Origin of the sequence: Alteromonas confluentis (assembly GCF_001757105.1) — a bacterium.
Classification (GTDB): Bacteria; Pseudomonadota; Gammaproteobacteria; order Enterobacterales; family Alteromonadaceae; genus Alteromonas; species Alteromonas confluentis.
This window is the reverse complement of sequence record NZ_MDHN01000040.1, coordinates 1-57,671: the sequence shown is the minus strand read 5'-3', so window position 1 is coordinate 57,671 and position 57,671 is coordinate 1. Positions and strand designations below refer to the sequence as shown.

50 protein-coding genes and 1 pseudogene (1 of these 51 running past the window's edge) are annotated in these 57,671 nt (G+C 48.7%); 20 read left to right on the top strand and 31 right to left on the bottom strand.

Features of this window, described 5'->3' with window-relative positions:
* On the top strand, positions 1-463 hold the end of the coding sequence (locus tag BFC18_RS17145) for an efflux RND transporter permease subunit (RefSeq protein ID WP_070126784.1). The gene continues 2,666 nt to the left of window position 1, outside the view; the window shows 463 of its 3,129 coding nt (coding positions 2,667-3,129); its start codon lies beyond the left edge, outside the window; its stop codon occupies positions 461-463.
* Between the two features lie 14 nt (positions 464-477).
* Here BFC18_RS17145 and BFC18_RS17140 read toward each other — a convergent pair whose 3' ends face one another.
* From BFC18_RS17140 to folX, 4 genes are all read right to left on the bottom strand, one after another.
* Positions 478-1,224, bottom strand: coding sequence for an RIO1 family regulatory kinase/ATPase domain-containing protein (locus BFC18_RS17140; RefSeq protein ID WP_070126783.1), 747 nt, complete (start codon positions 1,222-1,224; stop codon positions 478-480).
* A 96-nt stretch (positions 1,225-1,320) separates the two neighbouring features.
* Complete coding sequence (locus BFC18_RS17135) at positions 1,321-1,737, bottom strand: MarR family winged helix-turn-helix transcriptional regulator (protein WP_083273156.1); 417 nt, start codon at positions 1,735-1,737, stop codon at positions 1,321-1,323.
* 274 nt (positions 1,738-2,011) lie between these two features.
* Positions 2,012-2,908: a TIGR01777 family oxidoreductase gene (locus BFC18_RS17130; RefSeq protein WP_070126781.1), complete on the bottom strand. Its 897-nt coding sequence runs from the start codon at positions 2,906-2,908 to the stop codon at positions 2,012-2,014.
* A gap of 10 nt (positions 2,909-2,918) precedes the next feature.
* A complete protein-coding gene (folX, locus tag BFC18_RS17125) occupies positions 2,919-3,284 on the bottom strand; it encodes a dihydroneopterin triphosphate 2'-epimerase (protein ID WP_070126780.1) in 366 nt (121 codons plus the stop codon).
* A gap of 82 nt (positions 3,285-3,366) precedes the next feature.
* Between folX and BFC18_RS17120 the strand changes: the two genes are divergently transcribed.
* Positions 3,367-4,410, top strand: coding sequence for an AI-2E family transporter (locus BFC18_RS17120; protein ID WP_070126779.1), 1,044 nt, complete (start codon positions 3,367-3,369; stop codon positions 4,408-4,410).
* A gap of 90 nt (positions 4,411-4,500) precedes the next feature.
* Here BFC18_RS17120 and BFC18_RS17115 read toward each other — a convergent pair whose 3' ends face one another.
* The 3 genes from BFC18_RS17115 to fdhD all read right to left on the bottom strand — a co-directional run bounded on the left by BFC18_RS17115 (position 4,501) and on the right by fdhD (position 8,564).
* Positions 4,501-5,400 (bottom strand): pepsin/retropepsin-like aspartic protease family protein, encoded by a 900-nt coding sequence (locus BFC18_RS17115; RefSeq protein ID WP_070126778.1) that lies wholly within the window; start codon positions 5,398-5,400, stop codon positions 4,501-4,503.
* A gap of 121 nt (positions 5,401-5,521) precedes the next feature.
* Positions 5,522-7,792, bottom strand: coding sequence for an FdhF/YdeP family oxidoreductase (locus BFC18_RS17110; protein WP_070126777.1), 2,271 nt, complete (start codon positions 7,790-7,792; stop codon positions 5,522-5,524).
* The gene (gene fdhD, locus BFC18_RS17105; protein WP_170826618.1) at positions 7,782-8,564 is read right to left on the bottom strand and encodes a formate dehydrogenase accessory sulfurtransferase FdhD; all 783 of its coding nucleotides are present in this window, start codon (positions 8,562-8,564) and stop codon (positions 7,782-7,784) included. The genes BFC18_RS17110 and fdhD overlap by 11 nt, the downstream gene beginning before the upstream one ends.
* Before the next feature lie 170 nt (positions 8,565-8,734).
* Here fdhD and BFC18_RS17100 point away from each other — a divergent pair, with 170 nt between their 5' ends.
* Entirely contained in the window at positions 8,735-9,064 is a 330-nt protein-coding gene (locus BFC18_RS17100) for an MliC family protein (protein ID WP_070126775.1), read from the top strand.
* 122 nt (positions 9,065-9,186) lie between these two features.
* Here the strand turns inward: BFC18_RS17100 and BFC18_RS17095 are convergent, their stop codons facing one another.
* The 11 genes from BFC18_RS17095 to BFC18_RS17045 form a co-directional block, all read right to left on the bottom strand.
* The gene (locus BFC18_RS17095) at positions 9,187-11,997 is read right to left on the bottom strand and encodes a bifunctional aconitate hydratase 2/2-methylisocitrate dehydratase (protein ID WP_070126774.1); all 2,811 of its coding nucleotides are present in this window, start codon (positions 11,995-11,997) and stop codon (positions 9,187-9,189) included.
* 401 nt (positions 11,998-12,398) lie between these two features.
* Positions 12,399-13,724, bottom strand: a complete 1,326-nt coding sequence (locus BFC18_RS17090) for an ATP-binding protein (RefSeq protein ID WP_070126773.1) — start codon at positions 13,722-13,724, stop codon at positions 12,399-12,401.
* On the bottom strand, positions 13,721-14,395 hold the full coding sequence (locus BFC18_RS17085) for a response regulator transcription factor (protein WP_070126772.1): 675 nt from the start codon (positions 14,393-14,395) through the stop codon (positions 13,721-13,723). Before BFC18_RS17085 ends, BFC18_RS17090 begins: the two co-directional genes overlap by 4 nt.
* Positions 14,396-14,403: 8 nt before the next feature.
* Positions 14,404-14,679, bottom strand: coding sequence for a PepSY domain-containing protein (locus BFC18_RS17080; RefSeq protein WP_070126771.1), 276 nt, complete (start codon positions 14,677-14,679; stop codon positions 14,404-14,406).
* 176 nt (positions 14,680-14,855) lie between these two features.
* Positions 14,856-15,155 (bottom strand): YciI family protein, encoded by a 300-nt coding sequence (locus tag BFC18_RS17075; RefSeq protein ID WP_070126770.1) that lies wholly within the window; start codon positions 15,153-15,155, stop codon positions 14,856-14,858.
* A gap of 25 nt (positions 15,156-15,180) precedes the next feature.
* Positions 15,181-15,987: a tryptophan synthase subunit alpha gene (gene trpA, locus BFC18_RS17070; protein WP_070126769.1), complete on the bottom strand. Its 807-nt coding sequence runs from the start codon at positions 15,985-15,987 to the stop codon at positions 15,181-15,183.
* Positions 15,974-17,167 (bottom strand): tryptophan synthase subunit beta, encoded by a 1,194-nt coding sequence (trpB, locus tag BFC18_RS17065; protein WP_070126768.1) that lies wholly within the window; start codon positions 17,165-17,167, stop codon positions 15,974-15,976. Before trpB ends, trpA begins: the two co-directional genes overlap by 14 nt.
* A 23-nt stretch (positions 17,168-17,190) precedes the next feature.
* Complete coding sequence (gene trpCF / locus BFC18_RS17060) at positions 17,191-18,591, bottom strand: bifunctional indole-3-glycerol-phosphate synthase TrpC/phosphoribosylanthranilate isomerase TrpF (protein WP_070126767.1); 1,401 nt, start codon at positions 18,589-18,591, stop codon at positions 17,191-17,193.
* Entirely contained in the window at positions 18,584-19,618 is a 1,035-nt protein-coding gene (trpD, locus tag BFC18_RS17055) for an anthranilate phosphoribosyltransferase (protein WP_070126766.1), read from the bottom strand. The genes trpCF and trpD overlap by 8 nt, the downstream gene beginning before the upstream one ends.
* Positions 19,611-20,225, bottom strand: a complete 615-nt coding sequence (locus BFC18_RS17050) for an aminodeoxychorismate/anthranilate synthase component II (protein ID WP_070126765.1) — start codon at positions 20,223-20,225, stop codon at positions 19,611-19,613. Before BFC18_RS17050 ends, trpD begins: the two co-directional genes overlap by 8 nt.
* On the bottom strand, positions 20,225-21,817 hold the full coding sequence (locus BFC18_RS17045; protein WP_070126921.1) for an anthranilate synthase component 1: 1,593 nt from the start codon (positions 21,815-21,817) through the stop codon (positions 20,225-20,227). The genes BFC18_RS17050 and BFC18_RS17045 overlap by 1 nt, the downstream gene beginning before the upstream one ends.
* A gap of 267 nt (positions 21,818-22,084) precedes the next feature.
* Here BFC18_RS17045 and BFC18_RS17040 point away from each other — a divergent pair, with 267 nt between their 5' ends.
* From BFC18_RS17040 to rluB, 5 genes are read left to right on the top strand one after another with little or no spacing between them, the layout of a single operon-like run.
* A complete protein-coding gene (locus tag BFC18_RS17040) occupies positions 22,085-22,930 on the top strand; it encodes a PHP domain-containing protein (protein WP_070126764.1) in 846 nt (281 codons plus the stop codon).
* 12 nt (positions 22,931-22,942) lie between these two features.
* Complete coding sequence (locus BFC18_RS17035) at positions 22,943-23,563, top strand: L-threonylcarbamoyladenylate synthase (RefSeq protein ID WP_070126763.1); 621 nt, start codon at positions 22,943-22,945, stop codon at positions 23,561-23,563.
* 42 nt (positions 23,564-23,605) lie between these two features.
* The gene (locus BFC18_RS17030; RefSeq protein ID WP_070126762.1) at positions 23,606-24,439 is read left to right on the top strand and encodes a segregation and condensation protein A; all 834 of its coding nucleotides are present in this window, start codon (positions 23,606-23,608) and stop codon (positions 24,437-24,439) included.
* Complete coding sequence (scpB, locus tag BFC18_RS17025) at positions 24,426-25,061, top strand: SMC-Scp complex subunit ScpB (RefSeq protein ID WP_070126761.1); 636 nt, start codon at positions 24,426-24,428, stop codon at positions 25,059-25,061. The genes BFC18_RS17030 and scpB overlap by 14 nt, the downstream gene beginning before the upstream one ends.
* Positions 25,054-25,935 (top strand): 23S rRNA pseudouridine(2605) synthase RluB, encoded by an 882-nt coding sequence (rluB, locus tag BFC18_RS17020; RefSeq protein ID WP_070126760.1) that lies wholly within the window; start codon positions 25,054-25,056, stop codon positions 25,933-25,935. The genes scpB and rluB overlap by 8 nt, the downstream gene beginning before the upstream one ends.
* Here the strand turns inward: rluB and BFC18_RS17015 are convergent.
* Positions 25,914-26,702, bottom strand: coding sequence for a type 2 periplasmic-binding domain-containing protein (locus tag BFC18_RS17015; protein ID WP_070126759.1), 789 nt, complete (start codon positions 26,700-26,702; stop codon positions 25,914-25,916). The two genes, rluB and BFC18_RS17015, sit on opposite strands and share 22 nt — an antisense overlap.
* 205 nt (positions 26,703-26,907) lie before the next feature.
* On the opposite strand from BFC18_RS17015, the gene dkgB reads away from it, so the two are divergent.
* From dkgB to BFC18_RS21950, 4 genes and pseudogenes are all read left to right on the top strand, one after another.
* Complete coding sequence (gene dkgB, locus BFC18_RS17010) at positions 26,908-27,711, top strand: 2,5-didehydrogluconate reductase DkgB (protein WP_070126758.1); 804 nt, start codon at positions 26,908-26,910, stop codon at positions 27,709-27,711.
* A gap of 179 nt (positions 27,712-27,890) precedes the next feature.
* Positions 27,891-29,186 (top strand): DUF445 domain-containing protein, encoded by a 1,296-nt coding sequence (locus BFC18_RS17005; RefSeq protein ID WP_245680422.1) that lies wholly within the window; start codon positions 27,891-27,893, stop codon positions 29,184-29,186.
* 84 nt (positions 29,187-29,270) lie between these two features.
* Positions 29,271-30,323 (top strand): annotated as a pseudogene (locus tag BFC18_RS21955) (P1 family peptidase); the annotation flags it as partial.
* Positions 30,324-30,335: 12 nt separating this feature from the next.
* Positions 30,336-31,526: an endonuclease/exonuclease/phosphatase family protein gene (locus BFC18_RS21950; protein ID WP_070126920.1), complete on the top strand. Its 1,191-nt coding sequence runs from the start codon at positions 30,336-30,338 to the stop codon at positions 31,524-31,526.
* Here the strand turns inward: BFC18_RS21950 and BFC18_RS16995 are convergent.
* From BFC18_RS16995 to BFC18_RS16945, 11 genes are all read right to left on the bottom strand, one after another.
* Positions 31,523-32,194 carry a DUF4097 family beta strand repeat-containing protein gene (locus BFC18_RS16995; protein ID WP_070126756.1) on the bottom strand — a complete coding sequence of 224 codons (672 nt, stop codon included), beginning with the start codon at positions 32,192-32,194 and terminating at the stop codon, positions 31,523-31,525. The two genes, BFC18_RS21950 and BFC18_RS16995, sit on opposite strands and share 4 nt — an antisense overlap.
* Before the next feature lie 206 nt (positions 32,195-32,400).
* A complete protein-coding gene (locus BFC18_RS16990) occupies positions 32,401-32,757 on the bottom strand; it encodes an outer membrane protein assembly factor BamE (protein WP_070126755.1) in 357 nt (118 codons plus the stop codon).
* A 136-nt stretch (positions 32,758-32,893) separates the two neighbouring features.
* Positions 32,894-34,576, bottom strand: coding sequence for a DNA repair protein RecN (gene recN, locus BFC18_RS16985; protein ID WP_070126754.1), 1,683 nt, complete (start codon positions 34,574-34,576; stop codon positions 32,894-32,896).
* A 181-nt stretch (positions 34,577-34,757) separates the two neighbouring features.
* Positions 34,758-35,450, bottom strand: a complete 693-nt coding sequence (locus BFC18_RS16980; protein ID WP_070126753.1) for an SOS response-associated peptidase family protein — start codon at positions 35,448-35,450, stop codon at positions 34,758-34,760.
* A gap of 82 nt (positions 35,451-35,532) precedes the next feature.
* Positions 35,533-36,447 carry a hypothetical protein gene (locus BFC18_RS16975; RefSeq protein ID WP_070126752.1) on the bottom strand — a complete coding sequence of 305 codons (915 nt, stop codon included), beginning with the start codon at positions 36,445-36,447 and terminating at the stop codon, positions 35,533-35,535.
* A gap of 152 nt (positions 36,448-36,599) precedes the next feature.
* Positions 36,600-37,043 (bottom strand): DUF3859 domain-containing protein, encoded by a 444-nt coding sequence (locus BFC18_RS16970; RefSeq protein ID WP_070126751.1) that lies wholly within the window; start codon positions 37,041-37,043, stop codon positions 36,600-36,602.
* Positions 37,044-37,060: 17 nt separating this feature from the next.
* Positions 37,061-37,936 carry an NAD(+) kinase gene (nadK, locus tag BFC18_RS16965; protein ID WP_070126750.1) on the bottom strand — a complete coding sequence of 292 codons (876 nt, stop codon included), beginning with the start codon at positions 37,934-37,936 and terminating at the stop codon, positions 37,061-37,063.
* A gap of 71 nt (positions 37,937-38,007) precedes the next feature.
* Entirely contained in the window at positions 38,008-38,772 is a 765-nt protein-coding gene (locus BFC18_RS16960) for a 3-hydroxybutyrate dehydrogenase (RefSeq protein ID WP_070126749.1), read from the bottom strand.
* A gap of 9 nt (positions 38,773-38,781) precedes the next feature.
* Entirely contained in the window at positions 38,782-39,780 is a 999-nt protein-coding gene (locus BFC18_RS16955; protein ID WP_070126748.1) for an extracellular catalytic domain type 2 short-chain-length polyhydroxyalkanoate depolymerase, read from the bottom strand.
* Positions 39,781-39,829: 49 nt separating this feature from the next.
* Positions 39,830-41,065: an E22 family MetX-like putative esterase gene (locus tag BFC18_RS16950; RefSeq protein WP_070126747.1), complete on the bottom strand. Its 1,236-nt coding sequence runs from the start codon at positions 41,063-41,065 to the stop codon at positions 39,830-39,832.
* Between the two features lie 7 nt (positions 41,066-41,072).
* Entirely contained in the window at positions 41,073-42,368 is a 1,296-nt protein-coding gene (locus tag BFC18_RS16945) for a GntP family permease (RefSeq protein WP_070126746.1), read from the bottom strand.
* Positions 42,369-42,559: 191 nt separating this feature from the next.
* Here BFC18_RS16945 and BFC18_RS16940 point away from each other — a divergent pair, with 191 nt between their 5' ends.
* The 4 genes from BFC18_RS16940 to BFC18_RS16925 all read left to right on the top strand — a co-directional run bounded on the left by BFC18_RS16940 (position 42,560) and on the right by BFC18_RS16925 (position 48,957).
* Positions 42,560-44,878, top strand: a complete 2,319-nt coding sequence (locus tag BFC18_RS16940) for a TonB-dependent receptor (RefSeq protein WP_070126745.1) — start codon at positions 42,560-42,562, stop codon at positions 44,876-44,878.
* 119 nt (positions 44,879-44,997) lie between these two features.
* A complete protein-coding gene (locus BFC18_RS16935) occupies positions 44,998-45,639 on the top strand; it encodes a response regulator (protein ID WP_070126919.1) in 642 nt (213 codons plus the stop codon).
* Positions 45,640-45,780: 141 nt separating this feature from the next.
* Complete coding sequence (locus BFC18_RS16930) at positions 45,781-46,152, top strand: hypothetical protein (protein ID WP_070126744.1); 372 nt, start codon at positions 45,781-45,783, stop codon at positions 46,150-46,152.
* A gap of 111 nt (positions 46,153-46,263) precedes the next feature.
* Positions 46,264-48,957 carry a DUF2339 domain-containing protein gene (locus BFC18_RS16925; RefSeq protein WP_070126743.1) on the top strand — a complete coding sequence of 898 codons (2,694 nt, stop codon included), beginning with the start codon at positions 46,264-46,266 and terminating at the stop codon, positions 48,955-48,957.
* A 9-nt stretch (positions 48,958-48,966) separates the two neighbouring features.
* Here the strand turns inward: BFC18_RS16925 and BFC18_RS16920 are convergent, their stop codons facing one another.
* Positions 48,967-52,329 carry a PAS domain-containing hybrid sensor histidine kinase/response regulator gene (locus BFC18_RS16920; RefSeq protein WP_070126742.1) on the bottom strand — a complete coding sequence of 1,121 codons (3,363 nt, stop codon included), beginning with the start codon at positions 52,327-52,329 and terminating at the stop codon, positions 48,967-48,969.
* 221 nt (positions 52,330-52,550) lie between these two features.
* Between BFC18_RS16920 and grpE the strand changes: the two genes are divergently transcribed.
* The 4 genes from grpE (at position 52,551) to BFC18_RS16900 (ending at position 57,200) form a co-directional block, all read left to right on the top strand.
* Positions 52,551-53,165, top strand: coding sequence for a nucleotide exchange factor GrpE (gene grpE / locus BFC18_RS16915; protein WP_070126741.1), 615 nt, complete (start codon positions 52,551-52,553; stop codon positions 53,163-53,165).
* A gap of 107 nt (positions 53,166-53,272) precedes the next feature.
* Positions 53,273-55,198, top strand: coding sequence for a molecular chaperone DnaK (dnaK, locus tag BFC18_RS16910; RefSeq protein ID WP_070126740.1), 1,926 nt, complete (start codon positions 53,273-53,275; stop codon positions 55,196-55,198).
* A gap of 186 nt (positions 55,199-55,384) precedes the next feature.
* The gene (dnaJ, locus tag BFC18_RS16905; protein WP_070126739.1) at positions 55,385-56,515 is read left to right on the top strand and encodes a molecular chaperone DnaJ; all 1,131 of its coding nucleotides are present in this window, start codon (positions 55,385-55,387) and stop codon (positions 56,513-56,515) included.
* A 202-nt stretch (positions 56,516-56,717) separates the two neighbouring features.
* Positions 56,718-57,200, top strand: coding sequence for a c-type cytochrome (locus BFC18_RS16900; protein WP_070126738.1), 483 nt, complete (start codon positions 56,718-56,720; stop codon positions 57,198-57,200).
* The last annotated feature ends 471 nt before the right edge of the window (positions 57,201-57,671 follow it).

The following is a 57,671-nucleotide window of genomic DNA, read 5'->3' as shown; positions in this document are numbered from 1 at the left end:
TGTGGTATTAAGCGCAATTATCTTTTCAACAGCAGGCGTGTTAATTGGCCTAATGGTCACGTCGCAACCCTTCGTGGTGGTGATGAGTGGTATCGGCACCATTGCCCTTGCAGGCATAGTGGTAAACAATAATATTGTTTTAATCGATACCTATAACGCCCTTAAAAGTGAGGGGATGGACGCCAAGGAAGCCATTTTGCGCACGGCAGCGCAGCGTGCCAGACCGGTACTGCTCACGTCTGTCACCACCATTCTGGGTTTATTACCCATGGTGTTTGCGTTGACTATCGATATCGTCGGCCGGAATATTTCTGTGGGAGCGCCGTCAGCGCAGTGGTGGACAGTATTGTCGAGTACCATCGCCGGCGGTCTGACATTTGCCACCTTGCTCACACTGCTTCTGACACCGGCACTGTTGATGTTGGGAGAGAAAATAAAATCCCTGACCTCAGCCAGGGATTAAAGCAGACCACGCCTTTACCAGAATTTTTCGAGGATGTTCTGAACAATGTTAAGGCTCATAACGTGTGCAGCAAAGGCCTGCACACGTACTTGCATTCTATGAATTGGATAACCGCGAAATACCCACCATTTACGCGTTGCGTTATAGCGAGTCAAAAACTGCTTTTTGTGAGCAGGTAGCGGCGTAGCGCCATAGCGTTCCCACGCTTTATACACACCAGTAATATCTGCATAGCGCATAAACTTTTGCAGCCATTTAGGGAAACGGGCCCAGCCAATACTGGATTGGAAATCGATAATGGCGGGATCACCGTTAGCATCAATGAGAATATTACCCATGTTGCGCAGGTCAAGGTGAACGCGACCGGTGTCGTGCATGGCGCGAATGCTTTGCTCGAGCTGGTAAAAAAACGCGGGTTCTAATTGGTGACCACTCGCACCGTATGCGCTCAGTGTTTCACCTTCAATATGACGGTAGGCAACCATACATTCAGAAAGACGATAACATTCTGGTGTTACAGCAGGAATGTGGCGCAGAGCACTTATGGCCTTAAATTCTTGGTGTACCGACAATCTGCCAATGGTTTTGCGAACTACATAGTGACGACTTGAAAAGTCTTTTATAACCAGGTTGTATTTTTCGTCCTTATAGCGATACACCACAGCGTTAGCGAATCTCCCTTCATGAAGGATCTGCAGATAGCCCTGTTCGAAAACGTGTCCTGGAATGGCTGCAGCAAGGGAATTTAAGATGAGTTGCACTTGCTTCCTCGATTTAGCTTGACTAGGCAAGTATTTTCTTGCGATTAGCTTGATTAGGCAACTAAATTGAGGTGGTCGAACTGTATCGGGCGTTAATTAGCTCAAATTGGAACGGCAGCGTTCTAGCATAGAGAAGAACGCTTCTTTTTCTTTAGCGGAAAACTCGGCGAGAGCCTGTTCAAATAACGCGTTAACTTTAGGCGTAGTTTGCGGAAATAATTCTTTCCCACGGGGAGTTAATTTCAGCCTGAATGCCCGTCCATCGTCGGGACAAGGTTTACGAATGATCAGTGACTTATCTTCCATCCGGCTGAGGATACGGCTCATCGCGCCTTTATCGTATTGCAGTAGCTCACAGAGTTTGGCCAGTGTATCTGCTCTGCCTTCGGCGATGTGCTTGATTACTGCATATTGTGAGCCTGTTAAATCAAATTCTTTCAGCAGTTCGTCCAGTCTGGACATCATAAGGTTACGAACCATGGCTATGTGTTTACCAAAATCACCGACCGACAAAATGAAAACTCCTGAAATGTGAAAGAGGATAGAGGCAGCGACATCTCTTTCGTTATTATTGTATTAGGATATTTTTATCATGCTTTAGTTCAATTTTGAATTAACTAGCGGTTATTCATGTGAAGAATTCATTGAAGAAAATTGATTGTATTCAGGCGAGTGAGTAGCAGCCCGATGCAAATTAGCAGCCCGATGCAAATTAGCAGCCCGATGCAAATTAGCAGCCCGATGCAAATTAGCGGCCCGATACAAAAATACCGGGCCTTTGGTTTATTTATTGGTAAATGTTTTCCAGTGCTGGTTTTAGTGTCGGGAATGTGAATTTAAACCCGCTGTCCAGGAGTTTTTCAGGAATGACGTGCTGGCCGGTCGTCACCATTTCTGCCGCTTCACCCATCATGATTTTCAGCGCAAACTTAGGAACAGTGAAAATATTGGGGCGGTGCAGGGTGCTCGCCAGTTTTTGCGTAAACGCGGCGTTGGTTTCGGGCTCTGGTGCCGTAAGATTATAAGCGCCTTCGCAGCGATTATTTGAAAGCAAGTATTCGATGGCATTGACCATATCGTCAATGTGGATCCATGACAGGATCTGTTCACCGCTACCGATTTTGCCGCCCACGCCAAATTTAACCGGCATTGCCATTTTCGGTAACGCGCCTTTGACTTTGTCCAGCACGACCCCCGTGCGCAGTAAACATACACGGGTAGCATCACTACTTGCTTGCATGGCAATCTGTTCCCAACGGTGGCATACCTGATGGGTGAACTCGTCATGCACGTTATAGTTGCTTTCCGTTATTGGCCTATTGCCCTGACGGCCGTAAAAGCCAATAGCTGAGCCAGAGATAAATACAGAGGGTGGATGTGTGCAGCCTTTCAGTCTTGTTACCAGGTGCTGCGTAATATCCCATCGGCTCTGACAAATTCGCTGTTTTTGCAGTGCTGTCCAGCGTTTGTCGGCAATGGGTTCTCCTGCTAGATTGATAACGGCATCGAACAGGCAGAGATCGGCGACATCGTGAAGCCCTGCAATAACGTCTACGCCTTTTGGCAACTGCTCACGGGCTTTTTCTGGGTGACGGCTAATAACTGTGAATTCGTATTTATGCGCAAACTTGCTGATAAACGCCGCGCCAATTAGCCCGGTACCGCCAGTGAACAGTATTTTCAAAACAGCCTCGTTAGTCTTTGGTGCAGGAAAGTGTGAGTGATACAGAGTCAGCGAAACGAAGCGCATGGGGTTTGTCGACTTCTACTTCAGCAAAGGTCACCCAGGGATGTTCTGCCGCTACGGCAAGGACATCTGCGGTAAGTTTTTCGAGAAGAGAAAAGCGGTTGTCTTCTACTAATTTGATTATGGCTTTCGTTACCGTCTTGTAGTTTAACGCGTCGTGCATATTGTCAGTATTGGTGGCTTTCATTGCGTCATAATGAATCTTTGCGTTAACCACAACGTCTTGTTTATTAGCAATTTCGTCGTCGTTGATCCCAATGTAGGTACGAAGGCGTAAGTTTTTAATTCGAATTGTAGCCTGGTTCAGCGTCATTATTTTTCTCTTTGGTCTCGTTGTATCTATGGGCGCGATAATTTGTTAATTTTAGCGCAGGAAATCATTTTACAAGTACACTATGGAACTTAAATCTCCCACAGCCAAGGCAATGATAGTGCTAGCCTGTCTGGTTGTCATTTTGGCCGGCATAAAAGCGGCCAGCGCTATCATGGTGCCGTTTTTCCTTTCGGTATTTATCGCAATCGCTTGCAGCCCTGTGATCAATTGGGCCTCCCGGCACAATATTCCGCGATGGGCGTCGGTTACTTTAGTAATACTGCTTATTCTCGTATTTGGTTTCCTGCTAGCAGGCCTTGTTGGGCAATCATTAACAGATTTTAAGGCAAACTTGCCCGAGTACAGAAAACAACTCGACAGCGAGTTTTCCTGGATTATAGACAGGCTTGCCACATTCAATATTCATATTAATCGCGAACTGTTTACTGAGCATTTTGATCCGGGCACAGCCATGTCAGTGGCAACCAACTTTCTTACCGGCATGGGCGGGGCGCTGTCGAATCTATTCCTGATTTTATTAACGGTTATCTTTATGTTGTTTGAAGCTGACAGCATGCCGTCGCGCCTGCATACGGCCCTGGCTGATCCGGAAATGAAAATGAAGCACGTCGACCGCTTTATTAAGTCAGTAAACAGCTATCTGGCCATTAAAACCGTGGTGAGCCTGGCAACCGGTTTCATTATCGGCGTGTGGCTTTGGGTGCTCGATGTCGACCATTTCTTGTTATGGGGCGTGTTGGCATTCCTGCTTAACTATATTCCTAATATCGGCTCTATCATCGCCGCAATTCCAGCAGTACTCATTGCACTAGTGCAATACGGATTACCTACCTCAGGCTTAGTGGCTCTGGCCTTCGTTGCGGTAAATACCGTCATGGGCAATATTGTAGAACCGCGCCTGATGGGACGGGGTATGGGACTTTCCACGCTGGTGGTATTCCTGTCATTAGTGTTCTGGGGTTGGTTGCTGGGCAGTGTGGGTATGTTGCTCTCGGTACCGCTAACCATGGTGGTTAAGATCGCGCTGGAATCCCGAGAGGAAAGTCAGTGGCTGGCGCTTCTGTTGTCGAGTAATGCTGAACGGGATGCGAAAAGGCTGGAGTAGTAAAACCGTGCGTTCTTGCGCCGCTCATCAAGGCGTGACAGATTACCTTTTAGTTATCTGTCACGTTGTAGCGTAAATGCGTTCAGGAAATCAGGACTCATCGGGTGGCAAAGCCACATGAATTTTACCCGTTTGGTAATCAATGGTTAACAGGAAGTCTTTGAACAAGCCGTAGCCCAAAATGCCTGCTATTCGTTTGCCTTTAATGCGCGTGCTGGTAGTAGAATACTGACTTTCCAAATTAGTCGTTTCTCCTGGGGCAGGAAATCTGACCTTCACATCGGAAATCTCAAAAGGGCCAAATTGTACTGTTTTCGCCGTAGCGACTTCCTGAATACCTGAACTGTTTACCCCAGATGAATAGCCTTCACCTTCAACGCTTTCGAATAAGCCCGCCATCGAGGCATAACGTCGTTCCATAAAAATGCCGCCGCTGTTGCCAGTATCAACCAGAAACCAGAGCGGTTGGCCGTTAATTTCAATTTGAGCGATGGGCATGCCGTGTTCTTTATCCGCGGCGGAATTTACATTTGCTGCTTTGTTCATGTCGACACTATCGCGGGTCAATAGCCGAATTTTATTGGCCGGATAGTCTATCTGCATCACAAAGGGGTGAAAGAAAGTCGCGCCGAGCAGCAATCCACGAGAGTGATGGCCCATACTAAATTCGACAACATCGTTTAACGTGAAATCAGCACCAAATAGATTCACCTTCACGTTATTGTAGGTGCTACGTCTCGCGGTGCTGTGCACACCCTTTATGAGCATCTTGCCTCCCGAGGCAAGATCGAGCTCATTTTTATTTACGAATGCTTTATTGATGGCATGAACACTTGAACCTGAGTCGAGCATTGCTTTCGTTTCAACACCTTCGACAGACACCGGTAAATAAACGTGGCCCCGTTCCAATGTGAGATCGACCCATTCTGTTACTGCCGCATTCGCACTGAGAGAAACGACAAAAGTAACGAAGACTAAAAAGTACTTCATAAAATCATCCTTGATATGACTGAAAATCCTACCTCAAATCAAAGGTTATCCGTGCAGCAAAGGTTTTGCAACTGCCGTGACATGAGCTGCATTTTTGATTGAATAGTAAAGTCCACGCAGGCTAGTGAATCACCGCCACAGGCGTAATTTTCACCGGTACCGCTTTTGAGGTGGGGGTGGCGCTCAATTTACCCACACTGTGAAACGGTACCAGTGGATTCGCTTCTGGGTAGTAACTTGCCACATTGCCCTGAGGGATGTCGTAGCTCAGTGCTTTAAAGCGAGTGACCTTGCGTACAACATCGTCGCTCCACACCGTTTCAATATCGACCAGTGCGCCTTCCTGAATATTCAGTCTCGCGAGATCTTCAGCGTTCATGAATACAATGTTACGCTCGCCAAATACGCCGCGATAACGGTCGTTCATCCCGTAAATCGTGGTGTTGTATTGATCGTGAGAGCGCAGGGTTTGCATCGTGAATACCGGCTGCGACTGCTGTTTAATGCGTGCTAGCACGTTGTCGCTGAACAAATGCTCGGGCAGGGCGTTTGTATTAAACAGCGCTTTTCCAGCCTGATTTTTCCATTCCCGATTGGCCGCCGCATTGTATAAATGAAAGCCGCCGGGCTCAGCGATTTTCTCGTTCATATCGTCAAATCCGGGGATCACTTTTGCAATTAAATCGCGAATGTTGTCGTAATTATCAATCAGCGCCTGCCAGTTTACCGGTGTGTTTTCACCCAGAGTATGGGCTGCAATGCGGGCAATGATCTCGGTTTCTGATTTAATGTTATCGCTTTGCGGTTCCGTAGTACCGGTGGAGCCATGTACCATGCTGAAGGTATCTTCTACGGTAATTGCCTGATTACCGCTTGCCTGCATATCGACCTCTGTGCGACCCAGGCAAGGCAGCAGAAGCGCGTCGTGCTTCGCAGTTACGTGTGTACGATTGAGTTTGGTGGCAATGCTGACGAGCAACTCGGCGTTGCCTACGCTGGCTGTAGTGAACGGTGTATCGGCATTTGCGGCAACAATATTTCCGCCCAGGCAAATTAACACGCGACTCTGTTTCGCATGCAGCGCTGCCAACATGTCGTAAACCCGGTGCCCGGGTTTTTCAGGTGGGTTAAACCCAAAGGTATCTTTCATGCGCTGATTAAAATCAGGCTTTGGCGATTCCAGAATGCCCATGGTGCGGTTGCCCTGAACATTGCTGTGGCCGCGTACGGGACTTAAGCCTGCTCCTGGCAAACCAAGGGCGCCGGTTAGCAGATGCAAAGAGACGATTTCTTTGATGGTCTCTACCGAATATAAATGCTGGGTAATGCCCATGGCCCACGTGGAAATAGTTTTTGATGAGGCAACAAACAGCATTGCCAACTCTTCCAGTGTTGCTTTGTCGAGGCCGCTTTGTTGTTCGATGGCTTCCCAACTCGTGCTTTCTACCACGGTTTGGTATTCCGCGAAGCCAGCGGTATGGTCGTCTACGAAGCTGCTATCGATTTTATCTGCGTGATTGGCGAATATCGCTTTGGCCATACCGCGGGCAACGGCATAGTCACCGCCCAATTTGGGAGACACATAACGACTGCTGATTTGCACAGTTTCCAGACCAAGTAACTCGGCAGGCTTTTGTGGGCTGGCAAATTTCTGTAAGCCCACTTCCTTTAAGTTATTCACCGACACAATGGTGGCGCCACGTTTCGCTGCCGCGCGCAGGGCGTTAAGCATACGCGGGTGGTTGGTGCCTGGATTCTGCCCATACACGAAAATGGTGTCGGCCAGCGTAAAATCTTTGAGCACTACGGTGCCTTTACCCACACCGATAGATTGGTTCAGCGCGATGCCACTGGCCTCATGGCACATGTTTGAGCAGTCGGGAAAGTTATTGCTGCCGAACGCACGACCAAACATCTGGTATATAAACGACGCTTCATTACTGGCACGTCCAGAGGTATACAACTCAAGTTCGTCAGGGGAGTGCAGACTTTTTAACTTATCAGCGACTAATGCAAAGGCATCGTCCCAACTGATAGGCTCGTAGCGATCAGATTGTGCATTGTAGCGAAGAGGGTGAGTGAGGCGACCTTGCCCTTCCAGCCAATGATCAGACTGCTTATTCAACTCACTCACCGTATGTTGAGCAAAGAATTCAGGGCCCACAGTGAGTTCTGTAGACTCCCAGGCCACGGCTTTAGCGCCATTCTCGCAGAAGCGGAAAGTACCGTCTTTTTCATCGCCCCAGGCGCAACCCGGACAATCAAACCCGTTGTGCTTATTTACCCGGTACAGATTAACCATATTTTGGCGCACCTGCTTACTCTTGATAAGCTGATTTACGGTGGACTTGATGGAAGGCAGTCCGCCTGCCTTAGTCGATTTAACTGCCATGTTGCTGAACCTTCTGGGAGAAAATTACCGGCTGGTTGTTTCTTGGTAGAAACACCAGATTCAATTTATGCTGCCTGGCAAACGATACTGCCAGTGACGTGGGCGAGGAAAAGCTGACCAATGTGGTAAACCCGGCTATCACCGCTTTTTGCACCAGCTCAACGCCGCAGCGACTGGTTACCACCAGATAGCCTTCCTCAGGGTTATCTATGCGTTTGCGCACAGCACCGATCACTTTATCTAACGCGTTATGACGGCCTATATCTTCCCGACCAAGTATGATGTCATTGTGTACACCAAAAAGCGCAGCATGCAGCGCCCCCGTTTTGCGGGCCTTTTCCTGATGTGTATCCATCGCGTCTCTGAGCGTGCTGAAGTCACAGACTGGCAAGTGATGCCAGGTTGCATGGGTGTTAATTGACGGAAACGCCTGTTCAAGGGCAGTGTGATTGCAAATACCGCATCCTGCATTGACCCGTGCAAAACGCCGTGACTTTAGCAGGTGCTCACGACGGCCGGTAAGGCTGACGTTGGCTTCAATCCCGGTTTCATTTCGCTCAATGCGGATATCTTTAATTTCGATGGGGGCGGCAATGATTTGCTCGGTAAGAAAGTAACCGGTAATGAAGTCTTCGATATCATCCGGAGATATCATCATGACAACCAGACTGATATCGTTAACGGAGATCGCCAACGGCACTTCTTCAACCAGTAGTGAGTCGTCAAAAGGCAACCGGTTGTTGTCGTAAGAAGATGAATCGGATTTAGTCATGGTTGTATGCAAAATGTTCAAACGGCTAAGATGAGCCATACTAGATGAAAATACGGAACGGGCACAGACGTATAAGTAATTCGTTGTTGCTTATGCATAAATAACAAGTGTCCGAATGCGTCTCAAGTCTGTTGCGGTCAAAACAGGGAAACTAACGTTAGGAGAAATTCGTGAAGCAAAAAGTGCTAATTCATGGCATTGCATTGTCAGCCGCTCTTCTTTTTCTTACCGCGTGTGACAGCGGTGCAGAGAAAGAAGCCATTGTCGGACATCCTTACCAATACGACTGTGGTGTTGCCGGTTCAGTGATTTTTCAGGTAGACGGCAACAATAAAGCCATGCTTCAGATTGGAGCAACTGCCATGGTACTCACTCCGGGTATCAGTGCTTCAGGTGCTAAATATACGGGCAGCGACGTGGTGTTTTGGAGTAAGGGGAAAGAAGCGACGCTCACCCTCAGTGATGAAGAATATCATTGTGTTGAGATTGACGGGGAGTGATTCTCAGCGTGTAAATTTATAGTCATCGAATTCGAGGACTTTAGAAAAATTGCAGCGTTGAATTGCCCATAAAAAAGCCCCGACAATGTCGGGGCCTTCTATATCGTACTAACAATCGTTTATTAAACGTTCTTCACCGCAACATCTGCTTCGAACTTAGGCTTAACAGCAAGATCGTCAGCGGGTGGAGCAAACTTGGTCAGGTCGATGCCTGCAACTGCTTGCTTGTACTCTTCTGCAGTTGGGAAGCGACCTAGTACAGTAGACAGTACTACCAGCGGCGTAGAACCCAGCAGTGATTCACCTTTCTTCTCGCTTGTATCGGCAACAACACGGCCTTGGAACAAACGGGTTGAAGTCGCGATTACTGTATCGCCTGGCTCCGCTTTTTCCTGGTTACCCATACACAGGTTACATCCAGGGCGCTCAAGGTACAGAATGTTTTCGTACTTAGTACGTGCTGCTTCTTTTGGTTTCGCATCGTCAAACTGGAAGCCTGCGTATTTCGCCAGAATGTCCCAGTCGCCTTCTGCTTTCAGCTCGTCAACAATGTTGTACGTAGGTGGAGCAACAACCAGTGGCGCTTTAAAGCTAACCGAACCGTTCAGTTTTTCCAGGTTACGCAGCATTTGTGCAATGATTTGCATGTCGCCTTTGTGAACCATACAAGAACCTACGAAGCCCAGGTCAACTGGCTTACCGTCGTAGTAAGAAACTGGACGGATAACATCGTGGGTATAACGCTTAGATACGTCTTCGTTGTTAACGTCTGGGTCGGCAATCATTGGCTCGTCGATTTGGTCGAGGTCAACAACCACTTCTGCGAAATATTTCGCGTTGTCGTCAGGTGCCAGAGCTGGCTCTTCACCAGACTTGATCTCAGCAATACGCTTGTCTGCCAGGTCGATAAGGCCTTGTAGCATGTTAGCGTCGTTATCCATTCCTTTGTTGATCATGATCTGGATACGGCTCTTCGCCAGCTCCAGTGATGCAATCATGGTTTCGTTATCAGAGATACAGATTGAGGCTTTCGCCTTCATTTCAGCTGTCCAGTCGGTGAACGTGAATGCTTGGTCAGCCAGCAGGGTACCGATTTGAACTTCGATAACACGGCCCTGGAACACGTTTTCACCAGCGAATTGCTTCAGCATTTGCGCTTGAGTTGCGTGAACAACATCACGGAAGTCCATGTGCTCTTTCATGCTACCTTTAAAGGTCACTTTCACAGACTCAGGAATAGGCATTGCTGCTTCACCTGTTGCCAGTGCCAGTGCTACCGTACCGGAGTCAGCACCGAAAGCGACACCTTTTGACATACGGGTGTGCGAGTCACCACCAATGATGATTGCGCGGTCATCTACAGTGATGTCGTTAAGCACTTTGTGAATAACGTCAGTCATTGAGTGGTAAACGCCTTTCGGGTCACGGGCTGTGATAACACCAAAGTTGTTCATGAAAGACATCAGCTTAGGAATGTTAGCCTGGGCTTTCTTATCCCATACCGATGCAGTGTGACAGCCAGACTGATAGGCACCATCAACAATTGGAGAGATGGTTGAAGCCGCCATAGATTCCAGTTCCTGACAGGTCATTGGGCCTGTGGTGTCCTGAGAACCTACAATGTTTACCTTCACACGTACGTCTGAACCAGCATGTAATGGAGAGTCAGAGTTCACACCGACTGCGTTACGGTTGAAAATTTTCTCAACAGCAGTCAGGCCCTGGCCTTCGTGTGATACTTCTTTAGATGGCGCGTAAACGTCTGGTGCAGTTACACCCAAAGTTTCAGCTGCGAAAGTTTGCAGTTGCTTACCGAAAACTACAGCGTATGAACCGCCGGCTTTCATGAATTCAACTTTTTGTGGCGTAAACGCGTCAGCAACATCAGCCAGTTCTTCAGAACCGTTGTAAAGCTTCTTCGCTTTGGTATCGATGGTCAGTACCGTACCGGTAGCAACAGAGTAAGCTTCTTCCAGTACAGGGTCGCCATTTGCATCGCGAACCACTTCACCATTTTCGTCAGTTTTCTTAACCCAGTTTTTCAGGTCCAGACCGATACCACCGGTTACGCCAACGGTTGTCAGGAAGATAGGAGCGATACCGTTAGTACCAGCAACTACAGGGGCTTTGTTTACAAAAGGAATGTACGGGCTGGTAGGCTCGCCGGCCCACAGTGCTACGTTGTTCACACCAGACATACGAGAAGAACCTACGCCCATGGTGCCTTTTTCTGCGATCAGCATGACTTTAGCGTTAGGGTGCTTTTTACCTAGCTCAACGATTTCTTGTTGTGCTTCAGGCGTGATCATACATTGGCCGTGCAGTTCACGGTCGGCACGAGAGTGAGCCTGGTTACCTGGAGAAAGCAGGTCAGTAGAGATATCACCTTCAGCCGCGATATAGGTAACCACTTCAATTTTTTCTGGTACATCAGGAAGCTTGGTGAAGAATTCTGCTTTCGCGTAGCTTTCCAGAATATCTTTAACGATTGGGTTGCCCGCTTTGAATGCCGCTTCCAGACGCTCGGTATCTGCGTCGTACAGATATACCTGAGTTTTCAATACTTCAGCAGCAGGTTTTGCAACCGCTTCGTCATCAGACAATGCCAGATCCAGTAGTACTTCAACAGAAGGACCACCTTTCATGTGAGAAAGCAGTTCAAGTGCAAACTCTGGCGTGATTTCTTCTACTTTCTCTTCGCCAAGAACAATTTCTTTCAGGAATTGTGCTTTAACACCCGCCGCGCTAGTGGTGCCTGGCAGCGTGTTGTAAATAAAGAATTTTAAAGAGTCTTCACGGTGCTCGTTAGAAGTATCTTTGATTTGAGCAATAATCTCAGACAGCAGATCAGCACTGTCGATTGGCTTCGGGTTAAGACCTAATTCCTTTTTACGGGTTTCGATCTCTGCCAGATATTCTGAATACAAACTCATAGTGTTCTCTCGGTCTTGGGTTTTTCGGACGTAAAATTAAGACGGTCTTAGCTATACGCGTATAAAAATGAAGGACATATTAACTGATTTTTAGTGTTTACGTAATGTCAGAAAGTGAACCACTGGGCATATGCAAGCCACTTATGTTAGCGCGATGTTGCATGTCGATTTTTCTTTCCTATAACCGTAAATTCGTTTTTATATTAATTTAATTAATTTCAATGGCTTGCATATATCGCAAAATCCAGTCGAATAAGAATTGAGCAGATTGGTTTTACCTTTAAAGATAAATTATAGTGTTGTATTTATGGTAAGCATTCATAGTGGTTATGGTTATACCAGTATGAATTCTCAACATTTAAGGCTATTTTTCACATCTTTATAACGGAAACGGCAGGTTGCTATACCGGAAAAGACAGTGTGATTGCTGCACCGCCGAGATGGCTGTCTGCAATATCTAATCGTCCTTCGTATATGGCAACAAGATCTGCAACAACAGCCAAACCAATACCTTGGCCTTCGGTATAGGTATCGAGACGTTCGCCCCGTTCCAGCAAAGCGTCTTTCTGATCGTCTGGTATGCCGGGCCCATCATCTTCAATGGTGATATGACTCCAACCTTGCTGACGCGATAATGAAACTAATACCCGACTGCTGGCGGCTTTACAGGCGTTATCAACAACATTTCCGAGCATTTCCATTAAATCAGTACCGTCGCCTTCGAACTGGCAACTGGCGTCGCCTTCCCGGGTCAGTGTGAGTTCAGCATCGCGATGCACTTTCAGCATAGCACTAAATAGTTTATCTACCACTGGCGCGACATCGACGCTGGCTTGCCAGCCAGACTTTGCGGCTGCCGCACGTTTTAACTGACGTTGGATGATGTGATCAATCTGTACCAAAGATTCATAAGCGTCATCAGGTAGGGCAGGCGTGCCCATTGCTGCTGCTAGCGGGGTTTTAAGACTATGGGCAAGGTCGCCAAGACTATTTTTATACCGGCTGCGCTGTTGGGCTTCGGCCTCCAACAAGCGATTTATGCTGTTTTTAAGCGGGGTGAACTCAACCGGGTAAGTGTTATCCAGGGCCGGTTGATGACCGCTTGCTGTTAAGCGTATTTCTCGAATAAGGCCGCGAACCGGGGCCAATACCACATTAATACCCACAATCAATAAGATCAGAAGCCCTGCGCTTAGCAATAACAGCCATTGCCAGAGGGTATCCAGGTACGCATCCCGCTCAATATTAAACTCTGCACGATTATTTAGAATATAGAAATGGACGGCTTCAAAACCTGAATCAGAGGCAAATTCGGCGGTAAAGGCGTAAGAGAAATAACTGTCGATATTGGACAGTGCGCCGCTGTCTTCAGTGACGAACCGTTCATCGCCCACATCAGGGGACAGTGGTTGCGCAATCACCGCATTGTTCAATGCCGATGCAGACTTCCAAACCACTTTGTTGCGAAAAATGATAAGTCCGATGTAGCCTGAATCGGGCAAATTTAGCTGCTCTTCGTACAGCACTTCTGGCATGTACGGAGTGTCGCCATCTAATTCGAAGGCAGAAACCAGCGCCAGATTCATCAGTTTCAGTTCATTATGTTTGGCCTGGGTCAGGCTTTCCGTATAAGCCTTGTCGAGGGTAATTACTGTAACAGGGATGAACACAATCAGCGCCACTAAGGCCAATAAAATGCTACGTAACCGCAAAGAAAGGTTGGTCATAGATCCCGATTCAAACGGTAACCGCGACCACGCAGGGTTTCGATGGGTTTGAGTGAACCATCGGGGTCGAGTTTTTTACGCAGACGGCCAACAAACACTTCAATAACATTACTGTCGAGGTCGAAATCCTGGTCGTAAATGTGTTCGGTAAGTTCGGTTTTTGACACAATTTTCTGCGGGTTCAGCATCAGGTATTCCATCACCTTGTATTCGTACGCAGTTAATTCTAAGCGTTCTTCGTGCAAGGTGATTTCTTCGGCAACCGTATCTAACGAAACCGGACCAAACTGAATAGTTGGGTTCGCCTGACCAGATGATCGTCGGATAAGTGCTTTCACCCGGGCCAGAAGTTCTTCGTTGTGAAAAGGTTTCGTAAGGTAATCATCGGCCCCGGCGTCCAGGCCTTCTACTTTCTCTTGCCAACGATCACGGGCTGTGAGAATGAGGATAGGGGTCTTAATATCTTTTTGACGGGCGGTTCGAATAACGTCAAAACCATCAATGCCGGGCAAGCCAATATCGACAATTGCGGCATCGTAACTGACTTCTACGAGTTGATATAAAGCATTATTGCCGTTATCGGCTAAATCTACACTGTAACCATGTTGTTGCAGCAGACTATCGAGTTGGGTTAGCAGGCGACTGTCATCTTCGGCAATTAAAACACGCATGGTTGGCGTTAGTCCTTTTCTTTTACCGGCTGAACCCGTCCTGTGTTCTTATCCACGTCAACGGAGATCACCCGGCCATTTTTCTTTAACATTTTAACCCGGTATGCAAAGCGGGTCTGATCCACGCGGAGTACACGTCCTTTTACCTGTTGCTGTGCTTTGGCAGCAGCCTGACTGCGGTCTATCTGCTGGGTTGCCTGTTTATCCTGACGCGCGTGTGCTTGCTGCGACAATGGCATTGCCAACAGAAAAACCGCAACGGTCATGATTTTTAAAATATTCATACAGCCTCAACAGGTGAACCAGCACAGGTAAACAATGTTCCTCATGTTGGTATCCTAGCATAACCACGTTAAATGAACATTGCCTGAATCATCCCTGAAGGCAGCTAAACCACGAACATTCATACTGTTAAAAAAAACGGGAGCCATTTGGCTCCCGTTGTTAAAGGCTGTTGTACTTATGGAAGTACTTTCTTGTAAGGTTTAACCACCACATCGGCATAAACCCCAGCTGCTACGTAAGGATCGGCCTCTGCCCACGCTTTTGCCGTTTCCAGCGAGTCGAACTCAGCAACAACCAAAGAACCGGTAAAACCCGCAGGGCCCGGGTCGTCGCTGTCGATGGCCGGGAAGGGCCCTGCGATTAATAAGCGACCTTCATCTTTCAGTGCATTCAAACGCGAAAGGTGATCAGGGCGTGCTGCGAGACGTTTTTCCAGGCTGTTTTCCACATCAGTGGCACAAATCATATAAAACATGAATGATTCCTTTATCTGTTTTCCGTTACTTTGCGGTGGCTGATTTCATATCGCTGACAAAACTATTCAACGCTTCCAGCATGGCGGGCAAGTCGTCGAGGTGTTTAGCAATAATATTCACCGTGGCTGAGCCACTAATAGCCCCTGCAGCACCTGCTTGAATGGCGGTAGTCACCTGGGCTGGGGTTGAAATACCAAAACCAAGAATAGGTGGTGCACATTGGTAGTCAGACAACTTGCTGATCAGCGCTTCTGCAGGCACGTCAGCAGCCGTTTCGACACCGGTTACACCCGCGCGACCGAGCAGGTAAGTATAACCGCGAGAGTGTTCACCAATTTGTTGTAACGTTTCTTCAGTGGCATTGGGGGGCGCAATCAAAATTTGCGCTACACCCGTTTGGTTTGCCACATCCAGGAAAGGTTTCGCTTCGCGTAGCGGTACATCTGCAACCAGAATAGAATCTACCCCCGCGTCTTTTGCCAGTCCGTAGAAATGGTCGATGCCGTGCACTACCACCAGGTTACTGTACAGCAGTAAACCAATTGGCGTGTCAGGATATTTCGCGCGTACGCGAGCCAACATTTCAAAGCACTTTCCTGGGGTTACGCCGTTTTCCAGCGCACGAATGGCAGCAGCCTGGATCGTCGGACCATCGGCAATAGGATCGGAATAGGGAATACCCAATTCCAATGCGTCGGCACCGCTTTCGATTAACTGACAAATGATTTTTTCCGACGTCTCGATATCCGGGTCGCCCACCATCACGAATGGAACAAATGCGCCTTCATTTTTGTCGTTCAGGCGCGCGAACATTGCTTCATAGCGATCCATTGAAATCTTCTCCCAGAATCTTAATCACGTGACCTAAATCTTTGTCACCACGGCCAGAAAGGTTCACCACAATCACGGTTTCCTCGTCTGCTTCATCTGCCATATTCAGCGCGTGAGCCAGTGCATGCGAAGACTCAAGCGCAGGAATGATACCTTCTTTGCGCGCCAGCAACTGGAACGCGTTCAGCGCCTCTTCGTCAGTGACCGACACGTACTCAGCACGGCCGGTTGCCGCCAAATGGGCATGCTGCGGGCCAACGGCTGGATAATCCAGACCGGCAGAAACTGAATAGCTTTCCTCAATCTGGCCTTCTTTATCTTGCATGATATAGGTGTATGCACCGTGCAGAATACCTTTCGAACCTGTACAGATGGTGGCACCGTGTTCGCCGGTGTGCAGGCCTTTACCACCTGGCTCGACACCAATCAAACGCACTGACGGTTCGTCGATGAAGTCAGCAAACATACCAATAGCGTTCGAACCACCACCAACACAGGCAACGACCGCGTCAGGCAAGCGGCCTTCTTTTTCCAGAATTTGTGCGCGGGTTTCTTCACCGATCATGAGGTGGAATTCACGTACAATGTGTGGGAACGGATGAGGACCCGCCGCTGTACCCAGCAGGTAATGCGCTTTGTCGTAATTGGCAGACCAGTCGCGCAGGGCTTCGTTAACTGCATCTTTTAAGGTGCCAGAACCCGCATTAACCGGAATCACTTCCGCACCCATTAAGCGCATACGAAACACGTTAGGCGCCTGACGCTCAACGTCTTTTGCACCCATATAAATGCGGCATTTCAGGCCCAACAGGGCACAAGCGAGGGCTGTGGCTGTACCGTGCTGACCGGCGCCGGTTTCGGCGATAACTTCGGTTTTGCCCATGCGCTTGGTGAGCAGAGCCTGACCCAACACCTGATTGGTCTTGTGGGCACCGCCGTGAAGCAAGTCTTCACGCTTCAGGTAGAGTTTTACTTTCGGGTTACTAACCAGATTACGGGTTAGCGTCATGGCCGTAGGGCGACCTGCGTAGTCTTTCAGCAAAGAGGTGAATTCTTGCTGAAAAGCCGGATCGTCTTTTGCGTCCAGAAAGGCTTTTTCAAGCTGGTCAAGCGCAGGGATCAGCAGTTCAGGCACATACATGCCGCCGAATTCCCCGAATTTTGAATCAAGTTGGTTCATGAATAATCCTGTAGCACTTTCAATTAGTAGCGGCGGGCTGTGGCAAACAACGCCGCCAGCTTTTCTGCAGATTTTTCGCCCGGAGCGTCTTCCACGCCCGAGTTCACATCAACGGTGGTCGCGCCAGTTTGCAGGGCGGCCACCAGGTTGTCGGCGTTAATACCACCGGCAACGATTAATTTTGTTTTATCGTTAATGTTGTTCAACAGATCCCAGTCGAAGGTTTTACCGGTACCGCCTTTTTCATTGCCAATTTGGCAATCCAGCAACACGCGGTCTGCGGTAATATCGTCGTTCAGTAATTCAACCACATTGTCAGGCAATGAATCGGTTACACCCGCAGCCTGCCAAATTTGACAGTAGGCCGGTAACTGGGCGCGCAGGGCCAGGCGATAGGCACGGTCTTCGTTACCATGCAGTTGCACCGCATGGAGATGCATGCTGGTGGCGGTTTCGACGATGTCAGCGATGGGCTGATCGACAAACACACCCACATAACGGCCCGGTGCAGAGTTTACGATAGTTTTCGCCTGTTGCACCGTTACACATCGTTTAGATTTCGGCGCAAAAATTAAACCACCGTAGTTAGCCCCCAGGCTGAAGACTGTTTTGGCATCTTCAACTTTCGTCAGACCACATACTTTAATGTCGCCGTAAATCAGACCGCGCACCGCGGCAGGCAGGTTCTTCTGCGCCATTAATGCGCTACCGACCAAGAAGCCCTGACAAAGCGGTGAAAGGCGGCGAACATCTGCGTGGGTATAAATACCGGATTCTGAAATGACCACGAAATCGTGGGTGGCTTTTTCGAGCATGGGTACGAGCTTTTCAGTGGTCGCCAAGTCCGTAGACAGGTCTCGGAGATCACGGTTGTTGATACCGATGATTTTGGCTTGTAGCGCAATGGCGCGAACCATTTCTTCCTCGTTACTGACTTCGGTAAGAATATCCAGCGACAGGGAGTCGGCCAGGGTTGCCAGCTCGCGGTATTCGTCATCGCTTAACACACTCAGCATCAGTAGAATAGCATCGGCATTGTAATGACGGGCCAAATAAACCTGATATGCCTCGACAAAGAAATCTTTGTTCAGTACAGGTTGTTCAACGCGCTCGGTAACGTAGGCAAGATATTCGAAACTACCCTGGAAATACTTTTCGTCAGTGAGCACCGATATGCCCGCCGCATGGGGTTTATAGGCCGCGAGAATTTCGTCCAGATCGAATACCGGGCGGATGAGGCCTTTTGAAGGGGACGCTTTTTTGCACTCAAGAATAAAACCGGCATTAGGCTGGTTCAGGGCGTCGAATAAACTTTTCTTCGACGGAGTCAGTGAATCCTTAAACGATTCCAGTGGTTTTGTCGCCTTAAGGGCATCAATTTCTACGCGCTTATCGGCAACAATGCGTTCTAACACATTACTCATCGGTACTACTCTCCTGATGACTGATTTCAGCTACTGCATTTAATGTGGTTAAGGGCTTACCCTGGCTCATCGCGTCCATGGCCATTTCCGCGCCTTCTTTAAAACTGGCAACGGTGTCGGTTAATTTCAACAAGGCACCACAGTTCATCGCGATAGCGGCGCGGTGGGCTTCTTCGCCTTCACCGGCCAGAGCGGCTTCCACCATCTTGCGGTTATCTTCTGGTTCACCGCCTGCAATGGCTTCAAGGGGATAGGTCGGCAAACCGAAGTCTGCTGGGGTAACGGTGAGCGAGCGTAAGTCGCCGTGCTCAAGGTCAATAATTTGCGATTCACCATGCAAAGCCAGTTCATCTAAACCGGCGCCGTGTACGATCATGGCGCGATGCTGACCTAACAACATTAATGTACGGGCATAAGGTTCCAGCAAATCCGGCGAATACACACCAAACAAGCCATGGCTCGGCCCGGCAGGGTTGGCCAGTGGGCCAAGAATATTAAAAATAGTGCGGGTTTTCAGCGCGGCGCGGACGGGCGCAGCATGTCGCATACCGGAATGATAAACCGGTGCGAACAGAAAGCAGAAGTTGGCATCATCCAGGCACTTTCGCGCAGTTTCCGGACTAATTTCTAAATTAATACCGAACTGGCGGAAAATATCCGCCGAGCCGGATTTACTCGACACACTGCGATTACCGTGCTTTGCGACTTTCACACCGCAACTGGCGGCAACCACGCCAGCGGCACTGGAAATATTAATGGTGTGATGGCCATCACCACCGGTGCCTACGATATCAGCGAAGGCATAATCCGGCGTTGGAAACGGCAGAGCGTTGGACACCATGGCACTTGCGGCACCCGCGATTTCGTTCGGTGACTCACCGTTTAGTTTCAGTGCAGTGAGGACAGTAGCCAGAATCGTTTCAGGTTGCTCACCATGCATAATGCTGTTGAACAAAGAAAACGATTGAGCCTGACTCAGGTGCTCTTTGGCAAACAGAGCTTCAAGTGCAACTGACGCATCATACATGTTCGATTTCCTTGTCGGTTAAATAGTGGATACTTTGCAACAAAAGCTTACTGCCGTCGGCTGTGAGTATGGACTCAGGATGGAACTGGAATCCCAGCATTTTATCTTCTGGGTGATACACCGCCATGGTGTTATCGCCGAAGCTAGCAATGGTTTCAAGGCCATCTGGCAGTGACGTGGCAACCAGTGAGTGATAGCGCGCTACGTGCAGCGGTTGCGCTAATCCTGCAAACATGGCCTCACCGCTATGGGTAATGGGCGATGATTTACCATGCATCACTTCACGGGCACGGTCTACCACGCCGCCGTAGTGATTCACAATGGCCTGATGCCCCAGACAAATACCTAGAACCGGGAATACGCCCTGTACCTTTTTCAGCAAAGCAGGCATACAACCCGCTTCATGGGGCGCACCGGGTCCGGGTGATAATAATAACAGTACCGGCGACTGTTCGGCTTCCTTTTGCATGCGCTGGAATAGCATGTCTGCATCGACGGTGTTGCGATACACAATAATGTGTAAGTCCAGCGCCCGCAATTCATCTACCAGGTTATAAGTAAAAGAGTCTATGTTATCGAGAAGAAAAACAGTGATTTTGTTGCTCATTATTTCTCTCCTGTGTTGAGTGCGCGGCGAACGGCATTTATCACCGCCTGCGCTTTCGTTCGGGTTTCATCGGCTTCAGACTGCGGATCGGAGTCATAAACGACGCCAGCACCAGCTTGAATATAGGCGCGGTCGTTTTTTACGAAGGCGGAGCGTATCACAATACAGGTGTCCATATCGCCGTTTCCGTTCAGATAGCCCACGGCACCGCCGTAACTGCCGCGACGTTTTTTCTCTACGCCACGAATAAGCGATGCCGCACTGACTTTTGGTGCGCCTACCAGTGTGCCCATGTTCATACAGGCTTGATAAGCATGTAGCGCATCAAGGTCGTCGCGAAGTTGGCCAACCACGCGGGATACCAAATGCATCACGTGTGAATAGCGATCGACTTTTAGTAAGTCTTTGACATAGCGAGTGCCAGGACGGCTTACCTTGGCCACGTCGTTACGGGCCAGGTCGACCAGCATGATGTGTTCCGCTTTTTCTTTGTCGTCTTCACGAAGATTTAATTCAATGCGGCTATCCAGATCCGGATCGATTTCGCCATTCGGACGTTTGCCGCGAGGGCGGGTGCCCGCGATAGGGTAAATTTCTACCTGGTTTGTTTGCGTTTCATATTTAATGGCTGACTCGGGCGATGCACCAAAAATCGTGAAGTTTTCGTCTTTCATGTAGAACATGTAAGGACTAGGGTTACTGATTTTCAGTTGGGCGTAAGCAGCAATGGGGTCGGGGCAGGGAAGCGAAAACGTACGGGAAGGAACCACCTGGAATATGTCGCCGGAAAGGATGTGTTGTTTGAGGTTAACCACATCTTTTGCGTAGGCCGCATCGTCCTTGTCGACATCAACATCCGTGGTATCAGGCTGAGCGTGGATGTCGGCCTCTGGTGCTGCCGGAATGTCTTGTAATCGAGCCTGCAATTTTTCTAATCGCTGAGCAATGTCGAAATAGCTTTGCGCCACATTGGGGCCACTGAATACACTGCCGACGAGGTGAGTTTCTTTTGTCTGATGATCTACAGTGAGTAAAGTTTCTGCCAGATAAAATACATAGTCAGGGCAATCATTCTCGCCGTCTGGCACGTCGGGTAGTTGCTCGAAGGTTGCCAGCAGATCGTAAGCAAATACCCCGCCTAAGAAAACCGCATGGGGATGCTGGCGAAGTGGAGTAATCTGTTTTACCAGCATTCGCAGGCCATCAAACACGCTGGCGGCTTTCAATCGCGAGTCTTCATCCAGCGACGGATCTGCAGCATGGCAGGTAAGGGTAACAGTAACGCCGTCTCGTACTACATCCATGCCCTCTGGTCGCTGCGCTTCAATCAGTGGCAGTACCGATTCACCGTTTGGGGTGAGGGCGGTGCAAATAACCTGATTACCACGACACACCAGCCGCATGGCGGCGTCTACCATTAACAGACTCTGCAGGTCGTCTTTGCTTTCAATTTCTGCTGATTCCAACAGCAGTGCGTTCGATTTGTCGGCGCACAGGAAAGTGAAGGCGGCCAGCGGGTCGTTTAGATATTGCCCTGACTGCTCGATGGTTTCCACTTTGCCTGGTTGTGTGCCCAGTTCCGCTAAACTCATTGTCGCAAATTCTCCAACTGCGATTAAAAAAAAAGGCCCGTAAAACGGGCCTTTATTGTGTTCTTTCACGCACTCACGCGTACACCGCCCGTTAATTCAGGGAGTGCCACCACCAAACTGCATTGATTTTTTTGCTGATTGATAATTGATTACGCATGATATCTCTGTTTGAAACTTCGATAGGCATCGAAGTCGTTAGTACGTATAATATGCCCTATAGAAGAAAACAAAATTGAAGTTGTGTCAACCGGAAATTTGCATAAGACATTGAAAATCGATCTACATAGTCACACCAAACATTCAGACGGTCACCTCACTCCCGAGGAATTGATTCTGCGCGCGCACAACATGCAAGTGGATGTGTTGGCCATCACTGACCACGATACACTGGCTGGATTACCTGAAGCGCACGCGGCACAAGCAAAACAAAAACGGGCCTTGACCATCATCAATGGTGTTGAAATTTCCACCGCCTGGCACGGGTTTGATATCCATGTGGTGGGGCTAAACGTTGATGTAGATGATGAGGCGCTGAAAGCCTTTCTGCAGAATCAGGCGGATATTCGTCGTGAACGGGCGCTTAAAATTGGTGAAAAACTGCAAAAATGTGGTTTTGATGGCGTAACTGAAAAAGCCTTTGCCATGGCAGGTGTTGGGCAGGTGACCCGTGCACACTTCGCCCGCGTATTAGTGAATGAATACGGTGTGGCAACCATGGACGCCGCATTTAAGAAGTATCTCGGAAAAGGAAAACGCGCGGCAATCAAAGCTGTCTGGCCTGAGATCAAACAGGCCGTAACACACATTCGCGCTGCTGGCGGGCAGGCTGTGCTTGCTCACCCGGCACACTACGACATTACAGCAAAATGGCTACGCCGACTCGTTGCTGAGTTTGCCAGTTATGGTGGCGACGCCATCGAAACCGCCTTCCCGGGCATCAATCCTGACAAGCAAAAACTCATCAACGAGCTGGCCAGCGAGCATAATTTGCTGGCGTCAGCGGGCTCCGATTTCCACTTTCCATCACGGTGGACAGAACTAGGAAGGAATCTGGGCATTTCATCCAGCCTTACGCCTGTGTGGCACGACTGGTCCTTTGCCGCCCACCCCTAACAGGACATTATCATGAGTCAGTTTTTTTATATTCATCCTGAAAATCCGCAGCAACGTCTGCTAAATCAGGCGGTAGATATCATTCACCAGGGCGAAGTCATTGTTTATCCCACCGATTCCGGTTACGCCATTGGCTGTCAGATGGACGATAAAAAGGCGTTGGAGCGTCTGTGTCAAATTCGTCAGATAAAAAATGAACACCAGTTTACCCTGATGTGCCGGGATATGTCGGAACTGTCTAACTACGCTAAAGTAGACAACCTGGCGTTCCGTCAAATCAAAAACAATACACCGGGGCCCTACACGTTTGTGTTCAAGGCGACCAGTGAAGTGCCAAAGCGTTTGCAAAATCCGAAACGTAAAACCATTGGTATTCGAGTGCCTGATAACATTATTGCGCTTAAACTGCTGGAAACACTGGGTGAACCGCTGATGTCTACGTCGCTGATCCTGCCCGGCAATACCATGGCGGAATCCGACCCGGACGAAATTCGCGACAAACTGGAAAAGCAGGTGGGCTTAATTATCCACGGTGGTTATCTGGGCGAGCAGCCTACGACAGTGGTTGATTTTTCTGACGGTGAAGCGCAGATCATTCGTGAAGGCAGCGGTGATACCTCGCCATTTTTATAAGCCTGACCACGGACAAATAAAGGACTATTTACGGTAGTACTCATGGCAGAAGAGCAGCAGGAACCAGTGGTTTCCACGCCTATACAGCAGCCGTTACCGCTGGCGTTTATTAACGGCGAAGCGGTAATTGAAAAGCCGGAGGATTTGTACATTCCGCCGGACGCGCTGGAAGTTATCCTGGAAACCTTTGAGGGGCCGCTGGACTTACTCCTGTACCTTATTCGTAAGCAGAAATTCGATATTGTCACATTGCCCGTGGCTGCTATTACTGTGCAGTACATGGAATACGTTGAGGTGATGAAAACCCTCAAGCTGGAACTGGCGGCGGAATATCTGCTAATGGCGGCGATTCTGGCGGAAATTAAATCCCGTTTACTATTACCTCGTCGAAGTGACGAAGAGGATGATGAGGAAGATCCCCGGGCCGAACTCATACGCCGTTTGAAAGAATATGAAGCGGTAAAAGAGGCGGCGCAAACACTGGATGAGCAGCCACGCATGGAGCGAGACATATTCGCCGTTAAAGCCGATGTGGCTGAGAGTGTGCAGCCGTTGCGTATCGAACCGGATGTGTCGTTGCAGGAAATTGTGCTGGCGTTTAGTCATGCCATGAAACGGGCGGCGGCTTTTGAGCATCACACCATTGAGCGTGAAGCTTTAAGCACCCGGGAGAGGATGAGTCAGATCCTGGCGCAGGTAAATGGTGAAACTTACACGCCTCTGGATGCCTTGTTTACCTTGGAAGAAGGCCGTGCCGGTGTGGTGGTTTCGTTCCTGGCCATTCTTGAATTAGTTAAAGAACAGCTTTTAATGTGTGTTCAGACAGGACCGTTTGCCAGAATTCATGTAAAATTAGGCCGTCATGAAGAAGATTAATAAAAACCAGCTTAAACAGCTGGTGGAAGCGGCCTTATTTGTCGCCGACAGCCCAATGACGAAGCTGGCATTGCGGGATACCATATTGGCGGAATTTACCGTGAGCGAGCGGGCCCTAAACGAAGTGCTGAAAGAGCTGGTGCTGGATTATCAGCCCCGGGGCATTCAACTGGTAGAAGTGGCCAGTGGTTACCGCTTTCAGTCATTGGATAGTTTAAGCCCTTGGCTTAGCCGGATGTGGCAGGAATCAGCCCCGCGTTATTCCCGGGCCATGCTGGAAACACTCGCTTTGATTGCATATCGACAGCCAATCACCCGGGGGGAAATTGAAGCCGTTCGGGGTGTGGCTGTCAGTAGTAATATCATCCGCACGCTTACTGAGCGTGAATGGATAAAAGTGGTGGGGCATAAAGAGGTCCCTGGCAGACCGTCGCTGTATGCCACTACCCGACAGTTTTTAGATTATTTTTCGTTAAAATCGTTGGCCGACTTACCCAGCTCTGAAGTTTTTGAAGCGCTGGACGACAACGAGCCGTCACCGTCGACGGCAACACTGGAGGCACCGTCTGAATCAGACCGTGCGATTGAAACCGCTAACATAAAGCGAGAAGAAAATGAGTGAAAAGTTGCAAAAAGTATTGGCTAATCAGGGCCTGGGTTCACGTCGGGAAATGGAGCGCTGGATAGACGCCGGTCGCGTTTCCGTAGACGGTAAAGTGGCTACCTTAGGTGACCGCGTTGAACCTACCCAGCAAATCCGTGTGGATGGACATCTGTTATCTCGCCAAACGGAAAAGCCAGTATGCCGTGTACTCATGTATAACAAGCCTGAGGGCGAATTGTGTAGTCGTCACGATCCAGAAGGCCGTGCAACAGTCTTTGAACGTCTCCCGGCTATTCGCGTGGGCCGCTGGATTGCCGTGGGCCGACTCGATATCAACACCAGCGGTCTTTTACTGTTCACCAACGACGGTGAATTGGCAAACCGTTTGATGCACCCGAAATGTGAAGTTGAACGTGAATACGCTGTACGTGTTTTTGGTGAAGTATCCGGTAAAACGCTGAAAACGCTCACTGACGGTGTTGAACTGGAAGATGGTAAAGCCAAGTTCACCACCATCGTGCCCCGTTCTAACTCAGTGAACGACGAAGACAGCATGAACAAGTGGTACAACGTGACCTTGTCAGAAGGGAAGAATCGTGAAGTGCGTCGACTTTGGGAATCACAGGATGTGCAGGTAAGTCGCCTGATGCGTGTGCGTTACGGGCCGGTTGAACTGCAGAAGCGATTGCCCCAGGGCGCCTGGGTAGAGTTACCGTTAGCTGAACTCAATTCACTGCGTAAATTGGTGCAACTCGACGAAGAAACCCAGACTATGGTGGACGTTCGCCAGGGTAAACTGGATCATGCCCGTCTTACCCGTATGCGTCGCTCGGTGAAAAAACACCGTGCACGTCAGTCGCATCAACGCAATCAGTCAGCTAATTCCGACTGATGCTTTGCGGCGGGCCTGATCACACAGGCCCGTCCGTTATCTAAACCATGGCGGCGAGCAATTTGCGCAATCATGCCGCGATGTGTCTTAAGAAATTCGTCCAATTTCTCCAACATAGCAGGATACTGCTCGCTGGAAATCCGTAGACTACTCTTCTTGTCTGGAATATGCGCAGACGAAACCAATTGATTTTGCGCCACATTAAGTTGTTTTGTGGCTTCGCTGAGTGCTTCAGTATCGGTCAATATGCCATCGACGTGATGTGATAAAAGCGCCTCGATCATACTTGCGGTGTCGTCGAATCGAATAATTTTGGTGTAACCTTTTATCTCTTGCTCTGACCACTCCCGGGACACAGGTAAATCTTTAATCACACCTAACCGGGTAACGTCTTCAACTCGCATCCATTGATTCTGCGGTAAAAACCGTGTGGTCTCACACACACCTACCACCGGCTGGCTGTAAAATAGCGGGCTCTTCGCTGCTGTCCAGCGAGGATGGTCAGGAAACCTAAAATCGATGGTGCTATCGTTAAACCAACGATCATAATCAACGCTATTTAACGAAACATATTCAACTTCAATTCCTTCTTCCAAAGAAAAAGCCGAGAGCACTGCATCAAGCAATGGCTGATATTTACTGCCATTTACGGGATAGGTTTGACCGCTGCTGGCATCACCAATACCAACAAAAAATGTGTCTTTGTTGGCGGCCTGTAAGGGCTGGCAGAGAAACGCCAGACAAATCAGAGAGAAGGCGCGACGCATCAGAAAACTCCGTTGGTATTCAACTTTAGTCGTAATGAAAGTCTAGCAATCGGCTATTTTATTTTCGATTACAAGGTTGACTGCAACGTATGAGTAAAAATACCTAATGCAACGGTGTTGTAATCCGGAACGCATTTCATCCCGTAACCATCCCCGAAACAAGCCGTTTCCATGTTGATAAATTTAAACGAAACAGGAGAATGTTATGCAATCGATGCCGCAATTAGGCGTTGGCACGTTTCGTCTGGAAGACGATGTAGCAAGAAAAACGGTCACGGATGCACTTTCTATCGGTTTCTGCCATATCGATACAGCGCAATTTTATGGCAACGAAGAGGCCATTGGCGATGCTATTCAAACTGCGGGTATAAACCGCGAAGAGCTGTTTGTGACCACAAAAGTATGGCACGACCATCTCGATCAAGGTTCGTTTATCCCCTCCGTGCATGAGAGCCTGAACAAACTGAAAATGGCGTATGTTGATCTGTTGCTTATTCACTGGCCTTCACCTAACGATCACATCCCCATGGAGAATTATCTGGCTTCGCTGAAGCAAGCTAAGGAAGAGGGACTGACACGACACATTGGTGTGTCTAACTTCACCATGGCACAAATTGATAAAGCCGTTGAGATCCTGGGTGAGGGGGAAATCCTGACAAACCAGATTGAGCTGCATCCGTTTATGCAAAACCGCCAGGTGGTTGAGCATTGTAAAGAGAAGGGCATCAGCGTAACCGCGTACATGCCGTTTGCTGTTGGCAAGGTCATGAAAAATGACGAACTACTCAATATTGCCGCAGCACATGGTGCCAATCCTGCGCAGGTAGTGCTGGCATGGATGGATGCCAAAGGTATTCATGCGATTCCGTCTTCTACTAACAAGGACCATTTGCAGGCTAATTTCGATTATACCCAGGTTCGCTTATCTGATGAGGATATTCAGCGTATTGACGATTTAGACAATGGTGAACGTATAGTTAGCCCAGACTTTGGGCCAAAGTGGGATTGATAACGACATCGTTCTTAAGATGAGTGTGAGGCCATGGGGCCTCACTTTTCTTTAGCTTTTTAATTGGCGTCGGTCACTCAACTACGATGTCGAATCCTAGTCTAGTCTATTGATTGTTTGGACTTAGTCGCTATATAGAAATGAAGCGTATTGAGATAGCTAATCCTTCCGGAATGATTGTGCCAATAGACAGTAAATTTCATCAACTTAAGCGAGCAAAAAAAATTGCGCTGCTCTGGCTTATTGGTGCTGCCTGCATTTTTCTACTTGCCACCATCGCAGAGTATCGCCAATGGCTGACACCCTGGCCAGCCTGGGCAGCACTTATCAAGATGGCAGCCGAGGCCGCGCTGGTAGGTGGCCTGGCCGACTGGTTTGCGGTGTCGGCGCTGTTCCGGCCAATTCCTGCGCGTTTTCCTATTCCTCATACCAACATTGTTGCAAACAACAAATCTGCAGTGGCGAACAATCTGTCGCATTTCGTTAAGGATAAGTTTTTCAACGAAGAAGCCATTACCCGGCTGGTAAACGATGCGAAACCCGCTCAGGGCATGGCACGCTGGCTCCGGCAGCCTGACAATGCTGACAGGCTAAGTCGCTTCTTCAGCCGCAGTCTCGCTGGTGTGGTGAACACACTGGACGATAAGCCGATTCAGGACATGCTAATAAAAGGTGTAAAGCGAGCCGTTGGCAAAATTGATTTTACGCCTATGGCGGCTGGTACGTTGCGTGTGCTCACAAAAGAACAGCGTCATCAGGAGGTGCTTGATCAACTGCTGGTGAAAATCGCTGATATTGCCCAGCGGGAAGAAAGCCAGGCGTTTATTGCCGACAAACTTTATAGTTGGCTAAAGCTGGAGTATCGCCGGCTTGAAAAAATACTGCCCACTACCTGGCTGAGTGAACAGGGGGCTGACATCGCATCAAAAGCACTGATTAGCATTCTGGCTGATATAGCTGAAGATCGGGAACATCCGGTGCGGTTAAGCTTCGATCGTCAGCTTAATGAATTTGCACAGCGGATGGAATCTGACCCAGCCATGGCAGAAAAGATGGCGAGTATCAAAGCTAGGCTGTTAGAAAACGATGCCCTGCAAGATTATCTGATTCAAGTGTGGGGGGATGTCAAAGTCTGGTTGATTAAAGACGTTGCTAAGCCAGAAGGCAAATTCGCAAAGCGGGTTTCTCATGCGTTGCAGGAGGTGGGGCGCTCTATTGAAAATGACAGCAAACTGGCTGACGCCGTCAATGTACATATTTCTGAAGCCGGCCGTGCCATGGCACCGGAATTGGCAGACTTTCTTACTGAACATATCCGCAAAACGATTCTGGCCTGGGACGACAAGCAAATGGCTGAACAGATCGAGCTGAATATTGGTAAGGATCTGCAGAAAGTGCGTATAAACGGTACACTGGTTGGCGGTTTAATTGGTGCCTGCCTGTTTCTCATTGAGCGGGCTATCAGTCTGTTCTGACACTACTTTCACCGCGTTTTTTTGTTTTTTGCCTGCAGCCATGTGACACTCATTTTCAGCTCAAATCAAATTAATAAAAACGGCATGAAACTCTTATCTTCCCTGGTCATCTTAACCAGCCTTTTTGTAACTTCCGCCTCGGCCGAACAGGTACGGGCTCGAGATATTGGCCTGAATCCCGGTGTGCTCAATCCTGGCAAATTGAACAGTATCACAGACGTAACTGGCGTGCGTGTCGGGCAGGTTACCTTGCATGACGGCAAGGATATTCACACTGGCATTACGGCAATTATTCCGGCTGAGGGGAATCTTCGGCAAAACAAGGTGCCTGCTGCTGTTCACGTTGGCAACGGTTACGGAAAAATGGCCGGTATTAGCCAGATCAGTGAGTTGGGTGAAATTGAGACGCCTATCGTACTTACCAACACCTTAAGCGTGGCTGAAGGTATCGCGGGAGTAGTGGAATGGACGCTAGCTCAGGCCGGCAATGAAAACGTGGGCTCTGTAAATGCGGTTGTTGGCGAGACCAACGACGGCTATTTAAATGACATTAGGCGCAGGGTAGTAACAGCCGCGCAGGTTAAACAAGCCATTGAGTCAGCATCTGCAGGTAAGGTTGCAGAGGGTAATGTGGGCGCTGGCAGCGGAACACGTACTTTTGGTTGGAAGGGCGGAATTGGTACAAGTAGTCGTATATTGCCTAAGTCTTTGGGCGGTTACACGGTAGGTGTGTTAGTGCAAAGTAACTTTGGCGGCATTTTGCAGGTGCAAGGCGTAGAAGTGGGCCAGGCACTGAATCAATTTTATTTACAGGATAAACTGGACAACGACACTGCGGCCGATGGGTCTATTATGATTGTGGTTGCCACCGATGCGCCACTTGACGACAGAAACCTTAAGCGCTTGGCCAAGCGAGCCATGGCAGGTGTCGCACGTACAGGAGCAAGTCTAACTAACGGTTCAGGTGACTACGTTATTGCATTTTCTACCGCGAAGGAAAATCGTCGCAGTGAAACCGCCTCTTTTCACACCAACAAGGTGTTAGCAAACAATGCGGTTTCCCCCATATTTGAAGCGGTCATTGAATCGACAGAAGAGGCCATTTACAACAGTTTATTGATGGCGGAAGATGTTGATGGCTACTATGGTATGGCTAAAGCATTGCCCGTTGATGAAGTGAGAAGTTTATTGAATAGCACCAAAAAATCTGCTGCTGAACCTCGTGATCACACGCTAAGGGTTGCCACGTTTAATGTAAGCATGGAGTCGACGAACTATCCTAACCTGGGCATGGAGCCGGGTCTTAATGTACTGAAGACAGTACTGGCTAATGGCGACAATCAGCAAGTAAAAAACATTGCTGAAATCATACAGCGAACTGCGCCAGATATTCTGCTTTTAAATGAGTTTGATTACATTGCCGACAAACAGGCTGGCGTTAATGCGTTCATTACGCATTATCTGAACGTGAGTCAGCATGGGCAAGCTGCTATCGATTATCCCTATGTGTATCTCGCACCGGTCAATACGGGCGAACCGTCACCCTTTGATCTCGATCGTGATGGTCACGCCAGTGGTAAAGGGGGAGATGCCTGGGGATTTGGATTATATCCTGGTCAATACGGCATGGTCGTTTTGTCGAAATACCCCATCCTGGATAATCAGGTGCGCAGTCTGCAATTGTTTAAATGGAAAGACATGCCTGGTGCGCAACAGCCTGTAATTCCCGAGACCGGTGAAACCTGGTATAGCGCTGAAGCCTGGGCCGAGCTGCGCTTGAGTTCAAAGTCGCATTGGGATGTGCCGGTAAACGTAGATGGCAAAATAGTGCACGTTTTGGCGATGCATCCCACACCGCCAACTTTTGATGGCCCAGAGGATCGCAACGGCAAGCGTAATCATGATGAAATTCGGTTGATGGCGGATTACCTCACACCAGACGGCGGCGAATATATTTATGATGATAATGGCCATGCTGTATCGTTGGCTGGCAACAGCCGCTTTGTGCTGGTGGGCGACTTTAACGCGGCTGACAAAGGTGAGAAGTGGCGGCCTGGTGTGATAGAACAACTAACAGAACACCCTCTGATCAATAACGATTTAATCCCGCTGAGTCAGGGTGGTGATGAAAGCAGCCCAGAGGCATTCAGTAATCGTTTTACCGCTTATTGGGGAGCCAGAGCAGACTATGTGTTACCGTCGCGTTTCGGCTTTTCAGTGCAAGGCAATGGCGTTTTCTGGCCATCAAAAGAAAGCCCGCTATTCCGTCTGGTTAAAGACAGAGAAGCGAGCTCCGATCATCGTTTGGTGTGGCTTGATGTTACACTTAATGGTGATTAAGAACGATTGCGGCGGATAACTTTACTTTCCAGAGACTTATCCGCCAATTCGAGCTTCACCGCGCGTTCAAGAATAATATTGCCATCTACCGTGGCGTTTTCTTCAATTATCAGTACTGGCCAGTTGCGTTCTGACGTGCTCCAACCGTCTTCCGATTCCTCAAACACAATATCACCGTAAACGCGGGTGGAGCCAGTAAGCTTAATGGTGCCGTTGAGCGAGGTTAAATCACCTTTCACTTCTGTATCAGGCAGTGAAATATCGCCATTAACGGTTTCAATATCGCCTTCAACCATGCTACCCGACGACAAAGTGATTGTGCCATTCACTGTTTCCAGTGAGCCGAATGCATTCAAATTTTCTCCAGCTGTAATATCGCCATTTACTGTTGTTGCGCTGTTAACGGCAACGTTGTTATCGAGTATTACCGAGCCATTCACCGTACTCACATCGTCAGCAACGGCAAATTCTTTTAGCCGTACATCGCCGTTTACCGAGGAAACATCACCCGCGTGACGGCCGGGATCGATAGTGACAGAGCCCATTATGCTGCTAACGTCTCCACCATCGTGGTAATCGCCGTTGCCGCCGACATTAATAACACAACCTGACAGGGCTAATGCGCCAACAAGAGAAACAGCAAGTAAAGAGGATTTCCGGTTTAACATTCTATTCTTCCATTTTCGAGTTATACACCGTGGCAACCTATTTTAAGGCAACGGTAAAATTATCTTAACGTACAGAATAATAAGAGCAATTACGGGGCCAACTAAAAAAAGACCATGTAATCAATTGGTTGGGAATGTTTGTGAAAGTAAAGGGAAGAGGGAGTTAGTCCGAAATACTATTTATTAGTGTTCCGGACTAAAAATGCTTATTGATCGAGCGGGGTATTAAAATCTTCCGATAGTTCAAAGTCGCCTTCTGCAGTGGCTAGCTTGTTGTCGTTGAAGCTAAGCACAAGTTGCTTCTGGAAATCTTCACCGCGCTTTTCCATGCCACGCTTCATATCATATACATAGTACCAGGTGCTTTTATTGAAAGAGTCCTGTACTACGGGATGCCCGAGTACATAAATAACCTGCTCTTTGGTCATGCCTACACGCAGCTTTTGTACATCTCTTTCATCAAGGAAGTTGCCTTGCGGAACATCGATACGATAGATCCAGTTTGAGCAGGCAGTAGAGAAAAATACAGCGGTTAACAAAATAGCGATTTGATACAACTTCATGCGTTAGCGTGTCCAGTTATGCTTTGGTTATAGTGACGGACATTATTTTCCTAACAGGATATGCCCGGGTGCAGGCTATCACAAAATAATGTGCGACAGCATGCTACCCAATCACCTATGACCAATCAACCGCTTATTAGTTCGATTCGGCACTTTCCAACAGCTCTTTTGCATTTGCTAAGGCAGAATCTGTTACTTTATCGCCTGCGAGCAATCTTGCCAGCTCATCAATACGGTTTTGACGGGTTAATGGCAACATTTGTGTTTCTGTGGTTGTGCCATCGCTGAACTTGGTAACAAACAACTGATTATGGGCTTGCGCGGCAACTTGAGGTAAGTGTGTTACGCACATTACCTGACTCACTTTGCCGAGTTTGCGTAGCAGACTGCCTACAATCGCCGCCGTCGGCCCACTGATTCCGGTATCAACTTCGTCAAATATCATTGTTGGCGTTGCGTTTTTATCGCTGGTGAGTACTTGTATCGCTAACCCAATTCGCGAGAGCTCACCACCGGAAACCACTTTCTCCAGTTTATCGGCGGGCTGCCCGGCGTTGGTTGAAACGCGAATAATTACGTCGTCCAGCCCATGGCTTGTGGGCGTTTTGTTGTCGTCGTATTCAACGCCTATTTGCATACACGCGTGCTGCATATTCATCTGGCGGATTTGACCTTCAATGGCGGTGGCAAGCTTAGATGCAGCCGTCTTTCTGGAGGCCGATAAGGCTTCACACGCTTTTATATACTGGTTTCTCGCTTCTACGACTTCATGTTGTAGATCTTCTAATCTATTTTCATCGCCTTCCAGTTCAGCAAATTCGGCCGCTAAGCTTTGATGATGTGCAAACAGTTCTTCTGGCATTACTGCATGTTTCCGTGCCAGTTCCATCGCCTTACTGTAACGAGATTCAACTTGTTGCAAACGTAAAGGGTCAATTTCCAGATCATCACAATAGCCGCGCAATTCCCGAGCAGCTTCCTCCACCTGAATTGAGGCATCGTTGAGCAACGCAATGATGGGGGTAAGCGCACTGTCGTGCTCTTCTAACTCACTGAGTCGCTCCAGGCCGTTTTGGATGATAGATAACGCATTGCCTTCATCGTTCTCATACAGGTTATAGAAACTGGTTTGAGCTTGTTCTAAAAGCGTTTGCCCATTGCTTAAGCGCTTATGCTCGGTTTCAAGCTCGATAAACTCGCCTTCTTCAATGGCAAACTCATCCAGTTCTTTAACCTGATAAGCCAGTAGTTGCTGACGGTCTGCGCGTTGCTGCGCCTGTGTTTCCAACGCCTTTAATTCTGCCTGTCTGCTCTTCCAGCTACGGTAGTGTTCCGCTACGCTATTTAGCAACGCTGGGTGTGCGGCATACTGATCGACAAGTTTGCGCTGATAGTCATCTTTAAGCAGCTGTAAATGCGTATTTTGTCCATGAATAGCAATGAGATACTGACCAAACTGTTTTAATTGCTGCAGTGAAACTGGGGTACCGTTAATGAACGCTTTAGATCGGCCTTCACGTGAGATAACGCGACGCACGAAACAGCTCTCGTCTTCGTCATCGACTAACTCTTGCTCGTCAAGCCAGGCAAGTGCGGCTTTGTGGCCACTTAAATTGAAGTGGGCGACAATTTCAGCCTTTGTAGCTTCTTTTCTCACCGCACCGGCATCTGCTCGCTCACCTAAACAAAGGCTGAGCGCATCTATCGCAATAGATTTACCGGCACCAGTTTCACCGGTAACGGCCGTCATTCCCGCTTCAAAGTTTACGGATAATTGTTTTACAACAGCGAAGTTTTTAATCGATAAGTTGACCAGCATTTTTTTCACCGCAGTATGTTTATACAGTACGTGTAAATATATACAGTATTTTGACAGTGTAAAGTGAAGTTTTTATTGAGGGTGGGCAAGCGCCGGTGGATAGCTGCTTATCCAATTGATTTGCAGGTAAATTTAAATGTCGGCAGCAATATGCTCCTAAGCAATATTCCGTTTATATCAGCTATTGAGCGCTAGCGTGTAACCAGATGTCAGGGCCTTTAGCCTCTGCACTTTTGAAGCTTTTCACTGGAGTGACACAAAGATCATCGTAAAGCCGTGGGTTTGCTAGGAGCGCACTAACCAAAGGGTCGTTTGGTTCGCCGCTTAGCCAGGCATCGATGACCTGGGGATCTGTTGGCAAAAAGCACGGGATGGACTTTTCGTGGAACTGACTGAACCCAGGCTGGGGCGGGCGGGTGATCACTGAACAAACAGCGCAGCCATTGTCAAAAATACGGTAAACGGCGCCGATGAGCAGCCCCCGCCGTGCTTTCATCAGGTAATGCGCTTTACCTTTACCTATCGGGTTCGACTCGCCCACCGCCGTAGCGGCAACGATGGCGCGGCGTGATTGTATAGCATGTTTCCAAAATAGACTGTCGAGGTTTCTTGCGTTGAATGTTGTGCGGTCGCCTAATAACAGGCTGTCGCCGTGGGGTTTGGCATCGAACCACCAGGTCGCATCAATGCTAGTCTGGGGACTCACGATGAGATTCGAGATTTTTCGTGAAGGATCTTTTCCAAAAGCCGGGTAAAAGTTATTCACGTTCTCATTTTCTGCAGCGAAAAGAGGCAAGGTTTCAGTTAAACCTGCTTCAGATAACACCTCCTGCAAACCCGTGGATTTCGGTTCTCGTTGAATAAAGCCGCACATAGCAATCTCCAAATCTATTCAGCGTTTAAGATACGCTGATTGCGGCCCGATGTTTAGAGAAGGTGAAAAATAATCCTCGTGGTTATGCGACAACGTCACTCATAACATCTGGCAGCACAACGGATTTTTTATTTGAATGCAGACGAATCCACAGGCCGGGATTTGCATCTAACTGTTGTTTTGCCATTTCATTGTCGGTGCTGAGTGGTGTATTCATGACATTGGCATAGGTTTGTACCTTGGCCGGTGCAGTAGACGCATCGACCACTGATTGCACAACCTTTTTTGCCGAGAGAATTGCTGCGGGGCCCAGGGTAAGGATAAAACCAGCCGCGCGACACTCTTGTTCATCGGCATCACTGATGTTGCTGCCTCCGGCTTTAAACTTGCTGATATGGTGTTCCAAAATGCTGCTGGAAATAGGAATAAGACCAGCCATATGTTCAGCTTTTGCCCCGGAGCCGGGCTTTATGTAGGCCAGGTGAGAGGCGGCGTTGTCTTCCGGACCATGACCAATAAAGAAAATATCCAATCCACCTAACGATTCGAGTTTATCGAGGTAAGCGTTGAGGCCCGCTTCCAGATTGGTTACATCGGTTTGCATGGGCGTAAAACTGTTAATTTTTGCGAAGAAATCATCGCCCAGAATGCGCTCAAAATCTCTTACAAAGCTCAGACTATTCGCCATGCTCATCGGTGCTAGCGCATCTTGGGTAAACACATTCAATCGCGACAATACAGGATCAAGTTCATGGGTACGCGCCTTTTCACCGAGTAACCGGTGAAACGCTTGCGCACCACGGCCGCCAAGCAACGCGATATTTATTTCTCCGGTTTTTTGAGAAGCGGTGACAAGCAATTCTTCTAACATGGCTTCACCCACGGCGGCTTCAGATGGCAGGATATGAGGCTGAATACCAAAATCGGTAAAATCACCGTTAATGTGGTTGGTGGAAAGCCAAATATTGCCTTGTTGCTCGTCCCGTTTGAATGTCATTGATTACCTCTGTTGATGCTGCATTGATATTTTATTAGATTATCATGCTACCGGTGGCATTTCATCTTAGCATTACGTCTTCTAAATCACTTTCAGTTCTTTCACTTACAACATCTCTTGTTGCCAACAGGGTAACTCGGTAGTCTTGTACTTTAGCGCTTTAACTTAGGTTTCCCGCGCATCCAGAATTGCGCACCGTCGTAGGGTAAATCTTCTTCTACGGTGAAGGTTTTATCAGCAACGATCTTGCCATCAAGTTCCAGTGTCATGCGCCAGTCTCCCACTTTATTTTCCAGTGGTTCCCATAATGTGTCACCTAGGTAGAAATCCCAGTCATTAGAACGAATGTACTCTTCGCCGTCGAAGGGAGGCATGGGGTCGCCGTGTTTGTCTGGAATATCGGGATGATAAATACAGAAGCGGACTTTCTGATTCTTAGCCCGCTTAATGTTGACGATGAAGCCGAACTCAATGTCGAGTTCCAGCGGGATACTCTGGGTGAAGGTTTTGATTTTCGGCAAGGCTTTATCGTCGGCGTCCCATTTTGAATGGATGCCGCAGGTCAGCATTTCGATAATTGGTTTGTGTTTAGCCATGAATAAAAAGCACGTACTCAGTACAGCTTACTGCCCCAGCCAAGCTTATTTCGAAGCACATTGAAGTAGCTGTAGCCCTTCGGATGTACCAGTTTCAGCGTGTCCTTAGTTTTATGCACGCGTATTTCATCGCCGGGTAGAACAGGCAAAATGATATGGCTATCGCAACTTATTTGCAGGCTGTCGCTATTCACCTTGGATACCCGCATGGAAATTATACTTTTTGAGTCCACCACAATAGGGCGGCTGCTCAGTGTATGCGGGAACATCGGTACCAGCGTAAGGGCATCAAGGTGAGGGGCGATGATCGGGCCTCCGGCAGAAAGTGAATAAGCCGTTGAGCCTGTTGGTGTGGCTACAATCAGACCATCAGAGCGCTGACTGAAGACAAACTGGCCGTCGATGTAAATTTCAAATTCCATCATGTGCGCCACTTTACCGTGGTGCAATACCACTTCGTTCATGGCGGCATTATTGCTGCGCAGTTTTTCGTGACGGTAAACGCATACTTCCAGCAGGAACCGTTCTTCCACCACGGTTTCGCCGGAAAAAATAATATCCAGCTGTTGCTCAATTTGGTCTGGATGAATGTCTGTGAGAAAACCCAAATTGCCGCGGTTTACGCCTACTACATGAATATCGAAACGGGAGAGCACACGGGCTGCGCCCAGCATGCTACCATCGCCACCAATCACCACAGCAAGATCGGCTTCTTTACCAATGGTGACCAGGTTCGCCCGCTCGCATTCATTGGTTTCAAGATCGCATTTGATGGACTCTTCAACCAAAACCCGACATTCACGTTTCCGCAAATAGGTAATGAGTTGTTGGAGAGTATCCTGGATGCCACGATGATCGGGTTTTCCGATCAACGCTACCGTTTGATAAGTCATATTCTGGCTAATGCCCGCTTGCCGCTACATTTTTTCGGACATTAGCACAAGTTTTATGAAAAAAGAAAGGGTTAGCGCGCAACCCAGCCGCCGTCCAGCACCATGGTCTGACCGGTAATGTTGCGGGCACCATCGCTCATCAAAAATTTGGTGGTAGCACCGAGCTCTTCAAACGTGATAAAGGCTTTTTTCGGCATCGGCTTCAGCATGATTTCATTGATAACTTCTTCTTCGCTAATGCCGTTTTCTCGCGCTTGATCGGCAATTTGCTTTTCAACCAACGGGGTTTTCACGTAAGCCGGGCAAACGGTGTTGATAGTGACATTACAGTCGCCGGTTTCAAGGGCAATCGTTTTCGCGAAGCCCAGCAAACCATGCTTTGCTGCTACATAAGCTGACTTAAACGGCGATGCGACCAGCGAATGAATAGAGCCTATATTGATGATACGGCCGAAGTCTTTCTCGCGCATGCCTGGTAGAAACGCTTGAGTGAGCAGGGCTGGGCCAACCAACATGATATTAATTAACTGCTGCCACTTTTCGGGTGGAAAGTCTTCAATTTTGGAAACGTGCTGAATGCCTGCGTTATTAATCAATACGTCGACTTTTACGTCGCCGAGTTTTTCAGGCAATGCAGCAACCTGCTTGGCATCACACACGTTGACTTCAATGGCCTGGGCACTGTGGCCTTCATCTTTTAACTTCTGTGCGGCAGACTCTGCGGCGTCCAGGTTAATGTCGGCGATAATTAGATGATGACCCTCAGAGGCAAGGGATTCGGCAATACCGTAGCCAATGCCACTGGCACCACCGGTGATAAAAATGTTTAAAGCCATGATAAATCCTTACTTAGATGATAATCCCAAAACGATGTTGCGAACGGCAGTGATCTGCTTTCCGCTGCGTGTGGCGTAATCTTCACCGGTGTAACCCCACCAGTCCCAGCATCCCTGAGGATTCAACGGCATAACAAGAGACGACGTCGTCTGCGGGTAAACAACCACCATGTTGTTGCTGTCTGCCCACTGATTCAATCCGGTTTGTTCTACATAAGCCATGCCCACAGTGTCAGCGAATTGGTTACAGCCGTGGAAGCTCACGTGTACCTGACAGTCTTCACCTTCAGCACAACTGGCAGGAATATAAGCATAGCCTTTTTCTGCCAGCGTGGCAGCGCTCTTACCACCGAGTTTCTGTTGGTTAAAGCTGACTACCTTGCCGGTGAGGGAATCACTGGCGGGTTTTAAATCATCAATCAAGTAGTTGAGCATTTCACCGGCGGCATCGTAATCGCAATTGCCGATGAAAGGAGAGGATGATGACATGCACTGACCGCCACGATCCTTTGTAGGGAATAAATGGGCGATCGGTTTATTATCAATGTACTTTATTTGTTCAGATGGCATCAATGCCTGATATTGTGCGGTAAGTGCATCGCTAACCGATTTGTTCACTCTTACGTCACGGGTGCCATGAAACAGCCATACCTTATCGTTCTGCAGGTTGGACAATTCAGCGATTTTCTTATTGGCAGCCAACGTCTTCACTTTGTCGTTAAGTGCTGCGGTATCGATGGCCGGTTCACTTTTGTCCACGCATTGGCTAAGTGCTACCGTGATGTCGCCCTGAGCGCAGTAGTAAGGGCCTGCTGCAAGAATACCGGCGCCAGTGATCCAATCGCTATAGGCAATATGCATCTGGTTAGCCATATAACCGCCAGATGATAAGCCCGACACAGTGATATGTTCTACATCCAGCTGCAATGGCGGTACCTGTGCAGCGACTGTTGCACTGAATGCGGCGGTAAGAAGGGCGGCAGAGGCTTTTATTTTCAGTCCGTGCATAGTTGGCTTCCGTTTTATTAATTGGGTGTTCGATTTTAGCTATTTCAGGTTATTGGGGCTCATCATTTAAAAAGGCCCGCAGCAGGTCAGCCTTTTGGCTGATATCAGCCACGCCTTCCAGGTGTCCCAGCGCGCCTTCCAGATAGTCAATTTGGGTATTTTTGCCCTGAGATTTAAGAATGCTGTACGGCTTTTCAGCCATATACGGCATCAACAGCAAGTCGGTTTTCGCAGGAAGGTACAGGGTTTTGGCTTTCACGTTTTTCAAGCCGGCCTCTAAAGAACCCGCATACCCGGTAACAAACAACTGGTTTGCCCGAACCAAATAAAGCAGGTGATTGGCATCCATTAAGTCGGCGCGCTCCTCGGCGCGACCGCGCAACCAGTTCACTATGGAATGGGTGGTGTGAATATCGTTCAGCGGCGTTTGCTCTTGCGGCGTATAGCCTAGTGCCTGACCGGTCTGATTAAAGAAATCCGGGTGCAGTGCTTGTAGGGTAATACTCATCAATGCGGCTACCAGGCCGTCTTTCGGTGGCGCTTCGCGGGTGTAATCACCCTTATTCCAGTTTTTATCCAAACGAATAGGTATAGCCCATTGTTCTAATGCCGCGGCCGTCCATGCGTCGGCCTGTGCTGCGGGAATAACAGCCACCATTCGCGGCACCCATTCCGGGTACGTCGCCGCCCAATCTTGTGCTTGCATAGAACCCATCGAAGGACCAACTACGGCATGCAGTTTTGAAATGCCTAAGCTTTCCAATACCAACTTCTGCACATTAACAAAATCGCGGATAGTCACGACGGGAAAAGTCAGCCCATAGGGTTTGCCGGTTTCGGGATTAATAGAAGCGGGGCCAGTGGTGACAACGTTCGGGTCGTAGGCAGAAAGATTCACCAGTGAGTCCACACTGATCACAAAATACTTGTTGGTATCAATGGCTTTACCCGGCCCGATGATAGCATCCCAATAGCCAGGTTCAGCGTCATCGGCAGAATACCGACCAGCAGCGTGAGAATTACCAGAGAAATAATGGGTGATCAGAATGACGTTATCTTTGGCCGCATTGAGTTCACCATAGCTTTCCCAACCTACATTTACTTCCGGAATGGTTTTTCCGCCGTAGGTTTTAAAGTTAGTCGTGGTAAATACCTGTTTTTCGGTCATTAGTGTGGCCTTTTTTGAAGATGAAGGCGTGGCTGCACAGGCTGTCTGCGACAGCGAGGCGAGCACTGCCATTAACCATACCAGCACCAGATGAAGATTAAGAGTCGGTTTCGTCATAATTGCCTCAGAAAATGCTGAAAATGGTAATCGCGATAGCGAGACCAATCATCGGCACCACCACAGTAAGCGCCGCCATTGGGCCGTATGCCGCTTTATGAGTTTCACGGCAGATGGCGCGTATGGTCGTCACCACGTAACCATTGTGGGGCAGGGAATCCAGCGCGCCGGATGAGATAGAAACAATACGATGTAATTGCTCGGGCGGCACGCCTTGATCAATATAGTGAGGCGCCACGAGGGGCAGCACAATGACCTGTCCACCTGAAGCAGAGCCGGTAAGGCCCGCCATAACACTTACCGCAATCGCCGCGCCGATGAGTTCGTTGCCGGGGATCTGCGTCATGATTTCAACCGTTTGCTGGAAGGCTTCGGTGTTTTTCGCAATAGCGCCAAAACCTACCACTGCAGCTGTATTCCCAATGGCCACCAGTGCACCTGTAGTGCCTTCATTCACTGCGCGCCCGAGGTTGTGGAAGTAATTAAAGTTGAGCACCATCAAGGTTAATACGCCACCGGTTAAGGCCACAATTAATGCTAATTGCGCCAACGAATCGTGCAATAGAAAAGAGAGGCCGAGTACCACAAACAGGGGGAGCACGCCGGTAATCGGATTCGGGTAGTCACGCGCTTCGATCTTGGGATCTTCTGCTCGCTCTTCGAAACGTTCGCCGTTGGCAATGGCTTTTTTAATCATGCGTTTAAGCCACCAGTAACCAAATGTGGCCATGAAAATAGCCACTAACAAACTGACTTCCCAGGCTGCAAAAGGTGTGGTGCCAAGGTATTTAATTGGGATCCAGTTTTGGATCTCTGGTGAACCGGCGGACGTCATGGTGAAGGTCACCGAACCAAATGCCAATGTCGCGGGAATAAAGCGGCGGGGCAGGTTGGCATCTTTGAATAGGCTCAACGCCATGGGGTACACCGAGAAAGCCACCACGAACAGGCTCACGCCGCCGTAAGTCAGAATGGCGCAGGCAAGCACAATTGCCAGCACGGCGTGTTTAAATCCGAGTTTGTTTACAATCCAGCGCGCTACCGAGTCTGCTGCACCGGTGTCTTCCATGAACTTTCCGAAAATAGCCCCGAGCAAGAACATAAAAAACCAGGCAGCAATAAAACCAGAAAATCCGCTCATGTACAGGCTAACGAAATTTTCTTCGCCACTGAAAAGGGGGATACCGCTGGTGAGGGCAACAATCACAGCGCAAAGCGGCGCCGCAATGAATAAATTCATACCACGAATGGTGAGCACAATAAGCAGGGCTAGCCCGCCTGTGAGTCCAATCATACTTATCATTTGAAGATTCCTTTAAAACAATCTGTGACCGCAGTTGCTTCAGGAACTGTTTTAAATTGTGTCGGTAAAACAGCGTGTTGCCCATAGTACGATGGTACTACTCACAAACACAAAAAATTAACATAGTCTTAAAAAAGACCGCTGCTTCAGACACTGAATTGATAACAGATAACAATCAAAAGGGACATGACATGAACACGACACACAACCCCTACATCTTTGCCAGAACCCTCTGCGCCGTTGCCGTCACCACCGCTTGTCTAAGCAGCCAAAGTGCGCTGGCTCAGGATACTGAAGACGCAAGCCGCGGCAAGCTCGAGCGCATCGAAGTCACAGCCCGTAAAACGGTGGAATCTTTACAAGAAACCCCGGTTGCGATTACATCCGTTGGTGCGGTTGAGTTAGCGGAAAAGGGCATTAGCGTATTGACTGAAATTCAACAGTTCTCGCCTAATACCACATTACAAACCAGTCGGGGAACTAACTCTACGTTAACTGCGTTTATTCGTGGTATGGGGCAGCAAGATCCGCTGTGGGGTTATGAGCCCGGTGTCGGAATTTACGTAGATGATATGTACATTGCCCGGCCGCAAGGTGCCGTGCTGGATTTACTGGATGTGCAGCGCATCGAAGTACTTCGCGGCCCACAGGGTACGCTTTATGGCAAAAACACCATTGGTGGTGCAGTGAAGTATGTCACCAAACAAATGTCCGGGTCGCCCGAATTGACAGTAGAAGGCACAGTAGGTAACTACAGCCGTAAAGACGTGAAGGTGATGGGTCAGTATCCCATCATGGAAGACAAAGTGTACCTTGGGTTTGGGTACGCGAATCTGAACCGTGATGGTTATGGTGAGTTCCTGCAAAGTGCGTTAGACGGACAAGATCGTGAAAATTACAACAAAGATTTATGGGCAGCCCGACTGACGTTGGAAATTGAGCCCACCGACGATTTATTCCTGCGCTTTGGTTGGGATAAAACCGAAGACAAATCAAACGCTAAGGGTGGCTATCGCCTTATCGATAGTCAACGTACCGATGCGCCAGTGCCAGATTCTGTGTACGACTCATATACCAGTATGCCAACGTGGAATTTGGTTGAGTTGGAAGGCTATAGCTGGATGGCGCGCTACGATGTTACTGAAGACTTTGAAGTGAAATACATCGGTTCTCATCGTGAAAGTTATTCTCCAACCAATATCGATTTCGACAACACGCCATTGGATATCTTTGATGTACCGGCTATTTATGAAGATGAAAATGATACCCATGAATTGCAGTTCAATTATGCTGGTAGTCACTTCAGTCTGGTAGGGGGCCTGTATTATTACGACGGCGAATCATGCGGCGTATTCGATGCTGTGCTAGGCGTACTGGGTCGTGACTACGCAGCGCTTGGGATCTTCCCGGAAGGCACCACAGGTTTCACCCGTGAAGTGTCTGGCTGTAACAACAGTGAAAGTACCGCCGCTTATGGCCAGCTGAACTATGACATTACAGAGAAACTGTCTGTTTCTTTGGGCGCTCGTTTTACCGATGAAGAGAAACAAGCAACCGTTTTCAATGGAACAGTACTGTATAATTTGTATCCTGAAAGTGGCTGGTACGATGGCTATGTGCGCCCTGATGGCGTGTCTATGCCGCAGGTGCTGGGCACCGACACTGACGGTGATGGAGTACCCGATGCGCCTGCCGTTGATAGCTGGTCACGTTTCACCCCTCGTGTGGGTGTGGAATATCAATGGTCGCCAGACATGATGTTTTTCGCCAGTTACTCTCAGGGCTTTAAATCAGGTACTTTTAACCCTCGTGCTACCTTTAACGAGCCCGGCGTCGATCCAGAAGTAGTGGATTCCTTCGAACTGGGCATGAAAAGTGACCTGACCGATCAACTGCGCTTTAACCTCACATTGTTCTCCTATGACCACAAAGATCGCCAGTACATTGGTATTGAAGGTAACTCTGATGATCCAACGGCGCTGCTTCAGCGTCTGCGTAATGCTGCAGAAACATCGGCAACAGGCGCAGAACTGGAAATGACCTACGTTGCTACTGAGAACCTGAGTTTTGACGTGGCCTACGGTTTCATTGATTTTGAAATTAAAGAAAACAATGCCGTGCCTCCACTGATTGGCCTGGCAAGCACGCCGGAAAATACGCTGAATATTGCTGCTAAGTATTTTATACAGACCGATATGGGGGATTTTGTATTTAACGCCAACTATTACTACCGTGACGATTACCTGTTATTTGAAGCCAGTGATCTGATTAAGCAGGATGCCTACGGCATGGTGAACGCCAGCGTGACCTGGGAAAGCATGGAAGGTGACTGGTATGCCGGCCTGCACGTGAAGAACCTCACCGATGAAGAATATTTGGTAGGGGGTTATGACTTTGTTACCCGTAATGACGACGGTTCATACGGTGTAGGGTTAGGGAACGACACTACGCTGGCCGGCTATTATGGTGACCCGCGTACTGTACACTTGACGGTGGGTTATCGTTTTTGATTTGCGTTAAAGCGCTTTAGGCAAACGGGCGGCATAGTGTCGCCCGTTTTTCATTTCATCGCTTGATTACTTCTGCGTTCTGGGTCACAGTAACATGGATTTCACAAATGTTTGACACTATGCAAGCCAATGTACTGATTGCCGATGATCATCCTTTGTTCCGCGCCGCCATGCGCCAGGCCATGAATGACATCGTAAAGGGAAAAATCAGCGAGGTGGCAACGCTTGATGAAGCTGTTGCACATCTTGAGAAGGACAGCGCCATCGATTTGGTTTTTCTCGACATTAATATGCCAGGTAACGCGGGCCTTACCGGTTTAGCTGAACTGCGCTCTCGCCACCCTGATGTATTAGTGGTTGTGGTGTCGGCAGAAGAGTCGCCGGTGTTAATTGAACGCTCGGTCACACTAGGCGCCAGCGGTTACATTCCTAAATCTACGCCATTACCATTGATTGCCGAAGCCGTTGAACTCGTTCTCGAAGGCGAGCAATGGCTGCCCTCCGGCTGGAACGATGCGCTTATTACCAACGTGCCAACATCTGATAACCAGTTTACAAAAGGCCTGGCGCAACTCACGCCTCACCAGTTTAAAGTACTGAAAATGATTGCCGATGGTCTGCTGAATAAGCAGATTGCTTACGAGCTGGATATTTCAGAATCTACAGTAAAGCAGCATGTATCGGCGGTATTGCGCAAATTAGGCGTGATTAACCGTACCAAAGCGGGTGTGTTGTTTAATCAATTAATGCAGAATGAATGAAAATTGCGGAGCTGTTGCCTTCACTATCCAATTGCCGTCCGTCATTTGCGCGAAATACTGTAGAGGCTGCAAGTCGCTGTGAATACGTGTTACAGTAAATTCTCTACCATCAGTTGTTGTGCGTCATGGAGACATTGAGAGATGAAAAATGGAATTTCTATCCTATCCGCAATTATATTGGGTTTTCTGGTTGCACAGTTAGGCTCTGTTCTCGTCGGTTATACGTCGGCTTTTGCCATGCCAAAATTCCTAGCTTCTGTCATGTGGCTATGGGACATCTTGGTTATCCAGTTTTTGGGTTTTGGTTTATTGGCAGCAACAGCTGGCTTCATTCATGCCCGGCTATTTTCAGGTTCGTACGTTAGCAGCCTGCTGATTACTTTAGTCGCCTGCCAAATTACGCTTCTATATCCATTTACGTATCAAGTATATTGGCTAAATGTGTTTGTTATTTTCGCATCCTTATTGGGCGGTTGGGTCATGGCTCGCGTAACGTACAACAAACAACTTTAGCCGCTCTCAGTTTCTTAGGGCGTTAATACATGGCAGTGTTGTTTCGCTGATAATTTCAACCCATGTGTTTGTGCTGCCGCGCAATCATTACTCAAACAATAAGGAAACGGCATGGATGGCCTCATGATCCTGGCAGTGTTATTTGTTCTATTTCTGCTTGCTGGCGGACTCCTGTCTTTTTCGAATTTCTCCACTATTCGCCAACTACGCCGCGAAATTGCCACACTAAAAAATCTGGTGAATTTACAGTCTGGCCAGATTAACCGCCTGAATAAACAAGTAGGATCGGGTGATGAAAAGTCCGATACCACTGAAACATCGCAACCGCAGGAAAATGCACCGGTAACTACTACACCGAAGACAGTTTTAAACGCGCCAACGCCTGTTTCCGCCCCGGTATCTGTTCCTGCTTCCGTGTCTTCGCCATCTTTACCGTCGGAAAAATCAACAGAGAACAGTAAAGAAAGCTCTCCCTGGGATAGCGGGTTCGACATTGAGCAATTTCTACGTGGAAACGGCCTGTTTTGGCTGGGCGGTCTGGTGCTGGCCATTGGCGGTATTTTTCTTGCACGCTACGCTATTGAAGCCGGGTTGTTGTCGCCGGGTTTGCGCGTAGTATTAGGCGGCCTGTTCGGTACAGTACTGGTGGGCACAGCGGAGTACTTATCCCGCTATCGTGAGAAGTTTCACATCTATTCGCCTTACGTGTGCGCAGCCATTGCCAGCGGTGGGATAATCACCTGTTTTGCTATGGCGCTGGTGGCTTACGACTATTACCACTTTATCAGTGCAGAATTAGGTTTTGCTCTGCTCGCCGCCATCGCGCTTATTGCAACCTGGCTGGCACTACGCTTTGGCCCGGTATTGGCGTGGATAGGTGTTATTGGCGCCTACATTGTACCCGCGTTGGTGAGTACAGATTCGCCAAATGTCGCTGTCTTGTATGCGTACATCCTTTTAGTGTCGGCATCGGCCACATGGATTGCACAGTCAGTATGTCAGAGCAAAATATGGTGGCTCAGTTTTGCGGCACATACATTATGGATGCTGTGGGCCAGCGCGGAAGCTGATACCAGCAACTTTACTGCGGTTATTATTTTTACTCTTTTTACCATTTATCTGTTCGCGCTTTCTGAGTTAGTACTCTCGCCTTTAGATAAAGTAATGACCGAGACATTACCGGTCAAAGCATTGTTGATGCCGCGTAAGGAGCTGCCCGGGATCATTCTGCCGCTTATAGCGTTGTGTGGTTACCTGTCGACCATCAACGAACCGGTTTATCTGATCATGAGCGCTCTCATTATTGGTGTCGTGCTATGTTATCTGCCGAACCGTTACAGCCTGCTAGATTCCTGGCCGTTTCTGGGGCTACTGTTCCAATTGTTTATCTTCGTACGCATGCCTTCCCCCGGCGACTATTCGGACATAATGTTTCCATTCGCGCAGAATTACTTGTTTGTTCAGGTAACCGCGCTGGCAATGCTGTGGTACAGTACGTTGATGCTGAAAAAGTGGCAGAGACCGGCCTATCTGATGTTGCTCGTGGTTGCGCCTGTCAGTCTGTATGCCGTTAGTTATGCCCTTGCACCCGATGAGGCTGCGGCCGTGCTCTACCCCGTGTGGGCGGCAGAGTTAACACTGCTGGCTATTGGTGCAGCGCTGGTTTCCATGCGTATTAGTGCTCCGTTGCTAAAGCTTACACTCACTTTACTCAGCAATGCCTGCATTACGCTTTGCCTGACCATGTTGCTGAATGCGGGCACGCTTACTTTAGCGCTGGCAATTCAGATTGGCGTCATGAGCTATCTGAGCTGGAAAGCCCGCGTTTCGTTGCCCGACTGGGTGTATAAAGTGGCGCTTATTGCAGTTAGCGTACGACTAACAATGGCACCCTGGCTGGATGCGTACTCCGGTGAAACGGTTATTGGAGTGCGCTGGACCCTGATCATTCTTCCTATGGTAATAGCACTGTTCGGGTTAAGTCGCTTTTATCAATCATCCACCAGTCTGCGACAATGGCTGGATGGCGGGATATTGCATCTCACCGCGCTGTTCATTACCACCCAAACCAGTTATTTGCTGGTAGGGCATTATCCTGATTTTACCGATCTGACATTCACTGAAAGTGCACTCCTTGCCTGTAACTGGCTGATTTTGTCTGCAGTATATTTGTGGCGGGCTAGGTTTGCGCAAAGGTTGTCCCGGATTTATCACTGTTACGCCGCATTACTCGTTGCCGCTGCCGCTGTCCTACATATCGGGCTATCGGGATACAACAACCCGTTTTTTGTACCCATTGCCACCGGCGATGGGGTGTTTCTGAACTGGCTGATTGTGTTGTGGCTACTACCGGCGCTGATGCTTATTGGGATGGGGATTGCGTTGGGAATGGCTAGATTAATACCTGGGCAAATTACAAAAGCGGCGTGTGCTGTGGGAGGCGTGCTGTTGTTTTTCTATATTAACGGCGTGATCCGCGGTGCATTCCATCCTGGGAATATTGTCATCAGTAACAACGTGCCACAGGCAGAACTTTACACGTATTCAATCGTGTGGCTGCTCATCGCGGTAGCAATAATCTTTGGTGGTCAGCATCTTCAGCTAATCACTCTGCGGAACGCGGGATTTGGTATTCTGGCGGTGATTATTCTCAAAGCATTTATTTTTGATACGGCACAGCTAGAAGGGCTGTATCGTGCTATTTCATTCATTGGTCTAGGTTTCAGTCTGGTGGGAATCGGCTGGCTATACCAAAAGCTAAGTAATGAAAATCAGACCGAGGGTGAGCACAGGGTAGAAGTGTAAACACTGGAATTAGCGGCCACTTAGCAGTTCTTTAAGCAAACGTTTCAGTGCCGGTGGTTTTACCGGCTTCGGAAGGTATCGCAAGCCGGCTGCGGCGGCTTCATCCCGCACGCCATCGTCGCGGTTTGCCGTTACCAGAATGCCAGGAACATTTTGTTGCCAGAAGCCTTTCAATGACTTTGCCGCATCGGTGCCTTTCTCGCCAAAATCCAGGTGATAGTCAACCAGCATCATGTCTGGCGGTGCGGGGCATACTGCCTGCGCCGAAGACAATGAAGAAGCACAGATTACCTCAGCGCCCCAGTCGCTTAACAGTTCCTGCATGGCTTGGGTAATTTGCTCGTCGTTTTCCAGCAGCAGAATATGCTGTCCCTGTAACCAGGTTGCTTGTGACGTAACACTCTGTTCTTGGGGAGCAATCGCGTTGCGCTGAAGTGCCCGCACAGCCCGGGGCAGGGTAACGGTAAATACCGTGCCTTTGTTTACAGCCGATGCCAAACCAATTTCATGGTCGAGCAGTTGGCTGATGCGCTCCACAATAGTCAGTCCTAATCCCAACCCCTGACTCGCTTCGCGGTTCTCGAGCTGGTGAAACTCTTGAAAAATTATCTGTTGCTGATGTTCGGGTATGCCCGGGCCGGTATCGCACACCCAGATCGCTAGCCGATCCGATGATTTACGACGTGTGCCCACTAGAATGGTTCCTGTGCGGGTATAGCGAATGGCATTGGAGATCAAATTCTGCACGATACGCTTCAGGAGCTTTTTGTCAGAGCGCACGACTACGGAGGTGTGAACCTGCTTTAGAAGAAGTTGCTTTTGCCCTGCGATAACCTGAAATTCATTAACCAGCGGCGTGAGCACATCGTCTAGTGGAAACTCAGTAATTTGAGGTACCAATACGCCCGATTCCAGTTTGGTCATATCTAATAAAGTGGAGAGCAAGGCTTCAGCACTATTGAGTGATGTGACTAGCCCATGAGACAAACTGGCTAAATCGGAGTCAGTCGTTTTTTGTGACAGCATGCCAGCATAAAGCGTAGCGGCATTAAACGGTTGCATTAAGTCGTGGCCGGCGGCGGCCAGAAAGCGGGATTTACTTTCATTGGCCCGGTCTGCTTCCTGTTTGGCCAGTTCCAATTGTTCAGTTCGTTTTAGTACCCGGGCTTCCAAATCCCGTTTAGCGAGTTCCAGTTCTTCTTGTATGCGGATATATTCGCTGATGTCACTGTACGTTGTTACATAACCGCCGTGGGGGAGCGGACTACCATTAAGTTCGATGACCCGGCCATCGGTCTGGCGACGAATATATTTATAGCTGCTGCCTTTTTGCATGTAGTCCACACGCTTACTAATTTCATTTTCCACGTCATCGGTTTTACCCAGCAAGCCTCGCTCAGCGTTATACAGCAGCAACGCCTGAATTGGCTGACCCACCTTCAGATAGCCCTTCGGATAGTTAAACAGTTCGACATACCGGTCATTCCAGGCAAGCATGCAAAGCTGCTGATCGAGCACACTGATCCCTTGTTCAATGTTTTGAACCGATGATTGCAAAATCTCATGATTAAACTGGAATGATTGAGAGGCTTCTTCCACCCAGTCTACAATCTCCCTTAGTGCTCCAGCTTTAGATTGGGCAATGGCTGAAAGCAGAATGCGGGCGCTTGGTGTGCCCACCTGAACGGCCAGTAACTTTTCTACCCGTTGCAATAACGCCATGCTGGCGAAACCGTCTGTGTTGGCGTGGGCTGAAAGCTGGCTTTTCAATGTAAGGTTAACACTGGGCTCAAGTACCCGCTCAGTGAGTGAAAATAAATCCTGTATGCGAATGGCAAGATCAGGATGATTATCGTCGCCGCCAAGGTTTTTATCCTGCTCTGTCTTCGACGATGATAAGAGCGAAATCAAAACTAAGGTGAGCGTATTCATCACCAGGCAGGCAAAGAAACTGGTACCCAGTTGAAGTTCAGATGGCGCTTTTTCGAAATAGTAACTCGACAGAATTGACGGGTAGAGTAACCACATTACCCAACAGACAAAGCCAACCAGAATCGCTGATTGCACCGCCCACTTGGCAGTACGCTGCCAGTAAAGTGAAAACAGCATGGCGGGAAGTAACTGACCGAGCAAAGCGATGGCAATCACCCCGCTTTTTACCAATGGGGCACTTTGACTCACGTTGACGTGGTACCAGTAAGCTACGCTAAGTACGACCAGTACCGTGAGTCGCCGCACGGTGAGCAGGGTGGCGGGGCGCATGGTTAATTGCGGGTCATTCTTTAGCCGAATCTTAAGCCAAATGGGGGTAATAAGATTATTCGACATCATGATCCCAAGGGCCAGGGTAGCCACAATTATCATGCTGGTGGTCGCAGACAGTCCGCCAATTAATGCTGCAAGTGAAACCCCGATATTGCCGGTGCTCAACGGCAGCGCTAATACGAAAGCGTCGGTTTTTACCACGCTGGTATCAAGTAGAATGTGGCCGGCAATGGCGATGGGCAGAATGAACGTTGTCATGCCAACAAGGTAGGCGGGAAAAAGCCAGCGGGCGGTAGCCAGTTCGCCTTCACCGTTACATTCAACAAAATTCATATGAAATTGGCGGGGCAACACGAACAATGAGCACACCCCTAGTAACACATGGCTCAAATACACCAGAGGCGCTGAATCGGCATACAACACTTCGCGGGCAGAGGGATGAACCGCGGCCTGTGCAATTAAGTCAAAGGGGCCGTTGAACAGTCCGTAGCACACAAATATGCCTACCACACACAGGCCAACCAGTTTGACCACAGACTCAACGGCAATGGTAAGCACAAGCCCGGGGTGTTTGTCGGTAAGGTTGAGTGTGCGGGTACCAAACAGAATGGCGAACAGGGCCATTAGCGCGGCAACATATAATCCTACGGTATCTGAGCCTTGTCCGGCATCGTAGGAAATAAGCCGAATACTAGCAGAAATGGCATCTAATTGCAGCGCAATATAGGGAATAACGCCAATAAAGCATAAACCTGTTACCGTGGCTGCCAAAAAGTGGCTATGGCGAAAACGTAGAGCAAAGAAATCCGCTAAAGAAGTGACATTGTGCTTTTGGCAATACCGAACAATTTTTATCAATACAGGGTAGAGAAAAGCCATGCCGAAGATAATGCCGGCATAGGTGGGCACCAGCGCCCAACCGAATTGTGAAGCTTGGGTGGTGGTGCCGAAAAACGCCCACGACGTGCAGTGAATGCCAAGGCCTAAGCTATATAAAACCGGGTGTTGTTGGTTATCGCGCAGCTTTTTATCGCCCCAAAAGGCAACCATAAAAAGAAACATGAGATAAACCACGGTAATCATGCCGATGGTATAGATGCTGAACATGCGATAGCCAACAAAAACAATTCGTTAACAAACTCTACCGCAACCTTTCTGCAAAAAATATGGCAATTAGCCACAAATTTTTCAGGGATACCCTTGATAGGCGGTTAACTAACCCCATTATTAGCCCCACTGAACGTATTCACGCTGGTTGTGGCAAGGTTTTTTGCTTGCAGTCAGCTACACAAAAATTCACCGCAGATGAGTATTGTTGGGAGGATAGCATGAGCGAAGAGCGCGATGTGCAGGATCAAAAGAAGCCTGAAGACGCAGAAGTGATTCAGGGCGAAGTAGTAAACGAAGGAGCTGAAGAAGCGCAACCGGTATCTGAACAGGAACAGCGTATCTACGAGCTTGAAACTGCATTGGCAGACGCCCAGGCGCAGGTTAAAGAGCAGCAGGACAGCGTACTGCGTGCACGTGCTGATAGCGACAATGCCCGTCGTCGTGCTGACGCCGAAGTAGAAAAAGCCCGCAAATTCGCCCTGGAGCGTTTTGCTGGTGAACTGCTGCCGGTTCTCGACAACCTGGAACGTGCTATTCAGGCGGGTGATGCTGAAAACGAGGCGGTGAAACCACTGCTTGAAGGCGTTGATATGACGCTGAAATCTTTTGTTAGCACTATTGAAAAATTCGGTTTAACACCTATTGATCCTCAGGGTGAAGGTTTTAATCCAGAATTGCATCAGGCGATGTCCATGCAGGAAAGCGCCGACCACGCGCCAAACACCGTAATGGCAGTGATGCAGAAAGGTTACCAAATCAACGGGCGTCTGCTTCGTCCGGCTATGGTCATGGTGTCTCGTGCACCAGACGGTGGTGTTGATACGCAGGCGTAACAGGCGACAGCCTAAGAGACTTATTTTTACAGGCGTCTCTTGAATTACCGGGGGAATAACCCCACTAATATTGCAGAAATTATTGAATCTTATTTTGGAGACACGAAATGGGTAAAATCATTGGTATCGACTTAGGTACAACAAACTCCTGTGTCGCAGTTCTAGACGGCGACAAACCTCGCGTAATTGAAAACGCCGAAGGCGATCGCACTACGCCTTCTATCATCGCGTACACTAACGACGGTGAAACTCTGGTAGGTCAGTCTGCGAAGCGTCAGGCAGTTACCAACCCAACAAATACTTTATTTGCTATCAAACGTCTGATCGGTCGTCGCTTCGAAGATAAAGAAGTACAACGCGACCTCGACATCATGCCTTACAAAATTGTTAAAGCTGACAACGGTGATGCATGGGTTGAGACCAAAGGCGAGAAAATGGCACCGCCCCAAATCTCTGCAGAAGTTCTGAAGAAAATGAAGAAAACTGCTGAAGATTACCTGGGCGAAGAAGTCACTGGTGCGGTAATCACTGTTCCTGCTTACTTTAACGATTCACAGCGTCAGGCAACGAAAGACGCTGGCCGTATCGCTGGTCTTGAAGTTAAGCGTATCATCAACGAGCCAACTGCTGCTGCCCTTGCTTACGGCATGGACAAAAAGCAAGGCGATAACGTTGTTGCCGTTTACGACTTAGGTGGCGGTACGTTCGATATCTCTATCATTGAAATCGATGAAGTTGATGGTGAGCACACCTTCGAAGTACTGGCGACCAATGGTGACACTCACTTAGGTGGTGAAGACTTCGATAACCGTGTAATCAATTACCTGGTAGACGAATTCAAGAAGGATCAGGGCATCGACCTGCGTAAAGATCCGCTGGCCATGCAACGTCTGAAAGAAGCCGGCGAGAAAGCGAAAATCGAACTGTCTTCTTCTCAGCAGACTGAAGTTAACTTGCCGTACATCACTGCAGATGCAACTGGCCCTAAACACTTAGCGATCAAAGTAACCCGTGCAAAACTGGAATCTCTGGTTGAAGACATGGTGAAAGACTCGCTGAAGCCAGTTAAACAAGCACTGGAAGATGCGGATCTGTCAGTTTCTGACATCAACGACATCATCCTGGTGGGTGGTCAGACGCGTATGCCTCTGGTACAGAAGTACGTCACTGAGTTCTTCGGTAAAGAGCCACGTAAAGATGTTAACCCTGACGAAGCGGTTGCCGTTGGTGCGGCTATTCAAGGCGGTGTACTGTCTGGTGAAGTAAAAGACGTACTGCTGCTGGACGTTACGCCTCTGTCTCTGGGTATCGAAACCATGGGCGGTGTAATGACCAACCTTATTGAGAAGAACACTACGATTCCTACTAAGAAATCGCAAACCTTCTCGACGGCTGAAGACAACCAGTCTGCAGTTACTGTACACGTACTGCAGGGTGAGCGTAAGCAAGCGTCTGGTAACAAGTCGCTGGGTCAGTTTAACTTAGAAGGTATTCGTCCTGCTTCTCGTGGTACCCCACAAATCGAAGTAACTTTCGATCTGGACGCCGACGGTATCCTGCACGTATCAGCTAAAGATAAAGATACTGGCAAAGAGCAGAAGATCACGATTAAAGCGTCTTCTGGTCTGAGCGATGACGAAATCGAAAAAATGGTCGCTGACGCAGAAGCGAATAAAGAATCAGATGCTAAGTTCGAAGAACTGATTCAAGCCCGTAACCAGGGTGACGGCATGATTCACGCTACTCGTAAGCAACTTGATGAAGTGGGTGATGCACTGTCTGCTGAAGACAAAGCGCCAATCGAAGCGGCTATTTCTGCACTGGAAACTGCGGTTAAAGGTGAAGATAAAGCCGAAATCGAAGCGAAAACACAGGCACTGGTTGAAGCATCAGGTAAACTGATGGAAGCGGCACAGGCACAACAGGCAGCAGCCGGTGGTGCTGACGCAGGCGCCGAGCAGCCTTCTGCTCAGAAAGCTGACGATGATGTTGTTGACGCTGAATTCGAAGAAGTGAAAGACGACAAGAAATAAGCTGTAAGCAATGCTTCCCCGGCGGCACTCTGCCGGGGTGCTGTACAGTGCAGGCGCAGCAGGAATTCTTGTTGCGCCTTTTGTTGTGTTAAGGCCGGTTAAAATTATCCGGATGATTATTTGATGAACGGTTGCGGAAATACCGCCGCTGGGCATCTGAAGTAACGAGTAGGAAAAGTAAGCGATATGTCGAAACGAGACTACTACGAAGTGCTTGGTGTGGACAAAAGCGCTGGCGAACGCGATATCAAAAAAGCGTATAAAAAGCTGGCAATGAAGTACCACCCTGACCGCACCCAGGGCGATAAAGCGCTGGAAGAAAAATTTAAGGAAATCCAGGAAGCCTATGAAGTCCTGACTGATTCGCAGAAACGCGCTGCATATGATCAGTATGGTCATGCCGGTGTGGATCCGAATCGTGGTGGTGCCGGCTTCGGTGGTGGCGCAGACTTTGGTGATATTTTTGGTGATGTATTCGGCGATATATTCGGTGGTGGTCGCGGTGGACGTCAGTCTCGTGCCCGTCAGGGAGCCGATTTACGTTACAATCTCGAGCTTTCATTAGAAGAAGCGGTACGCGGTAAAGAAGTGGAAATTCGCGTACCTACGCTGGTGGAATGTGATGTCTGTCATGGCTCCGGCGCGAAGAAAGGTACGTCTCCAACTACCTGCCCAACCTGTCATGGTAATGGTCAGGTGCAGATGCGTCAGGGCTTTTTTGCGGTACAGCAAACCTGTCCAACTTGTTCGGGTCGCGGCAAAATCATTTCCGACCCATGTAATGCCTGTCATGGCCACGGTCGAAAAGAAAAAACCAAAACCCTGTCAGTTAAAATCCCAGCCGGTGTAGATACCGGTGATCGCATTCGTCTTAACGGCGAGGGTGAAGCTGGCGAGAACGGTGCACCAGCAGGTGATTTATACGTCCAGGTTCATGTGCGTGAGCATGAAATCTTCCAACGCGACGGTAACAACCTATATTGTGAAGTACCGCTGAGCTTTACCACGGCTGCGTTAGGTGGTGAACTGGAAGTACCTACACTTGATGGTAAAGTTAAACTGAAGGTCAGCGCTGAAACTCAGACCGGTCGTATGTTCCGTCTGCGTGGTAAAGGTGTTAAGTCGGTTCGCAGTGGCGTTACCGGTGATCTGATGTGTAAAGTCGTGGTGGAAACCCCGGTGAATCTGTCTACCCGTCAGAAAGATCTGCTTCAGGAATTAGATGATTCCATGGGTGGCGACTCTGGTAAGCATCGCCCAAAGGAGAAAGGCTTTTTTGACGGCGTGAAGAAATTCTTCGACGACCTGACAAACTAAGCTTTCCATTTAGACGTTAATCTGGTCAGCGATAAAAAATTCAGCCCTCCTTTTGGAGGGCTTGTCGTTTCTGGGTAGGTTTGTTCGCTCTTTTGTGTGAAATATAATCACCAAACGCAAAAACAAACGTTATGATAAGCGGGGCTTTTTAATAGTTGAAGGCAACTTACATCACCACACTTTCATCTTAATGGAGAAGATAATGAAAAAACTGCTCAAGACCGGACTAATAGCAGCCATCGCGGCAACGTGTTTTACAACATCGAACGTTGTTGCCCGCGAAGCGGCGATGAATGAGAAACATGCAGCAGCAGCGACGGAGTACCGCAAAGCCCTTTTTCAACTTGTACGCAGTAACATGGCGCCGCTAGGCGGCATGGCGAAAGGGGCAATTCCTTTCGATCAAGATGTCATTGCAACCAATGCGCTGCGCCTTGAGCAACTGGCAGATATGATGAGTGATTACCTGATGGTAGATACCCGCAAATTTGACGTTGATACGGGTGCAAAAGACGACATTTGGGAAAATTGGTCAGACTTCGAAGGAAAAGTCGCTAATTTGAAATCTGCGGCAGAAAATCTTTCGAGTGTGGCAGCAGCTGGTGATGAAAGTAAATATCGCGCTGCGATAGGCCAGGTAGGTGGCGCATGTAAAGGTTGTCACGACGATTACAAAGCGGATTAATTAGCTCAAGTATAGCTGCAAGAAAGCAATTTGTAACGATGAGTAAAACGGTCGCATTTGCGACCGTTTTTTGTTTGCCCAGCGAAGCTGGCAAACCCGTCAGGTTGAAAGAAACCTGAATCACCCTGACTGAGGGGAAGATAATCCGAATGGCAAGGGCGTTGCTGGCTAACGGCAGGGTCTCCGGGGGCCGGCCCGAAGCAAGCCATAGGAAGTTAGAAGTACACAACGAAAGTGAACCTGATTCGGCAATGCAGGAGGGTAAGCGTGCAAAATAGCGTGAAGCCCGATACTCGGTCAGTCCTGTATTGTGCTTGAGGGTGGGATTTCTAACAGGGAGCCAGTGCAGTAACTGGGGAAGCCTGACACCGTCTCTGGTGATAAACCAGAAGCATCTGTACGAGAGGAAACTCAAGGCAGGTGTTGGTGCGAGGTGGCAGATGATGCCGTAGTAGTGAGTAAGGTCCGGCC

What these genes read in the sequence shown, in the direction of transcription:
- folX (WP_070126780.1), bottom strand. Translation starts at nt 3,284, where the DNA reads ATGACGCTGAACCAGGCTACAATTCGAATTAAAAACTTACGCCTTCGT.
- BFC18_RS17120 (WP_070126779.1), top strand. Translation starts at nt 3,367, where the DNA reads ATGGAACTTAAATCTCCCACAGCCAAGGCAATGATAGTGCTAGCCTGT.
- BFC18_RS17115 (WP_070126778.1), bottom strand. Translation starts at nt 5,400, where the DNA reads ATGAAGTACTTTTTAGTCTTCGTTACTTTTGTCGTTTCTCTCAGTGCG.
- BFC18_RS17110 (WP_070126777.1), bottom strand. Translation starts at nt 7,792, where the DNA reads ATGGCAGTTAAATCGACTAAGGCAGGCGGACTGCCTTCCATCAAGTCC.
- fdhD (WP_170826618.1), bottom strand. Translation starts at nt 8,564, where the DNA reads ATGACTAAATCCGATTCATCTTCTTACGACAACAACCGGTTGCCTTTT.
- BFC18_RS17095 (WP_070126774.1), bottom strand. Translation starts at nt 11,997, where the DNA reads ATGAGTTTGTATTCAGAATATCTGGCAGAGATCGAAACCCGTAAAAAG.
- BFC18_RS17090 (WP_070126773.1), bottom strand. Translation starts at nt 13,724, where the DNA reads ATGACCAACCTTTCTTTGCGGTTACGTAGCATTTTATTGGCCTTAGTG.
- BFC18_RS17085 (WP_070126772.1), bottom strand. Translation starts at nt 14,395, where the DNA reads ATGCGTGTTTTAATTGCCGAAGATGACAGTCGCCTGCTAACCCAACTC.
- BFC18_RS17080 (WP_070126771.1), bottom strand. Translation starts at nt 14,679, where the DNA reads ATGAATATTTTAAAAATCATGACCGTTGCGGTTTTTCTGTTGGCAATG.
- BFC18_RS17075 (WP_070126770.1), bottom strand. Translation starts at nt 15,155, where the DNA reads ATGTTTTATATGATTTGTGCCACTGATGTGGAAAACAGCCTGGAAAAA.
- trpA (WP_070126769.1), bottom strand. Translation starts at nt 15,987, where the DNA reads ATGGATCGCTATGAAGCAATGTTCGCGCGCCTGAACGACAAAAATGAA.
- trpB (WP_070126768.1), bottom strand. Translation starts at nt 17,167, where the DNA reads ATGAACCAACTTGATTCAAAATTCGGGGAATTCGGCGGCATGTATGTG.
- trpCF (WP_070126767.1), bottom strand. Translation starts at nt 18,591, where the DNA reads ATGAGTAATGTGTTAGAACGCATTGTTGCCGATAAGCGCGTAGAAATT.
- trpD (WP_070126766.1), bottom strand. Translation starts at nt 19,618, where the DNA reads ATGTATGATGCGTCAGTTGCACTTGAAGCTCTGTTTGCCAAAGAGCAC.
- BFC18_RS17050 (WP_070126765.1), bottom strand. Translation starts at nt 20,225, where the DNA reads ATGAGCAACAAAATCACTGTTTTTCTTCTCGATAACATAGACTCTTTT.
- BFC18_RS17045 (WP_070126921.1), bottom strand. Translation starts at nt 21,817, where the DNA reads ATGAGTTTAGCGGAACTGGGCACACAACCAGGCAAAGTGGAAACCATC.
- BFC18_RS17035 (WP_070126763.1), top strand. Translation starts at nt 22,943, where the DNA reads ATGAGTCAGTTTTTTTATATTCATCCTGAAAATCCGCAGCAACGTCTG.
- BFC18_RS17030 (WP_070126762.1), top strand. Translation starts at nt 23,606, where the DNA reads ATGGCAGAAGAGCAGCAGGAACCAGTGGTTTCCACGCCTATACAGCAG.
- scpB (WP_070126761.1), top strand. Translation starts at nt 24,426, where the DNA reads ATGAAGAAGATTAATAAAAACCAGCTTAAACAGCTGGTGGAAGCGGCC.
- rluB (WP_070126760.1), top strand. Translation starts at nt 25,054, where the DNA reads ATGAGTGAAAAGTTGCAAAAAGTATTGGCTAATCAGGGCCTGGGTTCA.
- BFC18_RS17015 (WP_070126759.1), bottom strand. Translation starts at nt 26,702, where the DNA reads ATGCGTCGCGCCTTCTCTCTGATTTGTCTGGCGTTTCTCTGCCAGCCC.
- dkgB (WP_070126758.1), top strand. Translation starts at nt 26,908, where the DNA reads ATGCAATCGATGCCGCAATTAGGCGTTGGCACGTTTCGTCTGGAAGAC.
- BFC18_RS21950 (WP_070126920.1), top strand. Translation starts at nt 30,336, where the DNA reads ATGGCTAAAGCATTGCCCGTTGATGAAGTGAGAAGTTTATTGAATAGC.
- BFC18_RS16995 (WP_070126756.1), bottom strand. Translation starts at nt 32,194, where the DNA reads ATGTTAAACCGGAAATCCTCTTTACTTGCTGTTTCTCTTGTTGGCGCA.
- BFC18_RS16990 (WP_070126755.1), bottom strand. Translation starts at nt 32,757, where the DNA reads ATGAAGTTGTATCAAATCGCTATTTTGTTAACCGCTGTATTTTTCTCT.
- recN (WP_070126754.1), bottom strand. Translation starts at nt 34,576, where the DNA reads ATGCTGGTCAACTTATCGATTAAAAACTTCGCTGTTGTAAAACAATTA.
- BFC18_RS16980 (WP_070126753.1), bottom strand. Translation starts at nt 35,450, where the DNA reads ATGTGCGGCTTTATTCAACGAGAACCGAAATCCACGGGTTTGCAGGAG.
- BFC18_RS16975 (WP_070126752.1), bottom strand. Translation starts at nt 36,447, where the DNA reads ATGACATTCAAACGGGACGAGCAACAAGGCAATATTTGGCTTTCCACC.
- BFC18_RS16970 (WP_070126751.1), bottom strand. Translation starts at nt 37,043, where the DNA reads ATGGCTAAACACAAACCAATTATCGAAATGCTGACCTGCGGCATCCAT.
- nadK (WP_070126750.1), bottom strand. Translation starts at nt 37,936, where the DNA reads ATGACTTATCAAACGGTAGCGTTGATCGGAAAACCCGATCATCGTGGC.
- BFC18_RS16960 (WP_070126749.1), bottom strand. Translation starts at nt 38,772, where the DNA reads ATGGCTTTAAACATTTTTATCACCGGTGGTGCCAGTGGCATTGGCTAC.
- BFC18_RS16955 (WP_070126748.1), bottom strand. Translation starts at nt 39,780, where the DNA reads ATGCACGGACTGAAAATAAAAGCCTCTGCCGCCCTTCTTACCGCCGCA.
- BFC18_RS16950 (WP_070126747.1), bottom strand. Translation starts at nt 41,065, where the DNA reads ATGACGAAACCGACTCTTAATCTTCATCTGGTGCTGGTATGGTTAATG.
- BFC18_RS16945 (WP_070126746.1), bottom strand. Translation starts at nt 42,368, where the DNA reads ATGATAAGTATGATTGGACTCACAGGCGGGCTAGCCCTGCTTATTGTG.
- BFC18_RS16940 (WP_070126745.1), top strand. Translation starts at nt 42,560, where the DNA reads ATGAACACGACACACAACCCCTACATCTTTGCCAGAACCCTCTGCGCC.
- BFC18_RS16935 (WP_070126919.1), top strand. Translation starts at nt 44,998, where the DNA reads ATGCAAGCCAATGTACTGATTGCCGATGATCATCCTTTGTTCCGCGCC.
- BFC18_RS16930 (WP_070126744.1), top strand. Translation starts at nt 45,781, where the DNA reads ATGAAAAATGGAATTTCTATCCTATCCGCAATTATATTGGGTTTTCTG.
- BFC18_RS16925 (WP_070126743.1), top strand. Translation starts at nt 46,264, where the DNA reads ATGGATGGCCTCATGATCCTGGCAGTGTTATTTGTTCTATTTCTGCTT.
- BFC18_RS16920 (WP_070126742.1), bottom strand. Translation starts at nt 52,329, where the DNA reads ATGTTCAGCATCTATACCATCGGCATGATTACCGTGGTTTATCTCATG.
- grpE (WP_070126741.1), top strand. Translation starts at nt 52,551, where the DNA reads ATGAGCGAAGAGCGCGATGTGCAGGATCAAAAGAAGCCTGAAGACGCA.
- dnaK (WP_070126740.1), top strand. Translation starts at nt 53,273, where the DNA reads ATGGGTAAAATCATTGGTATCGACTTAGGTACAACAAACTCCTGTGTC.
- dnaJ (WP_070126739.1), top strand. Translation starts at nt 55,385, where the DNA reads ATGTCGAAACGAGACTACTACGAAGTGCTTGGTGTGGACAAAAGCGCT.
- BFC18_RS16900 (WP_070126738.1), top strand. Translation starts at nt 56,718, where the DNA reads ATGAAAAAACTGCTCAAGACCGGACTAATAGCAGCCATCGCGGCAACG.